At 42.1% G+C, this 57,671-nt stretch carries 58 protein-coding genes (2 of these 58 cut by a window edge); 3 read left to right on the top strand and 55 right to left on the bottom strand.

Annotated features, from left to right (window positions below; genetic code table 11):
- From trmFO to J2S07_RS11255, 29 genes are all read right to left on the bottom strand, one after another.
- Positions 1-457, bottom strand: partial view of an FADH(2)-oxidizing methylenetetrahydrofolate--tRNA-(uracil(54)-C(5))-methyltransferase TrmFO gene (trmFO, locus tag J2S07_RS11395; RefSeq protein WP_307150522.1) — the beginning only. The gene continues 851 nt to the left of window position 1, outside the view; the window shows 457 of its 1,308 coding nt (coding positions 1-457); it begins with the start codon at positions 455-457; its stop codon lies off the left edge, out of view.
- A 156-nt stretch (positions 458-613) separates the two neighbouring features.
- Positions 614-2,692: a type I DNA topoisomerase gene (gene topA, locus J2S07_RS11390; protein ID WP_307150520.1), complete on the bottom strand. Its 2,079-nt coding sequence runs from the start codon at positions 2,690-2,692 to the stop codon at positions 614-616.
- A 274-nt stretch (positions 2,693-2,966) separates the two neighbouring features.
- A complete protein-coding gene (dprA, locus tag J2S07_RS11385; protein ID WP_307150519.1) occupies positions 2,967-3,830 on the bottom strand; it encodes a DNA-processing protein DprA in 864 nt (287 codons plus the stop codon).
- Between the two features lie 163 nt (positions 3,831-3,993).
- A complete protein-coding gene (gene sucD / locus J2S07_RS11380) occupies positions 3,994-4,896 on the bottom strand; it encodes a succinate--CoA ligase subunit alpha (protein ID WP_307150518.1) in 903 nt (300 codons plus the stop codon).
- Between the two features lie 27 nt (positions 4,897-4,923).
- Positions 4,924-6,084 (bottom strand): ADP-forming succinate--CoA ligase subunit beta, encoded by a 1,161-nt coding sequence (gene sucC, locus J2S07_RS11375; protein ID WP_307150517.1) that lies wholly within the window; start codon positions 6,082-6,084, stop codon positions 4,924-4,926.
- A 243-nt stretch (positions 6,085-6,327) separates the two neighbouring features.
- On the bottom strand, positions 6,328-6,612 hold the full coding sequence (locus J2S07_RS11370; protein WP_307150516.1) for an EscU/YscU/HrcU family type III secretion system export apparatus switch protein: 285 nt from the start codon (positions 6,610-6,612) through the stop codon (positions 6,328-6,330).
- Complete coding sequence (locus J2S07_RS11365) at positions 6,609-7,919, bottom strand: TP0910 N-terminal domain-containing protein (protein ID WP_307150515.1); 1,311 nt, start codon at positions 7,917-7,919, stop codon at positions 6,609-6,611. The genes J2S07_RS11370 and J2S07_RS11365 overlap by 4 nt, the downstream gene beginning before the upstream one ends.
- A 10-nt stretch (positions 7,920-7,929) precedes the next feature.
- Positions 7,930-8,712, bottom strand: a complete 783-nt coding sequence (rnhB, locus tag J2S07_RS11360) for a ribonuclease HII (RefSeq protein ID WP_307150514.1) — start codon at positions 8,710-8,712, stop codon at positions 7,930-7,932.
- A 94-nt stretch (positions 8,713-8,806) separates the two neighbouring features.
- Positions 8,807-9,661, bottom strand: a complete 855-nt coding sequence (ylqF, locus tag J2S07_RS11355) for a ribosome biogenesis GTPase YlqF (protein WP_307150513.1) — start codon at positions 9,659-9,661, stop codon at positions 8,807-8,809.
- A 36-nt stretch (positions 9,662-9,697) separates the two neighbouring features.
- A complete protein-coding gene (lepB, locus tag J2S07_RS11350) occupies positions 9,698-10,249 on the bottom strand; it encodes a signal peptidase I (RefSeq protein WP_307150512.1) in 552 nt (183 codons plus the stop codon).
- Positions 10,250-10,480: 231 nt separating this feature from the next.
- Positions 10,481-10,825 carry a 50S ribosomal protein L19 gene (rplS, locus tag J2S07_RS11345; RefSeq protein ID WP_307150511.1) on the bottom strand — a complete coding sequence of 115 codons (345 nt, stop codon included), beginning with the start codon at positions 10,823-10,825 and terminating at the stop codon, positions 10,481-10,483.
- Between the two features lie 142 nt (positions 10,826-10,967).
- Positions 10,968-11,708, bottom strand: a complete 741-nt coding sequence (gene trmD / locus J2S07_RS11340) for a tRNA (guanosine(37)-N1)-methyltransferase TrmD (RefSeq protein ID WP_307150530.1) — start codon at positions 11,706-11,708, stop codon at positions 10,968-10,970.
- On the bottom strand, positions 11,708-12,226 hold the full coding sequence (gene rimM, locus J2S07_RS11335; RefSeq protein ID WP_307150510.1) for a ribosome maturation factor RimM: 519 nt from the start codon (positions 12,224-12,226) through the stop codon (positions 11,708-11,710). Before rimM ends, trmD begins: the two co-directional genes overlap by 1 nt.
- An 11-nt stretch (positions 12,227-12,237) precedes the next feature.
- Positions 12,238-12,624 carry a YlqD family protein gene (locus J2S07_RS11330; RefSeq protein ID WP_307150509.1) on the bottom strand — a complete coding sequence of 129 codons (387 nt, stop codon included), beginning with the start codon at positions 12,622-12,624 and terminating at the stop codon, positions 12,238-12,240.
- 90 nt (positions 12,625-12,714) lie between these two features.
- Positions 12,715-12,945 carry a KH domain-containing protein gene (locus tag J2S07_RS11325; RefSeq protein WP_307150508.1) on the bottom strand — a complete coding sequence of 77 codons (231 nt, stop codon included), beginning with the start codon at positions 12,943-12,945 and terminating at the stop codon, positions 12,715-12,717.
- 8 nt (positions 12,946-12,953) lie between these two features.
- Positions 12,954-13,226, bottom strand: coding sequence for a 30S ribosomal protein S16 (gene rpsP, locus J2S07_RS11320; protein ID WP_307150507.1), 273 nt, complete (start codon positions 13,224-13,226; stop codon positions 12,954-12,956).
- Between the two features lie 210 nt (positions 13,227-13,436).
- A complete protein-coding gene (ffh, locus tag J2S07_RS11315; RefSeq protein WP_307150506.1) occupies positions 13,437-14,804 on the bottom strand; it encodes a signal recognition particle protein in 1,368 nt (455 codons plus the stop codon).
- 12 nt (positions 14,805-14,816) lie between these two features.
- Entirely contained in the window at positions 14,817-15,149 is a 333-nt protein-coding gene (locus J2S07_RS11310; RefSeq protein WP_307150505.1) for a putative DNA-binding protein, read from the bottom strand.
- A 190-nt stretch (positions 15,150-15,339) separates the two neighbouring features.
- Positions 15,340-16,344 carry a signal recognition particle-docking protein FtsY gene (ftsY, locus tag J2S07_RS11305; RefSeq protein WP_307150504.1) on the bottom strand — a complete coding sequence of 335 codons (1,005 nt, stop codon included), beginning with the start codon at positions 16,342-16,344 and terminating at the stop codon, positions 15,340-15,342.
- A 12-nt stretch (positions 16,345-16,356) separates the two neighbouring features.
- Positions 16,357-19,923 carry a chromosome segregation protein SMC gene (gene smc, locus J2S07_RS11300; protein WP_307150503.1) on the bottom strand — a complete coding sequence of 1,189 codons (3,567 nt, stop codon included), beginning with the start codon at positions 19,921-19,923 and terminating at the stop codon, positions 16,357-16,359.
- Positions 19,924-19,946: 23 nt separating this feature from the next.
- Positions 19,947-20,684 (bottom strand): ribonuclease III, encoded by a 738-nt coding sequence (rnc, locus tag J2S07_RS11295; RefSeq protein WP_307150502.1) that lies wholly within the window; start codon positions 20,682-20,684, stop codon positions 19,947-19,949.
- Positions 20,685-20,973: 289 nt separating this feature from the next.
- Positions 20,974-21,207: an acyl carrier protein gene (gene acpP, locus J2S07_RS11290; RefSeq protein WP_307150501.1), complete on the bottom strand. Its 234-nt coding sequence runs from the start codon at positions 21,205-21,207 to the stop codon at positions 20,974-20,976.
- 92 nt (positions 21,208-21,299) lie between these two features.
- A complete protein-coding gene (gene fabG, locus J2S07_RS11285) occupies positions 21,300-22,043 on the bottom strand; it encodes a 3-oxoacyl-[acyl-carrier-protein] reductase (protein WP_307150500.1) in 744 nt (247 codons plus the stop codon).
- Complete coding sequence (gene fabD, locus J2S07_RS11280) at positions 22,040-22,987, bottom strand: ACP S-malonyltransferase (protein WP_307150499.1); 948 nt, start codon at positions 22,985-22,987, stop codon at positions 22,040-22,042. The genes fabG and fabD overlap by 4 nt, the downstream gene beginning before the upstream one ends.
- Before the next feature lie 16 nt (positions 22,988-23,003).
- Entirely contained in the window at positions 23,004-23,990 is a 987-nt protein-coding gene (gene plsX, locus J2S07_RS11275; protein ID WP_307150498.1) for a phosphate acyltransferase PlsX, read from the bottom strand.
- Between the two features lie 101 nt (positions 23,991-24,091).
- Positions 24,092-24,655: a transcription factor FapR gene (gene fapR / locus J2S07_RS11270; RefSeq protein ID WP_307150497.1), complete on the bottom strand. Its 564-nt coding sequence runs from the start codon at positions 24,653-24,655 to the stop codon at positions 24,092-24,094.
- Between the two features lie 255 nt (positions 24,656-24,910).
- The gene (recG, locus tag J2S07_RS11265) at positions 24,911-26,962 is read right to left on the bottom strand and encodes an ATP-dependent DNA helicase RecG (protein ID WP_307150496.1); all 2,052 of its coding nucleotides are present in this window, start codon (positions 26,960-26,962) and stop codon (positions 24,911-24,913) included.
- A 71-nt stretch (positions 26,963-27,033) separates the two neighbouring features.
- Positions 27,034-28,707, bottom strand: a complete 1,674-nt coding sequence (gene fakA, locus J2S07_RS11260) for a fatty acid kinase ATP-binding subunit FakA (protein ID WP_307150495.1) — start codon at positions 28,705-28,707, stop codon at positions 27,034-27,036.
- A 19-nt stretch (positions 28,708-28,726) separates the two neighbouring features.
- A complete protein-coding gene (locus tag J2S07_RS11255; protein ID WP_307150494.1) occupies positions 28,727-29,089 on the bottom strand; it encodes an Asp23/Gls24 family envelope stress response protein in 363 nt (120 codons plus the stop codon).
- A 329-nt stretch (positions 29,090-29,418) separates the two neighbouring features.
- Here J2S07_RS11255 and rpmB point away from each other — a divergent pair, with 329 nt between their 5' ends.
- Complete coding sequence (gene rpmB / locus J2S07_RS11250) at positions 29,419-29,607, top strand: 50S ribosomal protein L28 (RefSeq protein ID WP_307150493.1); 189 nt, start codon at positions 29,419-29,421, stop codon at positions 29,605-29,607.
- Between the two features lie 126 nt (positions 29,608-29,733).
- Here the strand turns inward: rpmB and spoVM are convergent, their stop codons facing one another.
- From spoVM to J2S07_RS11165, 17 genes are all read right to left on the bottom strand, one after another.
- Complete coding sequence (gene spoVM / locus J2S07_RS11245) at positions 29,734-29,814, bottom strand: stage V sporulation protein SpoVM (protein WP_017551496.1); 81 nt, start codon at positions 29,812-29,814, stop codon at positions 29,734-29,736.
- 97 nt (positions 29,815-29,911) lie between these two features.
- The gene (locus J2S07_RS11240; RefSeq protein ID WP_307150492.1) at positions 29,912-30,553 is read right to left on the bottom strand and encodes a thiamine diphosphokinase; all 642 of its coding nucleotides are present in this window, start codon (positions 30,551-30,553) and stop codon (positions 29,912-29,914) included.
- Positions 30,554-30,598: 45 nt separating this feature from the next.
- Complete coding sequence (rpe, locus tag J2S07_RS11235) at positions 30,599-31,243, bottom strand: ribulose-phosphate 3-epimerase (RefSeq protein ID WP_307150491.1); 645 nt, start codon at positions 31,241-31,243, stop codon at positions 30,599-30,601.
- A 1-nt stretch (position 31,244) separates the two neighbouring features.
- Entirely contained in the window at positions 31,245-32,129 is an 885-nt protein-coding gene (rsgA, locus tag J2S07_RS11230; RefSeq protein ID WP_307150490.1) for a ribosome small subunit-dependent GTPase A, read from the bottom strand.
- A 129-nt stretch (positions 32,130-32,258) separates the two neighbouring features.
- Entirely contained in the window at positions 32,259-34,226 is a 1,968-nt protein-coding gene (gene pknB, locus J2S07_RS11225; RefSeq protein ID WP_307150489.1) for a Stk1 family PASTA domain-containing Ser/Thr kinase, read from the bottom strand.
- A 7-nt stretch (positions 34,227-34,233) separates the two neighbouring features.
- Positions 34,234-34,983 carry a Stp1/IreP family PP2C-type Ser/Thr phosphatase gene (locus J2S07_RS11220; RefSeq protein WP_307150488.1) on the bottom strand — a complete coding sequence of 250 codons (750 nt, stop codon included), beginning with the start codon at positions 34,981-34,983 and terminating at the stop codon, positions 34,234-34,236.
- Positions 34,984-34,991: 8 nt separating this feature from the next.
- On the bottom strand, positions 34,992-36,077 hold the full coding sequence (gene rlmN, locus J2S07_RS11215; RefSeq protein WP_307150487.1) for a dual-specificity RNA methyltransferase RlmN: 1,086 nt from the start codon (positions 36,075-36,077) through the stop codon (positions 34,992-34,994).
- Between the two features lie 3 nt (positions 36,078-36,080).
- A complete protein-coding gene (gene rsmB / locus J2S07_RS11210) occupies positions 36,081-37,421 on the bottom strand; it encodes a 16S rRNA (cytosine(967)-C(5))-methyltransferase RsmB (protein ID WP_307150486.1) in 1,341 nt (446 codons plus the stop codon).
- Positions 37,411-38,358, bottom strand: coding sequence for a methionyl-tRNA formyltransferase (fmt, locus tag J2S07_RS11205; protein WP_307150485.1), 948 nt, complete (start codon positions 38,356-38,358; stop codon positions 37,411-37,413). The genes rsmB and fmt overlap by 11 nt, the downstream gene beginning before the upstream one ends.
- Positions 38,351-38,839 (bottom strand): peptide deformylase, encoded by a 489-nt coding sequence (gene def / locus J2S07_RS11200; protein WP_307150484.1) that lies wholly within the window; start codon positions 38,837-38,839, stop codon positions 38,351-38,353. Before def ends, fmt begins: the two co-directional genes overlap by 8 nt.
- 18 nt (positions 38,840-38,857) lie before the next feature.
- Positions 38,858-41,260 carry a primosomal protein N' gene (gene priA, locus J2S07_RS11195; RefSeq protein ID WP_307150529.1) on the bottom strand — a complete coding sequence of 801 codons (2,403 nt, stop codon included), beginning with the start codon at positions 41,258-41,260 and terminating at the stop codon, positions 38,858-38,860.
- The gene (coaBC, locus tag J2S07_RS11190; protein WP_307150483.1) at positions 41,254-42,459 is read right to left on the bottom strand and encodes a bifunctional phosphopantothenoylcysteine decarboxylase/phosphopantothenate--cysteine ligase CoaBC; all 1,206 of its coding nucleotides are present in this window, start codon (positions 42,457-42,459) and stop codon (positions 41,254-41,256) included. The genes priA and coaBC overlap by 7 nt, the downstream gene beginning before the upstream one ends.
- 354 nt (positions 42,460-42,813) lie before the next feature.
- A complete protein-coding gene (gene rpoZ / locus J2S07_RS11185) occupies positions 42,814-43,029 on the bottom strand; it encodes a DNA-directed RNA polymerase subunit omega (RefSeq protein WP_307150482.1) in 216 nt (71 codons plus the stop codon).
- A gap of 4 nt (positions 43,030-43,033) precedes the next feature.
- On the bottom strand, positions 43,034-43,645 hold the full coding sequence (gmk, locus tag J2S07_RS11180) for a guanylate kinase (RefSeq protein ID WP_307150481.1): 612 nt from the start codon (positions 43,643-43,645) through the stop codon (positions 43,034-43,036).
- A 9-nt stretch (positions 43,646-43,654) separates the two neighbouring features.
- A complete protein-coding gene (gene remA, locus J2S07_RS11175) occupies positions 43,655-43,918 on the bottom strand; it encodes an extracellular matrix/biofilm regulator RemA (protein ID WP_307150480.1) in 264 nt (87 codons plus the stop codon).
- Positions 43,919-43,972: 54 nt separating this feature from the next.
- On the bottom strand, positions 43,973-44,848 hold the full coding sequence (locus tag J2S07_RS11170; RefSeq protein ID WP_307150479.1) for a YicC/YloC family endoribonuclease: 876 nt from the start codon (positions 44,846-44,848) through the stop codon (positions 43,973-43,975).
- A 69-nt stretch (positions 44,849-44,917) separates the two neighbouring features.
- Positions 44,918-47,605: a calcium-translocating P-type ATPase, SERCA-type gene (locus J2S07_RS11165; RefSeq protein WP_307150478.1), complete on the bottom strand. Its 2,688-nt coding sequence runs from the start codon at positions 47,603-47,605 to the stop codon at positions 44,918-44,920.
- A gap of 195 nt (positions 47,606-47,800) precedes the next feature.
- On the opposite strand from J2S07_RS11165, the gene J2S07_RS11160 reads away from it, so the two are divergent.
- The gene (locus J2S07_RS11160) at positions 47,801-49,510 is read left to right on the top strand and encodes an Rqc2 family fibronectin-binding protein (protein ID WP_307150477.1); all 1,710 of its coding nucleotides are present in this window, start codon (positions 47,801-47,803) and stop codon (positions 49,508-49,510) included.
- Positions 49,511-49,623: 113 nt separating this feature from the next.
- Here J2S07_RS11160 and J2S07_RS11155 read toward each other — a convergent pair whose 3' ends face one another.
- Positions 49,624-50,847, bottom strand: a complete 1,224-nt coding sequence (locus tag J2S07_RS11155) for an MFS transporter (RefSeq protein WP_307150476.1) — start codon at positions 50,845-50,847, stop codon at positions 49,624-49,626.
- A 127-nt stretch (positions 50,848-50,974) separates the two neighbouring features.
- On the opposite strand from J2S07_RS11155, the gene J2S07_RS11150 reads away from it, so the two are divergent.
- Complete coding sequence (locus tag J2S07_RS11150; RefSeq protein WP_307150475.1) at positions 50,975-51,196, top strand: PDDEXK family nuclease; 222 nt, start codon at positions 50,975-50,977, stop codon at positions 51,194-51,196.
- 55 nt (positions 51,197-51,251) lie between these two features.
- Here the strand turns inward: J2S07_RS11150 and J2S07_RS11145 are convergent, their stop codons facing one another.
- The 8 genes from J2S07_RS11145 to carB all read right to left on the bottom strand — a co-directional run.
- On the bottom strand, positions 51,252-52,037 hold the full coding sequence (locus tag J2S07_RS11145; protein ID WP_307150474.1) for a nucleotidyltransferase domain-containing protein: 786 nt from the start codon (positions 52,035-52,037) through the stop codon (positions 51,252-51,254).
- Entirely contained in the window at positions 52,038-52,628 is a 591-nt protein-coding gene (locus J2S07_RS11140; RefSeq protein ID WP_307150473.1) for a hypothetical protein, read from the bottom strand.
- Positions 52,625-52,996: a hypothetical protein gene (locus J2S07_RS11135; RefSeq protein ID WP_307150472.1), complete on the bottom strand. Its 372-nt coding sequence runs from the start codon at positions 52,994-52,996 to the stop codon at positions 52,625-52,627. The genes J2S07_RS11140 and J2S07_RS11135 overlap by 4 nt, the downstream gene beginning before the upstream one ends.
- A 324-nt stretch (positions 52,997-53,320) precedes the next feature.
- Positions 53,321-53,956, bottom strand: a complete 636-nt coding sequence (gene pyrE / locus J2S07_RS11130) for an orotate phosphoribosyltransferase (RefSeq protein ID WP_307150471.1) — start codon at positions 53,954-53,956, stop codon at positions 53,321-53,323.
- Positions 53,953-54,669: an orotidine-5'-phosphate decarboxylase gene (pyrF, locus tag J2S07_RS11125; protein ID WP_307150470.1), complete on the bottom strand. Its 717-nt coding sequence runs from the start codon at positions 54,667-54,669 to the stop codon at positions 53,953-53,955. The genes pyrE and pyrF overlap by 4 nt, the downstream gene beginning before the upstream one ends.
- 1 nt (position 54,670) lies before the next feature.
- Positions 54,671-55,582: a dihydroorotate dehydrogenase gene (locus J2S07_RS11120; protein WP_307150469.1), complete on the bottom strand. Its 912-nt coding sequence runs from the start codon at positions 55,580-55,582 to the stop codon at positions 54,671-54,673.
- Positions 55,579-56,361 (bottom strand): dihydroorotate dehydrogenase electron transfer subunit, encoded by a 783-nt coding sequence (locus J2S07_RS11115; protein ID WP_307150468.1) that lies wholly within the window; start codon positions 56,359-56,361, stop codon positions 55,579-55,581. The genes J2S07_RS11120 and J2S07_RS11115 overlap by 4 nt, the downstream gene beginning before the upstream one ends.
- Positions 56,358-57,671 carry the 3' end of a carbamoyl-phosphate synthase large subunit gene (carB, locus tag J2S07_RS11110; RefSeq protein ID WP_307150467.1) on the bottom strand. It continues 1,899 nt past the right edge of the window, so 1,314 of the gene's 3,213 nt are visible here — the last part of the coding sequence; its start codon lies off the right edge, out of view; it ends in the stop codon at positions 56,358-56,360. Before carB ends, J2S07_RS11115 begins: the two co-directional genes overlap by 4 nt.

Raw genomic sequence — 57,671 nt, 5'->3', positions numbered from 1 at the left:
CACCTGTCAATTCCTTAAGGCTTGATGCAAGCGCCTGACTTGTAAGCGGACCTGTCGCAATAATCGTCGTACCTTCAGGAATCTCGGTTACTTCCTCATTAATGACAGTAACATTTGGGTGATTCTTCACTTGATCTGTTACCTTGTCTGCAAATTCATGACGATCGACCGCTAATGCCCCACCAGCAGGAACGGCACACTCATCAGCAGATCGGATAATGACAGAATCCAGTCTCCTCATTTCTTCCTTTAATACTCCTACAGCATTCGTTAATGCATTTGCTCTTAACGAATTACTGCAAACGAGCTCAGCAAATTTATCTGTATGATGAGCGGGTGTTTGTTTGACAGGTCGCATTTCATAGAGGCGCACCTTAATTCCACGCTTTGCCACCTGCCAAGCTGCTTCACTTCCAGCTAGCCCCGCACCTATAACGTTCACAACTTGATCTGTCATTTCAGTAAACCTCCAGTTGTCATATGTAGCTCTAGTCTCCATATGCATTTTACATTACGTTAGCCGAATAAAAAAGTTTCAAGCATTAGGTCATCCGTAGGATCTTCTTATTATTCCCTTCGAAAGCATTAAAAAGAGTGAGCTGGTTGCTCACCCTTAAGACTGTGGTTCCTCTTTGTAGTCGCATTGAACGCATTGGACCTGGACGCCTTTTTTAAGTTTTTTCTCCACAAGTAGTCCTTCACATTTCGGACAACTTCTTGGTAAAGGCTTATCCCAAGAAATAAAATCACATTCAGGGAAACGATCGCAGCCATAGAATATACGGCGTTTCTTACTTTTTCTTTCAATAATACTTCCTTTTTCACATTTAGGACATTTGACACCGATTTCTTTCACAATTGGTTTTGTATTGCGACAATCTGGAAAATTACTGCAGGCTAAGAATTTCCCATATCTACCCATCTTATAAACCATTGGGTTTCCACAATTCTCACAATCTTCTCCAGCAGGTTCATCCTTAATCTCAACCTCGGCCATTTCCTTCTCGGCTTTTTTCAGGTCCTTTTCAAAATCCTTATAAAACTCATCGATAACTTCTACCCATTTTGTTTTCCCTTCCTCTACAAAGTCGAGATCCTGCTCCATCTTAGCTGTAAACTCAACATCAAGGATATCAGGGAAAAACTCTATCATCAGTTCATGAACGATTTCTCCCAGCTCAGTTGGAACAAATCGCTTGTTATCTAAGGAAACATATCCACGCTTTTGAATGGTGTCCAAGGTTGGTGCGAAAGTAGAAGGTCTACCAATTCCTAACTCCTCTAATGTTCTTACAAGCCTTGCCTCTGTGTAGCGCGGAGGAGGCTGGGTGAAGTGCTGTTTTGGCTCAATATCTTTTTTTAGCACCTCGTCCCCTTCCTTTAGGTCAGGGAGCATATTATTCTTGGTCTCATCCGTTTGATCGTCTGTACCCTCTACATAAACCTTCATAAACCCAGGAAATTTGATTTTGGAGCCGGTTGCTCGGAACCCCACATCGCCATTTTTCAAATCAACACTCATCGTATCCATAACGGCAGGGGCCATTTGACTGGCAACAAAACGTTCCCATATTAAACGGTACAATCGTAATTGGTCGCGAGATAGGAACTCCTTCAATGTGCTAGGCTCGCGAAGAGTACTCGTCGGGCGAATGGCCTCGTGCGCATCCTGAGCATTTGAATTTTTTCTTTCTTTTCTTTTCTCTGATGGTAAGAAATCCTTCCCATACGAAGATTCAATATACTCTGCAGCTTCAGTTTGAGCCACTTCAGAGATTCTTGTTGAATCTGTTCTCATATAAGTGATTAATCCAACGGTCCCCTCTTTACCTAAATCAATTCCCTCATACAATTGCTGGGCAAGCATCATCGTCTTCTTTGCCCGGAAGTTGAGCTTTCTTGCTGCCTCCTGCTGAAGTGAAGAAGTGGTGAAGGGGGCAGCTGGATTACGCTTACGTTCCTTTTTCGTTACCGCAGTGACCGTAAATGAATTCCCTTTGAGCTGTTTCAATATATTTTGAACTTCTTCCTCAGAGTGGAGTTCCATTTTTTCATTATTGACACCATAAAACAGAGCATCAAAGCTATCTTTACCTTTTAGGAACTGTCCTTCAATGGACCAATACTCCTCAGGGATAAAGCTTTTAATTTCTTTTTCTCGATCAATGATTAATCTTACTGCTACTGATTGCACACGACCAGCGCTCAAGCCTTTTTTAACCTTCTTCCAAAGAAGAGGGCTAATGTTATAACCAACAAGTCGATCGAGAATTCTTCGTGCCTGCTGGGCATCCACCAAATCCATATTAATCGGTCTTGGGTACTTGAAGGACTCTTTGATGGCATCCTTTGTAATCTCGTTAAAAACAACCCTGCAGTCAGAGTTGATATCGATGTCAAGACTATGGGCCAGATGCCATGCAATTGCCTCACCTTCACGATCGGGGTCAGCTGCGAGATAAATTTTCTTAGCCTTTTTGGCAGCTGTTTTTAAATCCTTTAAAATCGGACCCTTTCCACGAATGGTTATATACTTCGGTTCGTAGTTATGCTCGACATCAATTCCCGTTTGACTCTTCGGTAAATCACGAATATGTCCCATCGATGCTTTTACTTTATATTTTTTTCCTAAATACTTCTCTATCGTTTTAGCCTTGGCAGGCGATTCGACGATCACTAGAAAATCTGACATTCATTGTCCTCCTTAAGAGGGATTCTATTTTCAATTCGATGTTAATCAAGCCCCTGTAAAAATATACGTATTCATCGCATGAATTAATTGTTCAAATATTCATTATTATTAAACAGAGCAATATCAATTGTCAAGGATGACCATTTTTTTATCAAGGTCCTTTTACGATCATATGGTTCATACGAATGAAACATCTGTTGCAAAATGTATACTAGATTTCATATATTTTCAACCTTTTTGATAAAAATATCTCATTTTTGTAGAAAATCATGTCTTAATAACTAAAAAGTTCCTCCAAAATATCCTCTGCGGATTGTACAAGCTTTGCACCTTGCTGGATGAGTTCATTTGAACCAGATGAGTTGGCGCTGAAAATATTTCCTGGTAAGGCAAAGACCTCACGCCCCTCTTGCACCGCACAGTTTGCAGTAATAAGAGAACCGCTCTTTTGCCTCGCTTCAACGATAAAGGTTCCTTTGCTCATCCCACTTATAATACGATTTCTCATTGGAAAATGCCATCTTGAGGGGGTTGTGTGAGGGGGATATTCCGAAAGTACAAGGTTTTCTTTCATCATCATTAATGCCAAATCCTTATTTTCCTTCGGATAAATATGGAATAATCCCCCGGCTATAACCCCAATCGTGGTTCCCTTATTCTTTATCGCTGTTCGATGGGCGATGGCATCGATACCAGCTGCTAGCCCGCTTACGATTAAGACGTCCCTTTCAATAAGCTTCGGAAAAATGGCTTCAATCGCATTTTTCCCGTAATCTGAGGGCTGTCTAGAGCCGACCACAGCGAGCTTTACCTCTCTCCTTAATAGGCTGATATCCCCCTTCGCATAAAGAACCCAAGGAGGCTCATAGGACTCTTTCAGAAGCTCTGGGTATTGCTCGTCAAGAATCGTAATCGTGTGAATATGATTGTTGGAATATTGTCGAATTTGTTCCGGGATGACACTTGAATGAAGGTCTTGAAGGAGAAGTTCTTGGCTAGGGATTGGTAAAAAGGGGTAAGGCTTTCCTTTGTACAAAGAAGTTAATTGAGGATCATTTCTTAAGATTTGAAAAATCGTTTTCCAGCCAACACCACGACAATGGTGTAAATGAATAAGCCGCTTCTTAAATTCATCCATGTATTTTCCTCCTTCTTAATATACGTAAAATTTCGCCTTATCCATACATGTTCACTACGTTACTCGTACCGAGTAAAACCCGTTCACATGTATGGATAGGCTTATTTAGCTCAAACCAAGAATATATAAGCGGAGTCCCCTTAAATAAGGGGACCCACTCAAATTAATGTGTTCTACATTTATCATAAAGTCCTTTTTCTTTAAGAACCTGGATCAATGTTTCACCCATCACAGATGGAGTATCTGCTACGGCAATGCCACATTCGTTCATCACACGAATTTTTTCGTCAGCAGTCCCTTTTCCACCAGAAATGATCGCACCAGCATGTCCCATCCGTTTTCCTGGAGGTGCAGTACGGCCACCAATGAAGCCCACGACCGGCTTCGTCATATTTGCTTTGATCCATTCAGCCGCTTCTTCCTCTGCGGTTCCGCCAATTTCCCCGATCATGATAACTGCATAGGTTTCTGGATCTTCATTGAATGCTTTTAGAACATCAATGAAATTCGTTCCGTTAACTGGGTCCCCACCGATTCCGACCGCAGTAGACTGGCCAATTCCTGCCTCTGTAAGCTGATGCACCGCTTCATAGGTTAAAGTACCAGAGCGGGAAACAACGCCAACATGACCTTTCTTGTGGATATATCCAGGCATGATGCCAATTTTACATTCGTCAGGAGTGATCACACCAGGACAGTTTGGTCCAACAAGACGGGTCTTCTTCCCTTCCATATAGCGCTTCACCTTGACCATATCTAATACTGGGATATGCTCCGTAATACAAATCGCAAGCTCTAGCTCAGCATCGACAGCCTCGATAATGGCATCGGCTGCAAATGGAGCTGGCACATAAATAACAGAAGCTGTCGCACCAGTAGCTTCAACCGCATCCTTCACTGTATTAAAAACCGGTACACCTTCTACCTCCATGCCGCCTTTACCAGGTGAAGTACCTCCAACAATTTTTGTTCCGTACTCTAGCATTTGCTTCGTATGAAAAAGAGCTGTTGAACCAGTTATACCTTGAACAATCACTTTCGTATCTTTATTAATAAATACACTCATCTAGTCTCTCTCCTTTCTGATTTATAACTACCCTACTAAACTAACAATTTTCTGTGCACCGTCTGCCATAGAGTCAGCTGCAATAATATCAATATCAGATTCAGCAAGTATTTTCTTCCCAATCTCAACATTTGTTCCTTCAAGTCGAACGACAAGAGGTACGTTAAGGCCTACCTGCTTTGCAGCTTCCACAACTCCTGTGGCGATGACGTCACACTTCATAATTCCGCCAAAGATATTAACAAAAATACCCTTAACATTCGGATCAGAAAGGATGATTTTGAATGCTTCTGTTACCTTTTCAGCAGTTGCACCGCCCCCAACATCTAGGAAGTTTGCGGGCTCTCCCCCATAATGCTTAACGATGTCCATCGTTGCCATCGCAAGTCCGGCCCCATTAACCATACAGCCGATGTTTCCATCTAGGGAAATATAGCTTAAATCATATTTAGATGCCTCGATTTCCTTTGGATCCTCTTCTTCCAAATCACGGTAAGCAAGAACATCCTTTTGACGATAAAGTGCATTCGAGTCGAAATTCAATTTTGCATCAAGCGCCATGACATCTCCGTCACCTGTGACAACAAGTGGGTTGATCTCAGCAATAGAGCAATCCTTTTCAATGTATGCTTGATAAAGACCCATCATAAATTTGACGGCCTTATTTACTAATTCTTTCGGAATATTAATATTAAAAGCGATCCGTCTCGCTTGGAATGGCTGTAAGCCAATGACTGGATCGATCTCTTCTTTAAAGATTTTCTCAGGAGTATTTGCTGCTACCTCCTCAATTTCTGTTCCGCCTTCCTCAGAAGCCATTAGAACAACACGAGAAGTGGCACGGTCAAGGACAAGACCGACATAGTACTCCTTCTTAATATCGCAGCCCTCTTCAATTAATAAGCGTTTTACTTCTTTCCCCTCTGGACCAGTTTGGTGTGTAACAAGAGTCTTCCCTAGAATCTCACTTGCATATGTACGAACCTCATCAAGATTCTTAGCTACCTTTACACCACCAGCTTTACCACGTCCCCCTGCATGGATCTGCGCCTTAACTACACAAACCTCCGTGCCTAATTCCTTCGCTGCCTCAACAGCCTCTTCAACGGTGAAAGCCACTTTTCCGTTCGGAACGGTAACCCCAAAGGACTTCAGGATTTCCTTGCCCTGGTACTCGTGAATATTCATTACCCATCCTCCTTATTTTTGTAAAAGGATATAAAAATGCTTCGATGCGCATATCAATTTCTCACCTTTTACATGATCTTTGCAACGATAAAATATAGACTGCGCTTTCATTTTATAAGACTAAAAATAAGTTGTCTACCATTATGCCAAAAATAATAATTTTCTTTCCATTACTCTAGCAAAAAAATAAAAGCTCTCTCATCATGAATAGGTAGGTTTACACAATATTCATGAGAGCAAGCTTTAATTCCTCTTGCCAGCCCTTTGATTTGTTTTATAAACAAACGCAAAGACCTCTGCCACAGCTTGATATAATTCTTCTGGAATAGTTTCATTGATATTCAATTGTCCAAGTAATTCTACTAAGGAAGCGTCCTGCTGGACGGGGATTTGGTGTTCGGCTGCTCTTGCTAAAATATTCTCCGCTACCATCCCTTTCCCCTTTGCGACAACTTTTGGAGCATCATAGCTACCCGCATCATAGCTTAACGCTACAGCTTCCTTTCTAATATCCTTCCTTTCCTTCATATGCGAATATCAACTCCTGTGTAATGTGTAGGATGATAGCTTGGTTTCGGCCCACTCTGCTGCTTTCTCTCTGGCATACTTGGTTTTTGAAAAGCAATATTGCTCAGTTTAAAGCCGAGCTCATCAAGATTGTTCCGTAAGCCCTCCGTAAAAGGAGCAGCAAAGCCTTGTATCTCAGTTACATCTGAAATGATCCGTATACTCATCACCCGATTTTGAATTTGCATATCCACAATGATTTCATTTAGATACTCTAACTCCAGATAAAAAAGAATACGACAGTAATCAGGATCAATCTGCCCATTTTCTTTTTTCCGGCCGTTCCATTGGATCGTTAAATCCGTCGTTTTGTTCCAAAGCGAGAGCGGAACTTGAACTACATATTGCTGAATAGGCCCAGCATCATTCGACAGCAGCTGTATCCCCGTTATTTTATGAAGAAGCCTTTCTGAGCTCTCCTTAAGTTGAGCTGGCGGTTCCTCACTAAGAAATCGCAATAGGCCTGCCTTGAGTGATTCAAGCTTTTGTACATTGAGCTGTGGTGCTTCTTTTAGGCTTGAAAGGACTTGGTTTTCATATTGGAAGCCCAACTTCCCGATTAGACTTTTCAAGTGGTCTGCCACTTGTTTCCCATTCTCCCACCTTATGTCCTGCCCCGTCGCTTTCTCGCCCTTCTCTTGACCTGTTAATAAAAGAGCATCGATTAGTTGGAGCAACGGTTCACTTGTCTTTGTGATCGGTCCTTCCGTGAGCTGAGTTCGCAGATTTTGGATCACATTTTGAAAGGGTTCATTTTTGATAGATGAAAGGACGCTTAAAAAGGTTTCCTTCGTAACAGGGAGATTCCTCATGAAAACTTCTTTAAGAGCTGCAAAGGATTCCTTACTAAAGTCATTTGTTTTTAAGAGATGGTGGGCATTCAGTAATTTTTCCTTTGAAACGGGTAATTGTTCTTTGATAAAAAAGTTGATCAGCTCTACATTTTCCTTTGTCGCCGGTATTTGCATTTGCTTCAAAAGGCCAGTCAAGGAAGAATTGTCATCACCATACTGAGCACCCATGGGTAAAACCTTTAGATGAATTTTCCCCTCCCCAGATTCCACTTGAAACCAGTACTTGGCATCTGCCGATAAGGGAACTTCAAGGTTAGCAACAAGTCTTTGATTACCTACCTGGACCACCGCAACTTGGTTTGGATAGAGCTTCAAGACCTTCCCATAAAAGATTTGGCCAGGTTGAAACTGCCTTTTTAGCATTTCGGGGGATATTTCTTGATGCTGTAGGGACTGAATGAAGTTTGTTATCATTGAAATCCTCTCACTTTATATTTGGTTTCGCGACCATACTTTTAACAGGCTCGAAGCTTCGTCGATGATAGGGGGATACACCATACCGTTCCAGTGCTAATAAATGCTCCTTCGTTCCATACCCCATATTCTTTAAGAAATGATAAGCAGGAAATTCCTCATGGATTTTCTTCATCATCCGATCCCTCGTTACCTTTGCAACAATTGAAGCAGCAGCAATTGACACACTGCATGCATCCCCTTTTATAATCGATTCTGATGGATAGGGTGTTTCTAATGGCATGGCATCGATTAATAGATAATCCGGGGAAACCGATAACCCTTGAATAGCAGCAAGCATGGCCTTCTTTGTTGCTTCATATATATTCAATTGATCTATTTCCTCGGCATCGATCATGCCAATGCCAATGGCAATCGCATGAGCCTGAATCTCATTAAAAAATCTCTCTCTTTTTTCCTCCGTAAGCTTCTTGGAATCGTCCAAGCCTAATAATTTAAAATCCTCTGGCAAAATGACGCTGGCAGCTACTACGGGCCCCGCAAGAGGTCCCCTTCCGACTTCGTCAATACCTGCAATATGTCTGTAGCCTCTTTGACGAGCCTTTTGTTCATAGATGCTCATTTGCTGGAATTTCTCTTCCGCTTGTCTTTTTTCAAGGATTCTTTTATCCCACTTAATTAAGAGCTGCTGTACTCCTTTACGGTTATCACGCTTTATTTCCTCTATTAAGGAGTCATTTTCCTCTGTTGTATGTAATAATTGTTCTATTTCTTTTATCGTCCATTTATTCACGGTGTTGCCTCACTTCTCCCTTTACTTTGTTTATCGACAAGACAGAAAAAAAATAAAGACCTTCGAAAAAAGCATGAAGGTCCATTTCGTATCCTTATATGGTTAACTCAGGTTTTTCAAATGACAATGGCCCTAGCTGTTCTGTCCGTATATCGCGAATGACGAGTTCGGCTACCTTATCATAATCGACCTCTCCGCCACTCATCAGGGCACCCCGGCGTTTGCCAATTTCGTTAAACAGCTCTACAATCTCCTCTGGAATCCTTTCGATGCCATACCTTTCCTTGAGCCTGTCAGGGTACTCTTGCTCAAGGAAATGCAGTCCGTAGATGCTGATATCCTGAAGGTTCAAAATCGTATCCTTAATGGCACCAGTTAAAGCAAGCTTCAAACCGACCTCTTGATCTTCGAATTTCGGCCATAAAATACCTGGAGTATCTAGCAGCTCTAGCTCTTTTCCGACCTTAATCCACTGCTGGGCCTTTGTCACCCCTGGCGTATTGCCTGTTTTTGCAATGTTCTTTTTGGCTAAGCGATTGATTAGGGTTGATTTCCCTGCATTAGGAATCCCTACAATCATCGCTCGAATCGCTCTCGGCTTGACCCCTTTAGCTTTCATACGATCAAATTTTTCCTTCAGGATGGCTTTTGATGCCGAGACAATCTCTTTCATCCCAACCCCAGCCTGAGAATTGATCGCCAGTGCGCTAATCCCCTTATCCTCAAAATAGCGGATCCATTCCTTCGTTACCTCTTTGTCAGCCATGTCTGCCTTATTAAGGAGCACCAATCTCGGTTTATGCTGAATAATTTCATCAATCATCGGGTTTCGAGAAGAGGATGGAATTCGCGCATCCACAAGCTCAAAAATGATATCCACGAGCTTAAGCTTCTCTGTGACCTCCCTGCGTGCTTTTGCCATATGGCCTGGAAACCATTGTATTGTCATCATAGCACCTCCCTTGTACTCTCTCCGATGTCTTCACTACTTAACAATTTTGATGTCATCTAAAGGCCAATAAATCATGCTTGTACTACCAAGAACCTTTTCCATTGGAATCGTACCAATATGGCGACTATCCTTGCTGTAGCGTCGATTATCTCCCATGACAAATAGATGCCCCTCAGGAACAGTTTCATAGCCCGTTACCTCTTCTAATGTAAATGGCTCAGTTAACGGCCCATCGATGACCTTGCTTTTAAATTCATCTAAATATGGCTCCTTGTATGCTTTTCCATTAACATAGAGCGTGTCATTTCGATATTCAATCTTATCACCTGGCAAGCCAATTACTCTCTTTATGTAATCCTTGTTCTCAGGAGCATGAAATACGATAATATCAAATCGCTTTGGTTCCCCAATTTTATAGCTGAATTTATTCACGATCATTCGATCCTGATCATGTAAGGTTGGCATCATCGATAAGCCATCTACCACGATCGGTGCGAATAGAAAATAACGGATAAAAGCTGCTAGTACAACTGCAATTATTAATGCCTTTGTCCATTCCCATAGCTCATTTTTCTTTTTTGTCACCATCATCCCACCAATTCTAAAATTACCGTTTAGATTATTATTGCAATTTCAAAGAAAAAAGTAAATATTGCAGTCTTCTAAGGTAAACACAAGCAGCTTGAACAGCCTTAAGCAAACAAAACAGGCTAACATGGAGGTTGTCCTTACCTTTTTATCTGATAAAAAAGGAGCTTGTATGTAAAAATCTTTGCAGGATTTTTACGATCACAAGCTCCCTTCTTCCTTAAACTCTTATCGAATTTCTTTAATACGAGCTTTCTTACCACGTAGGCTACGTAGGTAATAAAGTTTCGCACGGCGAACTTTACCGCGACGGATTACTTCAAGCTTCGCAATTTTTGGTGTGTGTACTGGGAATGTACGTTCAACGCCTACACCGTAAGAAATTTTGCGAACTGTAAAGGTTTCGCTAATTCCACCACCACGACGCTTAATCACAACACCTTCAAAAATCTGAATACGTTCACGAGTACCCTCGACAACCTTAACGTGTACACGTACAGTGTCACCAGGACGGAACGCAGGAAGATCAGTACGAAGTTGTTCTTTAGTGATTTCTTCGATTAATTTTTGCATCGTATTCAACTCCTTCCAACAGATGCTCTTGCACAACTCTACTTCTTCAAAAAAATGCAGCGGAACATCGTTATAAGACAAAAACTATTATCAGTCTAAGTCACAAAAAGAATCATACCATAATTCAAGTACTACTTCAACCTTATTTTTGCTCGTTTTCAAATTCTAGCAGCCATTTTTTTTGTGTATCCGTCAACTCAATTTTTTGAAGTAAATCAGGTCTTCGCCCGTACGTCCTTTTTAACGATTCCTTTGCTCGCCATTCGTCAATCAAACGATGATTACCGGAGATTAGAACGTCCGGAACCTTCATGCCACGAAAATCAGCTGGTCTTGTATAATGTGGATGCTCAAGGAAACCTGTACTAAACGAATCCTGTCGATGGGATTCTTCATTTCCGAGAACTTCTGGCAGGAGTCTCACGACGCTATCAATAATCACCATCGCCCCAAGCTCACCGCCTGTCAGCACATAATCACCAATGGAGATTTCATCTGTAATAAGGTTCTGCCGAATCCTTTCGTCATAGCCCTCATAATGACCACAAATGAAAATTAGATGCTGCTCCCCTGCGAGCTCTTCCGCGAGCTTTTGATGATGAGGCTTTCCTTGTGGACAAAGAAGGATGACTCGTGGCTTCTTACTATTAGCCTGCTCCTTCAAATGATCGACAGCGTCAAAAATAGGCTGTGGCTTTAATACCATTCCTGCCCCGCCACCGTATGGGTAATCGTCAACGGTCTTATGCTTGTTGTCCGCAAACTCACGAAAATTAACGATATTGTAGTGTACAGCTTTCTGCTCCGCTGCTTTTTTTAAGATGGAGCTTCCTAAAACCCCTTCGAACATCTCAGGAAAAAGTGTTAAAACGTCGATGTTCATCATGGCAAAAGCCCTTCCATTGGTTCGATGAGAATGACTTTTTCTTTTACATCAACTTTTTTAACAACTTGTTCAATATATGGGATGAGGATTTCTTTTCCACCCTTACCTTTTATAACCCAAACATCATTGGCTCCCGGGGTTAAAATTTCGCTTACCTTGCCGACTTCCTCCCCCTTTGTCGTAAATACAAGACAGCCGATAATCTCATGAAAATAAAATTCATCGTCCTCAAGCTCCGTTAACTGACCTTCATGGATCTTCAAGATACCGCCCTTCATCTTTTCGACCTCGTTCATATTTTCATAGCCTTTAAAGGTTAGCAGGTCAAAATTCTTATGAACGCGATGAGTTTCAATGGTTAATGGGGTAGGTTCAGTTTCACCAGGCATGAATAAATAAATTTCATTTCCCGGAGCATAGCGTTCTTCGGGAAAATCTGTTTTTGATATTACTCGTACTTCGCCTTTAATCCCATGTGTATTCACTATTTTTCCAACGTTAAACCATTTATGCAACTGTCTCACCTCTATCGAATTTCAGCTACGATGCCATCCTTAATAATAATGGTTTTATTCGTAACCGTATCCTCCCAAGTGTCGCCAACTTTAACTTCAACAATTCCTTGTATTTCTCTCTCCTTTAGTTCACTTCCTAAAGGTAGCATATGTAATTGTTCGATTTGAAACTCAAGCAGCTTGATCTTTTCCTCACGCATATGTATCTCTTTTTCAAAATGCTTTTTTACGTTAGCTGTTTGAAACTTTTTTGTTTTTTCTAGCTTTTTCAACTCAAAGCGTAGCTGTTCGCACTCTTTTTTTAACTGAAGCAGATTTCCTTCGTACTTGCTAAGCAATTGTTCTTTACTCTTTTTCGTAAGCACCTGTTTCACGACTATATTTTGAAGGACAAGCAAAGCTAGCGCCCCCTTAGCGAATGGTTAGAATGCTTTAATAGTGAAAAGAAGGAGGGTTTCCCCTCCTTCCTGCTGTAATTCATCTTAAACTTATTCAACAATTTCTAAAAAGATCTTCTTCTGTCCAGATGATCCCGCTGCATAGACAACAGTCCGAATGGCTTTAGCGACACGCCCTTGTTTTCCGATTACCTTGCCCATGTCATTCTTATTCACATTAAGCTTGTACGTAACTCGGTCCGACTCTTCTAAGGCGTTCACCTGAACATCCTCAGGAAAGTCAACAAGCGGCTTGACAATTGTTTCAATAAGCTCTTTCATGTCTATCCTTACTTGCTGTACTTAGCGTTATGGAATTTCTCCATAATGCCTTGTTTTGAGAATAGGTTGCGAACTGTGTCAGATGGCTTTGCTCCATCCTTCAACCATTTAAGAGCTAATTCTTCATTGATGTCCACGATAGCTGGATCAGCTACTGGGTTGTAAGTTCCTACTGTTTCAATGAAACGTCCATCACGAGGAGAACGAGAATCAGCTACTACGATACGATAAAAAGGAGATTTTTTTGCTCCCATACGCTTTAAACGAATTTTTACTGCCATGTTTTATAGCACCTCCGAATAGTTTCACACAAGATAGAATAATAACAGATTGTTAATTAGTTTGTAAAGTGTTTTTTCTTGTCAGTACAGATTTTTTATTTGATTCCCTACTATTGCGCTCCTCGGTAGCACCCTTCCACGTGCTGCTGTTTTTAACAAAACAAAGGCACGCTACAGGGGCTACCGTTCCGCTAACTAAGCATAACTAACCTATTGAAAAGGGTTAAAAGGAAGGTTAAAGCCGCCTCGTTTCTTGCCCTTTTTCTTTGCCTTTTGCTGCATTCCTGTCATTTGCTTCATCATTTTCTTCATATCCTCAAATTGCTTTAAAAGACGATTCACCTCAGGTACAGAGGTACCGCTTCCCTTCGCAATCCGCTTGCGTCGACCAGCTGTGATGATTTCAGGGTTTGTCTTTTCCTCCTTGGTCATGGACTGGATGATGGCCTCAACATGGGAAATCTGCTTCTCATCTATTTGCAAATTGTTAAGCCCTTTGATCTTATTGGCACCTGGCATCATCTTCAAGAGATCCTCCAGTGGTCCCATATTACGAACCTGTCCAAGCTGTTCGAGGAAATCATCAAGGGTAAAGGAAGCTGTTCGCATTTTCTGCTCAAGTTCCTTCGCTTTTTCCTCATCAACGTTGGCCTGTGCCTTTTCAATTAATGTGAGGACGTCGCCCATTCCAAGAATACGGGAAGCCATTCGTTCTGGGTGGAACGCTTCTAAAGCATCGAGCTTCTCCCCGAGACCAACAAATTTAATCGGTGTGTTCGTGACGGAACGAATGGAAAGGGCAGCACCACCGCGAGTATCACCATCAAGCTTTGTCAAAACAACTCCCGTTAGACCAAGCTGTTCATTAAAGCTTTGGGCCACATTGACAGCATCCTGACCTGTCATCGCATCAACGACAAGGAAGATTTCATTTGGATTTGTTAACTCTTTAATATCCTTTAATTCACCCATCAATTCCTCGTCGACATGCAATCGACCTGCCGTATCAATGAGAACATAATCATGATGGTCCTCTTTTGCCTTCTCAATCGCTTGCTTGGCGATTTCCACTGGACTTACCTGGTCTCCAAGGGAGAACACCGGCATATTCAGCTGCTTGCCTAGTGTTTCGAGCTGCTTAATTGCCGCAGGACGGTAAATATCCCCAGCCACAAGCAATGGATTACGGTTGTATTTCTTTCGAAGTAGGTTTGCAAGCTTTCCTGTCGTTGTTGTTTTACCAGCACCCTGCAGGCCGACCATCATAATGACAGTAGGTGGACGATTAGCGACGGCAATTTTGCTTTCCTCGCCACCCATCAGATTTGTGAGCTCTTCTTTCACAACTTTGATAACCTGCTGACCTGGTGTTAAGCTCTTTAGCACTTCTTGCCCAACAGCCCGCTCACTCACCTTTTTTACGAATTCTTTGACAACTTTGAAGTTAACGTCCGCTTCAAGTAAGGCAAGACGAACCTCGCGCATCATTTCTTTTACATCCGCTTCATTCACTTTCCCTTTTCCGCGGATCTTTTGCATCGTGCTTTGCAGTCGGTCGGCTAATCCTTCAAACGCCATACTTGCCGCCTCCTAATCCAATTTCTCGAGCTCTGCTAGCGCCTCAATTAACGCCTCTTTAGATGAAGAGTCTTCCTCCAAGGCCTGCCTCATCTTCTGAAGGAGCTTGCTTCGATGTTGAAATTTATTAAATAAATGTAGCTTTTCCTCGTATTCCTCGAGCATTGCTTCCGTACGCTTAATGTTATCGTACACAGCCTGCCGACTAACACCATATTCATCGGCAATTTCTCCTAATGAAAAATCATCCAGATAATAGAGAGACATATAGCTTTGTTGTTTTGGTGTTAACAAGGATTGGTAGAAATCATATAAGTAATTGATTCGAGTTGTCTTTTCTAGCACAGCTCATCCCTCCTTGTTAAGTGAAAAGCCTTTACATTGACAGTGTACACACATTCCAAAAAGATGTCAAGGTATTATCTTTACACATAGAAAAGCAGAGACGACTTGTTAAGCCCCGACAAGCGCTGGAAGTCCAGAAGGAGAAGTCTGCTCTATGACTGCACCATCAGGACTTAAGCGACTCAAGGAGCTAGTCGCCAGAGCCAGACAGCTCTTCCTTCTCCACCAAATCCGCGAATAGTCCATACACATATTGCTCAGCATTAAATTCCTGCAGATCATCCATTTTCTCGCCAAGTCCGACAAATTTCACCGGAATGCCTAGCTCATTGCGAATCGCAAGAACAATTCCACCCTTTGCCGTTCCATCGAGCTTCGTAAGCACGATTCCACTCACATTCGTCGCTTCTTTAAAGGTTTTTGCTTGAATTAAGGCATTTTGTCCTGTCGTTGCATCCAGGACAAGTAGAACCTCGTGAGGAGCACCTGGGACCTCCCTTTCAATCACGCGTTTGACTTTTTCAAGCTCCTTCATTAAATTCACTTTATTTTGTAGGCGTCCAGCCGTATCACAAATTAAAATATCGGCATTTCTCGATTTTGCAGCCTGGATTGCATCAAACATGACTGCTGCAGGGTCGGAACCAGCACCTTGCTTGATCACCTCGACACCGACTCTTTCTCCCCAAACCTCTAGCTGCTCAATCGCTCCTGCACGGAACGTATCCCCCGCAGCAAGGACGACATTTTTTCCTTCTGACTTAAACTTATGAGCAAGCTTCCCGATGGTCGTCGTCTTGCCCACACCATTGACACCAACAAACAACAGGACGGTCAAGCCTTCCTCCTGAATGTTTAATTCTGAAGATGCTTCATCCCCACCCTCATAGATTTCGACAAGCTTTTCGGAAATGACGCCTTGGACCTCCTGTGGATCCTGAATATTTCTTCTTTTAACCTCCATTTTCAGCTCATCAATTAGTTCCATGACCGTTTCAAATCCAACATCGGCTGAAATTAAGATTTCCTCAAGCTCCTCGAAAAAGTCCTCATCGACCTTACGATAGCGTGCAACCAATTCATTGACTCGTCCAGAAAAATTATCTCTTGTCTTCGTTAGGCCTTCTTTAAATTTCTCGGTAACAGCATCCGTTTGTTTCGTAATCTTTTCCTTCAGCTTCTTAAAAAAACTCATTCCATTCACATCCTACAATTCTACTAATTCTTTCGTTTCCTCAAGTCGAACGGAGACCAATTTCGAAACCCCTGATTCCTGCATCGTCACTCCATACAGAACATCTGCCCCCTCCATCGTACCCTTGCGATGAGTGATGACGATAAACTGAGTTTCATGGCTGTAGCGTTTCAAATATTGACTAAATCGATGGACATTCGCTTCATCTAATGCAGCTTCCACCTCATCAAGTATGCAAAATGGAACCGGACGAACCTTTAAGATTGAAAATAACAAGGCAATCGCAGTTAGCGCTCTTTCTCCCCCTGACAACAATCCAAGGTTCTGTAATTTCTTCCCTGGTGGCTGTGCAACAATTTCAACACCTGTATTCAATAGATCCGTTGGGTCTGTCAAATACAGATCCGCTCGTCCACCACCAAAGAGGGATTGGAAAACCGATTCAAAATGAGAACGAATCCCTGTAAAGGTTTCCTCAAACCGTTTTTTCATTTCTACGTCCATTTCATCGATAACCTGGAAGAGTGTTTCCTTTGCTTCCTGGAGATCATTCTTTTGTTCCAGCAAAAATTCATAGCGCTCTGATACACGATCATACTCTTCGATTGCTCCGAGGTTAACGGTTCCAAGCTCTTCAATCGATAGCTTAATTAACTTGACCTTTTTTCTAGCCTCTTCTACTGGGATCGTTAATGGGAAATCCTCTTTTGCTGCCTCAAAAGAAAGCAAATATTCTTCCCGTAGTTGATTTAAACGATTCTCAAGCTCCACATCAATCCGATTAAGCTTGATCTCTTCATCCTTAAGAACACCAATGAGGCCACGCTGCTGTCTTTTCAGCTCTTTGACTTCAAGCTCAAGATCCTCAACCTGATTATGCAATCCGAGACGTTCCTCACGGCGAGAGGAAATAAGCTTAATCGTTGCATTTTTATCCTCTAGCTTTCTTGCGGCCGCTTCCTCTATTGATTCCTCACCAGATGTACTGTCAGACATCTCAGAGGTGAGCAGTGCAAGGTCCTCCGTTAATAATGCATGGCTAGCCTCATTCTCTGCTAGCTCCTCCACTGTTCGTGAGAGGTTTTTCTTGGCATGAAGTGCCTGCTCATTGATTGCAGCTAGTTTAATTTTCAGCTTATTTATTTCCTCCGTTACCGATTCCTTCGAGGAGGCTTGTGTATTTTTCTGCTCTGTTAATTGTTGAATTTGTAACTCCAAATTGGAGATTTCCATTTCTGCCTTTTGTAATGAAGCGGACAATTCATCTTTTCGGGCATTCAATTTCTTTTGTTCTTCTCCATATTGAGAAATATTGAGATCGTATAGAGCCAGCTTTTCATTGATACTCTTTTCCTCTATTTCAACCTCACGTAAATCTCCTTTAATGGCTTGCTCCTTAATACGGAGATCCTCTCCGTTTTTTCGCAAAGAGTCAATATGAGCAACTTGTGCTTGGATACTCGCTTTCAGCTGCTTGACGTGGTCCTCCTTTGCGGTTGTTTGTCGTTCCATCTCTAAGAGCTTTGCCTGCAGATCCTCAAGCTCACTTTTTCTACTAAGAAGAGAGGATTGCTTTTGCTTTAGAGCACCACCTGTCATCGACCCGCCTGTGTTCACCACATCTCCATCCACTGTTACAAACCTGCAGCGGTATTGAAGAATCCTTGCCATTTCATTAGCACCTTTTAAATCCTTCGTGACAACAACCGTTCCAAGTAGGCTTGTGATACAATCAACATATTTTTTATCAAAGCCAATCAAATCTGATGCAACACCAATGAATGATGGGTGGCTTTGAATACTTTGAAGCTGCTGAAATGAAAGAGATTTTCCCTTTATGACACTTAAGGGTAAAAAGGTTGCCCTTCCAAATGCGTGCTGCTTTAAATATTGAATGGCTTGTCTAGCACTTTCCTCTGTAGATACAACAACATGCTGCATGGCAGCACCTAAGGCGGTTTCTACCGCCACTTCATATTCCTTAGGAACGGAAATGAGCTCAGCAACTGCCCCTTCAATCCCCGAAAGCTTGCTATTTCTAGCCTTTAGAATCTCCTTGACCCCTTGGAAAAAGCCGGAATAGTCCTCCTCCATTTCCTCAAGCATATCGATTCTTGATTTCGCTTTTTGTAAATATTGATAAGCTTGGTAAAGGGTCGACTCCTGTTTATCATACTCTGCACGCAGACTTTCAAGCTTTTTTTGTTCATTTCGATAAATATGAACCTGTTCTTCCAGTTCGTTTTGTACTTCCTTTAAGAGTGCAAGAATTCCTTTTCGTTTATCACTTATTTGACGACGATCCTCAATAAACTTTTTGTTATCATCTTTCAGTTTTTCGCTGCGAAGAGACTGCTGTCCCAATTGGTTATCAATATTTTGCAGTTCATTTTTGTAGGAGGCTGTCCGATTTAAGATTTCAATATAATCACTCTTCAGCGACTCTATTTTTTCTTCAATATTTTCGCTAAAAAGCTTAAGCATATGCTGTTTTTCATTAAGCGCACGCTGTAGCTCTTTCACTTCATTTTCTACGAGAAGCAAGGCCTCTTCCTGCTCTTTTTTCTGGTTCGTAAGGGTCTCGATTTTCGTATTTAATGAAAGGATTGATTTCTCCAGCTGCTCTTTGTTTTGCTTCGCATTCTTTTTTCGTTCTTTGAGGACCTCTTTCCTCCCCTCAAGCTTCTCAAGCTCCTCACTTGCTTGAAGTAGCACTGCTTGAAGGTCGTCAATTGATTCGTCTAATGCAGCAATTTCCTCCCGCATCCCAACCATGTTGGCTTCTTTCGCCTGTAAGGTCGTGGAAAGCTGGATTTCGGCTTGCTTATTCCGTTCAAGCTCTACCGACAACTGTTCCCATTTTTTATGCAAGTCCTCGATTTCATAGACAGTAAGGGCCACTTCGATTTTCTCAAGCTCTTCCTTCTGTTGTAAATAATCCCGGGCAATGGATGCTTGAATTTTTAACGGCTCAACCTGCCCCTCGAGTTCATGGATAATATCGTTGACCCGATTCAGGTTCTCCTCCGTCTCCGTTAGCTTTCCTTCTGCTTTTTTCTTTCTTGTCTTGTATTTTAAGACTCCGGCCGCCTCTTCAAAAATCGTTCTTCGTTCCTCAGCCTTACTGTTGAGAATTTCTTCGACTCTTCCCTGACTAATAATCGAAAACGCCTCACGGCCAAGACCGGAGTCCATAAATAGATCAATAATGTCCTTCAAGCGACAGCCTTGCTTATTAATAAAAAACTCACTATCTCCCGACCGATACACTCTTCTTGTCACACTTACCTCTTGATAATCGATCGGCAGGAATTGGTCTTCATTTTCAAGAGTGAGAGTTACCTCGGCAAAATTGAGGGGTTTTCTCGAATCACTGCCTGCAAAAATGATATCCTCCATTTTTGCTCCTCGGAGGGATTTTGCTGATTGTTCACCCAGCACCCAACGGATTGCATCCGTGATGTTGCTTTTACCACTACCATTTGGGCCAACAACCGCCGTAACACCAGGAACGAAATCAACTCCTATCCGTTCAGCGAATGATTTGAACCCAATGACATCCAAACGTTTCAGATGCACATTTGTATCCTCCTTCGTTCCTCTTATTCATGTCTCAGCTTCTCTAGAGCCATATGAGCAGCATGCTGCTCCGCTTCTTTTTTTGATTTTCCAGTACCTACTCCAATTTCTTCACCGTTCAAAAGAACTTGAGAGACAAATTCTCGGCTATGGGCCGGGCCTTTTTCCTCGAGTATCTTGTATTTAATCATCCCTGTTCCATCTCTTTGAATAAATTCCTGGAGTTGACTTTTGAAATCCATCACATGAGAAAAAGCACCTGCATCAATTTTAGGGAAAACTACTTTTTCAAGAAATTGAACAACTGGCTCAATCCCCTGATCCAGAAAGAGCGCACCAACAAACGCCTCGAACACATCCGCTAAGAGGGCTGGTCTCGTCCTTCCACCTGTCATTTCTTCACCTTTGCCAAGGAGAACGAATTCTCCAAAACCAAGCTCATTGGCAAAGGCAACCAAGGAAGGCTCACAAACAACCGCAGCCCGTAGCTTTGTCAACTCTCCTTCGCTCATCGTTGCATATTTATTATAAAGAAATTGCGATACAGTTAATTCTAGTACAGCATCCCCTAAAAATTCTAACCTTTCATTATCATCAAATGGCTTTTTGCGATGCTCATTCACATATGATGAATGAGTAAATGCTTGAATGAGTAATTTCTCATTTAAAAAATGCACACCTAATTTATCCTGTAGGTCTTTAAAATGTCTATCTCTACTTCGAAAATTGCGTTTATCTTTATCAATCCCGCTCTTACGCATATTGCCTCCACCTTGCTAGTTTTTCATAGGCTCTATTTTGTTGATCTCTATACCGCCTTATACGTGTACGTTCACTTACGTTATTCGTACTGAATAAAACCCGTTCAAGTACACGTATAAGGCTAAATCTACACTGTACAGTAGCACAGCGTCAAAAAAAGAGTCACTATATCCATGTTCAAGTTTACTTTTCTTTATCAGAAAACGCAAAGATCATTTTATTAGAAAAATTCTCATTCTGATAGAAGAAAGCCCCGTTACAAAAACGGAGCTTTTTAATCATTCGCTGTTATGACTTGGCTTTTATGTAGTTAACTGCGTCACCAACTGTTGCAATTTTCTCTGCATCATCATCAGAAATTTCCATATCGAATTCGTCTTCTAATTCCATAACGAGTTCAACTACGTCAAGTGAATCTGCACCTAGGTCCTCTTTGAAGGTAGCCTCCATAGTAACTTGGGACTCTTCAACACCAAGGCGGTCAACGATAATCTTCGTTACACGTTCTAAAACATCTGCCATGCTTGTCACCTCCCCTCAGGTATTATAGTGGATTCTTGTAAAATAATAAACCACAGAGTAGCCATAATTGAATGTACCCCGAGATTTTCTACCTACATGACCATTCCGCCATCCACATGCAAGGTCTGTCCGGTCATGTAACGGCTATCTTCAGAGGCAAGGAAGACAACGACCTTAGCGATATCTCCAGGGTCACCTAGACGGGCCAATGGAATCTGTTTGAGCATCTCTGCTTTCAAATCCTCATTCAGCTTATCGGTCATATCTGTTGTAATAAAACCAGGTGCTATTGCATTAACTGTGATACCTCTAGATGCCAGCTCCTTCGCAGTTGTTTTTGTAAGTCCGATTACACCCGCTTTGGCTGCCACGTAATTCGCTTGACCCGGGTTTCCACTTACTCCAACAATGGAAGCGATGTTAATAATTCTACCGCTTCTTTGCTTCATCATTTGCCGGGTGACCGCTTTTGTACAAAGGAAGACTCCCTTGAGATTCGTATTGATGACTGTATCCCAATCCTCTTCCTTCATCCTCATGATCAGATTATCACGTGTAATGCCAGCATTATTTACGAGAATATCTAGGCTCCCAAACTCTTCAATTACTTTACTTGTCATTCCAGCTACAGCCTCTGTATCCGCTACATTCGCTTGAATGGCAAATGCTTTGCGCCCCATTGCTTCAATTTCTGCTACAACATCATTGGCACTTTTTTCACTGCCTGCATAGTTAACGGCTACATTGGCACCTTGTCTAGCGAGTTCAAGGGCAATTTCTCTGCCAATCCCTCGAGACGCACCCGTTACTAAAGCATTCTTTCCTGCAAGCTTCATTTCTCATCCTCCTTCAAGGCATCAACAACGGACTTGAAAGTTTCCTCATCAGAAACGGAATAGATTTTGACCGAACGATCGATTTTTTTGATGAGGCCCGATAAAACCTTGCCTGGACCTATTTCAATAAAGGTGTCAACTCCTAAATCGATCATTTTCTTGATAGAATCTTCCCATTGAACGGGGGAATATAACTGTTCAATTAGTTTTTCCTTTATTTCATCAGGCTCGCTCATTTCAGCTGCAGAAACATTCGAAATCACAGGTATCTTCGCCTTCTCAATAGGCAAATGATCAAGAACCTCACGAAACTTGTCTGCTGCGGGTTTCATTAGGCTCGAATGGAACGGTCCGCTGACCTCTAGTGGCAGGGCCCTTTTGGCGCCTGCCTCCTTCGCCTTTTGTGAGGCTTTTTCCACCCCAAGGCGTGAACCAGAAATGACGATTTGACCGGGACAATTAATATTGGCTAACTGAACCGGGTTCCCTTCAAGGGTAACAGCATCCGTCACTTGTTTCAGCGCATCTCGGTCTAATCCAAGAACAGCGGCCATTGTTCCTTCACCATTTGGAACAGCCTCTTCCATAAATTCTCCTCTTTTTCGAACAGCATATACTCCGTCCTCAAAGGTGAGAGCTTTTGCAGCAACTAAAGCAGTATATTCACCAAGGCTATGCCCTGCGACAAAATCAGGCTCAATCCCGGTTTGTTTGAAATACTCAAGAATTGCAATGCTCGTCGTGAGCAATGCAGGTTGTGCGTTTGTCGTAAGCGTAAGTTCCTCTTTAGGGCCTTCAAAAATAATGCTTGAAAGAGAATATCCTAGTCTGTCATCAGCTTTTTGAAAAAAAGAACGCACAGACTCATATTTCGAAGCTAACTCATTACCCATTCCTACTGTTTGTGAGCCCTGACCTGGAAAAACAAAAGCAATTTTCCCCATTCAATGTCCCCTTTTCTTAACTTTTTTTCTCAACCACCTGACGAATCGTTGTGGTCACTTCCTTTTGAACCATGTCCCGAGTTTGGCGGATAGCATTATACAATGAATTGGCGTCAGAAGAACCGTGCGCCTTAATCACGGGAGCTTTCAGACCAAACAAACCAGCACCGCCATATTCTGAGTAGTCCATTTGGGATTTCAACTCTCTTAGTTGCGGCATCAAAACGGCTGCTGCTAGCTTTGATTTAAAGCTGCTGCTCAAAGCGGTCTTCAGCATACTGAATACGGACAACGCAGTCCCCTCAATCGTCTTTAACACCATGTTTCCAGTAAAACCATCGGTCACCACTACATCAGCGACACCTTCTAAAAGGTCTCTTGCTTCCACATTTCCAACGAAATTCAAATCAGTTTGCTGAAGTAATTCGAAGGATTTCTTAGCAAGCTCATTCCCTTTTTTCTCTTCGGTTCCTATATTCAATAATCCCACACGTGGATTTGCTACACCTCTAACTTTTTCACAGTAAATCGAGCCCATTAATGCGTTTTGCAGAAGATGCTCTGGTCTTGCGTCAACATTTGCCCCAACATCAAGAAGAAGAAATCCCTCTCCACCTATCGTCGGAAGAGTCGGAGCAAGGGCAGGTCGATCGATCCCTTCAATTCTCCCAACCACAAATAATCCTGCAGCCATTAATGCCCCCGTATTTCCTGCCGAAATACAGCCATCTGCTTCACCATCTGCAACAAGCTTTGCAGCTAAGACCATGGAAGCATTCTTTTTTCTTCGAACGGCTCGGACTGGTTCATCCGTTCCAAGGATCACCTCATCCGTATGAACAATTGTGATTCTTTCATCATTTGTCAGATGTTCCTTGATTTTGCCTTCATCACCAACAAGAATGATATGTATATCCGGAAAGGCTTGGATCGCCTTGATCGCACCAAGTACGATTTCCTTAGGCGCATGATCCCCACCCATCGCATCTATCGCTAGTTTCATATATGTCACAATCCTTAGTATTTAATTGTTTTCTGATAAATCATTCATTATCAGGATGGGATACCTAAACAAGCATTTCTCCTAAACAGGAGGGCATTACTTTATCCCTTGGAACGATACATCTCAAAGTCTCCTTTAAAGACTATCTCATTATTAACAAAACTACTTACCTCTACAAGGGTACGGCCCTTCCCTTCGTCGATGCTCAGCACCTTCGCTTTGGCAACAACCCTTTCTCCTTTCTTGACGGATCGGGTAAAGCGAATATTTGCTTTTGCGGTTAAGGCGAGCTCATCATTAATGACAGCTACAGCTAATGAATTAGCCTGTGCAAAAAGGTGATGTCCCCTTGCAATTTGATTTCGTTTAAAAACATGTTCCCTTTTTATATCTAGTATTGATATAGCGGAATTATCTAATTCCATATCGATAATTTCCCCAATAACCTCTTCGATTGGAAGGGAGCGAACCTCATCCTCAAAGGTTCTTTCCGCAACATTTTTTATCCTCTCTCTTAATTCAGGGATAGAAAGCTCTAGTCTATCCAGCCGAATCGTTTGGACACTAACCGAAAATTTTTCAGCAAGCTCTTCGTCAGTGATAAAAGGATTTTCCTTGATCGTTTCGGTTAATAACGCTTGCCGTTCTCTCTTATTTCTACGCATTTGCTGACACCGTCCAAGTAAATCAAATACGCCTTGGCGTATTTGCGCCCAGATTTTTATCGAGCTAGCTCGATAAATTTCCACTAAAAAATCTGAGGCATCCGCCGGAGGCTATACTTCATTCAGCTTTTATTTAACGCTTTAGAAGTGGGATACTTCTGCTGAATGAAGTTAAGACTAGGTACTAATAGTAGTATATGATTACAACCTGAAGAATGCAAGAAGAAATCTTCGATACACTCTATTCTCAACAGCCTAATCTAATTTCTCTCCCTGTAATACATCTGACTTCCTAAGGCTCTCTCTTAACGAGGAATATTCCGCAGATTCCCAAAAGGCTGATGACTGAATCATGATCACCGCATCATTTCGTGCCGTTTCTAAGGCACGATAGTCATGAACCATGTCGGCAAGCTTAAATTCAGGAACACCACTTTGTTTTCTTCCGAAGAAATCCCCTGGCCCCCTAAGCTCAAGATCCCTTTCACTAAGAACAAAGCCATCATTCGTTTCAGTCATAATTTGCATCCGTTCTTTTCCAATCTCTGATTTTGGATCCGCAAGCAAAATACAGTACGATTGCTCGTTGCCCCGACCAACACGCCCTCTAAGCTGGTGTAGCTGTGCAAGACCAAAACGTTCGGCATCATAAATCACCATCATTGTCGCATTCGGAACGTTGACCCCTACCTCGACAACAGTTGTGGAGACAAGTACTTGAATTTCATTGCTGCTAAAAGCCTTCATGACAGCTTCCTTTTCATCAGCAGAGAGTCTGCCATGCATTAATCCGATTTGATAACGGTCAAGAAAATAAGTCGCTAACGCTGCGTGGACATCGATCGCATTTTGCACATCGAGCTTTTCGGATTCTTCAATTAATGGACAGATAACATAGGCTTGTCTCCCTTTAGCCAATTCCTTTTCCATAAAGGCAAGTATTCGCTCAAGCATCTCATGCTTTGCCCAATAGGTTTCAATTCTTTTTCTTCCAGCAGGCATCTCATCAATAACAGAGACATCCATTTCACCAAAAACCGTAATGGCTAGAGTTCTTGGAATAGGAGTGGCTGTCATAAAAAGGACATCTGGATTTTCTCCCTTTTCACGAAGAACCTTCCTTTGCTCTACACCAAAGCGATGCTGCTCATCTGTGATCACAAGTCCCAATCGTTTAAAATGGACCTCTTCCTGGATTAAAGCATGGGTTCCAATCAGAACATGTATATCTCCATTTTGTAAGCTTTCAAGAACTTCCTTCCTACGCTTCCCTTTAACTGAGCTCGTTAATAATTCACACCTAACTCCAAACGGCTCAAGCAGGGATTTTAATGATTCCGCATGCTGTTCCGCTAATATTTCTGTCGGCACCATCAGTGCTCCTTGAAAACCAGCCATATGGCTCGCAAATAAAGCAATTGCGGCAACTACCGTTTTTCCTGAACCAACATCCCCTTGAAGGAGCCTGCTCATGCGATAGGGGGACTTCATATCGGTAAGAATCTCGTTTACAACCCTTTTTTGAGCATTTGTCAATGGAAAAGGAAGCCCCTCTATGAACTCCTTCAGTTTCATAGAATCGTAGCTATGTGTGACCCCATGTGATTGTTCCCTTTCAAATTTTCTTAAGGCTTGCATTTTTAACTGAAAAAGTAAAAATTCCTCATAGACAAATCTTCTTCTCGCCTGCTTAATATCTTGTTCATCTTGAGGAAAATGAATCATTCTTATCGCATCTCGTCTGTTTGGCAATCGATATTTTCTTAAAAGTGCCTGAGGAAGTGTCTCTTCTACCTTGTCACCAAATTGATGGAAAGCGAGCTGAATGAATCTGCGAATCCCCTTGACCGTGACTGATCCTTTTACATGATAAATGGGCGATAAGGTTTCCTTTTTGTTTGATGGTCCTACCTGCATTTCTGAAGCCGTGATCGTTCGTCGATGCATATCCCATTTTCCAGTAACCTGGATGTACTCATTGATGGCAAGCTTATTTTTCAAGTAAGGCTGGTTAAAGAAAATAACTTGTATCAAAAAATTCCCCACTAATAGCTTCACATTAAGACGGGATTTTTTTCTCCCGTAATACATCAGTGAAGGCTCACTTTGAACAATTCCTTCAACCGTTAGCCTTTCCTCATGGGCCACCTCTGTTAAATCCCGTAAGCGATAATCCTCATATCGAAAAGGATAATGTTCTAAAAGATCCTCCACGGTGAAAATATTCAATTCTCCCAGCGCTTCAGCGGTTTCAGGACCAATTCCTTTTATTACTGTCAATGGACCCTTTAAATCTTTGTTACTCACGGCAAGTTTAAGCTCCTTTTAACTTACAAAAGCATGACTAAGTTAGCCATGCTTTGCAAGTAAAATTTGATTTATTCTATTGAAAAAATAAAAGCGTATAGAGGCTGCTTTCCATCATGCACTTCTATTTCAACATCAGCAAATTCCTGCTCTACAAAGGATGCTAGCTCACTCGCTTCTTCATCTGTCGCATCCTCACCTTTAAGAATCGTAAGGATTTCAGAATCTTCATCTAGCATCGTTTTTAGAAGCTCTTTTGCAGCATTCACTTTGTTTGGATCCTTTAAGACGATTTTTCCATCGGCAATCCCCATAAAATCGTCCTTTTCGATCGTTAAACCATCAATATTGGTATCACGAACAGCATATGTAATTTGACCCGTTTTGACGTGCTGCAGGGCTTCAGTCATACCTTCTTTATTTGCTTGAAGAGAGGCTGTTGGATTAAAGGCAAGCAGAGCTGTTAATCCTTGAGGTACCGTCTTGGTTGGCACCACTACCACATGTTCACCCGAAACCTCTGCCGCTTGCTCAGCAGCCATGATAATATTCTTATTATTAGGCAGGATTAAAACTTTATCAGCATTTAGTTCTTGGATGGCTTTCACAATATCCTCTGTGCTTGGATTCATCGTTTGGCCGCCTTCAATAACCGCATGGGCACCGATGCTACGGAAAAGCTCTGCAATTCCGCTTCCCATAGAAACTGTAACAATTCCATACTCCAACTTTTCTTTTTTCACAGCAGGTGCCTCGGCACGATGATCTGACCCGACAATATTCGTATGCTGTTCACGCATATTTTCGATTTTCATATTGATCAAGCTGCCGTACCTTTGACCATAGGACAAGCATGTTCCCGGCTCTTCTGAATGTATATGTACTTTAACGACATTTTCATCCGCAATCACAAGAAGAGAATCCCCATAATTGCTTAAGTCTAAGCGAAATTGTTCTTCAGAAAATGGATTCTTTCTAAGCTTGTCTGCCTCAAACTTAACCATGAACTCTGTACAATATCCATATACGATATCCTCTGTGTTAATATGGCCTTGAACGCTCATGTGATGCTCTGCACTAATAAGCTCATCCATATTCGGCAGGTCAGTTGGAGATTCTGGAAGCTTCTCGCCTTTTAATTCAGCAAGAAAGCCTTCATAAACAAAGACAAGTCCTTGTCCACCGCTGTCGACTACTCCCACTTCTTTTAAGACAGGAAGTAAATCAGGCGTTCTTTTCAACGATGCTTTTGCCTCTTTAACAATTTCCTCCATGACCTTAACAAGATCATCTGTTCCTTTGGATATTTCAACAGCCTTTTTGGCTGCATCTTTTGCCACTGTTAGAATCGTTCCTTCTACTGGCTTCATCACCGCTTTATAGGCTGTCTGAACACCCGCATCAAAGGCTTGGGCAAATTCCACAGCATTAATCGCGCTTTTTTGCTCAATTGATTTCGCGAAGCCACGGAATAATTGGGATAGAATTACTCCAGAGTTTCCTCGAGCCCCCATCAAAAGCCCTTTCGATAAAGCCATTCCGACTTTTCCAATATGATCCTGGATGTTATTTTTAACTTCCTTTGCACCAGAAGTCATCGACAAATTCATGTTAGTTCCAGTATCACCATCTGGAACTGGAAAGACGTTCAGTGCATCCACATATTTCGCATTCGTCGATAAATGATGAGCACCTTGTGCAACCAAACTTGCAAAACGCTTTCCGTCTAATGTTTTAATAGACACTAACCTTCCTCCTCACTACTTACAGGTTCGTAACACGAACGCCTTGAACAAAGATATTCACCGAGTCAACACTAAGACCCACAGTTTTATCCAAAGTGTATTTTACCTTAGATTGGACATTGTGGGCTACCTCGGAAATTTTCGTTCCATAGCTGACAATAATGTACATGTCAATATGAACCTCATCATTCTCTTGGCGAACGATGACACCACGAGTGAAATTTTCCCTACGCAGTATTTCAGTCAAACCGTCTTTTATTTGCTGCTTTGACGCCATTCCTACTATACCATAGCAATCAACGGCTGCTCCACCTGCGATTGTAGCAATTACATCATTTGAGATATCAATTTGTCCGTAGTTCGTTTTTAATTCAATGGACACAGGTATTCCCCCTTCGGAAATTAATCCTTTGCTAAAGACATTTTACTATAACCATTGCAAATTTAAAAGCTATACTCTTCTGAACTATGATAGACGATCCCCTTTACAATGAAAAGCACTTTATGTTTCCGTATGGTAACACTATTTGATTTGATGTCAAGGTAAAAAACTTGAAATACAGCTCTTGCATTCCCCTAGGTTGTATGATAAATTATTAAAGTATCTTTTAATGACGAAAAGTGTTTCGCATTAAGTTTGGAATGGCAATTTTAATTGCACTAACAATATGAAATGTAATGCTTCACACTCATAGCAAGGAGGGAATTAATATGCCACGTAAATGTGTTGTCACTGGAAAAGGAACATCCACAGGTAATGCACGCTCCCACGCGATGAACGCAAATAAGCGTAAGTGGGGTGCAAATCTTCAAAAAGTACGCATCCTTGTAGACGGAAAGCCTAAGCGTGTTTGGGTTTCTGCAAGAGCGTTAAAATCAGGTAAAGTGGAACGAGTATAATAAAAAATAAAAAGAGCATCCAATCGGATACTCTTTTTATTTTGTCCACGTTTCACTTATAAAAAACACCCCAATGGAATATGAGGTGCGAACAAAGGTCTTGCCATAAGAAAAGAATTGGACTGATTACCCCTTTTTAAAGGTTCCTAACATGGCACGGACAATGCCACCTAAGAATTTCGGAAGTTTAATTGTATAGAATTTCATCATGTCCCTCCTCACCATCTCACAAATACTGCGTCTTTCCAAGCATTTTCCTTATCATCATATTCCAGAATTTGATTTTCGTACTAAAACCGATTTTTTAATCACTGCTTCTTATCACCATTAATATGCCTTTTGTAAAAGAAAAAGTACCATTATCGTCAATTAGTTCATTACTTACACATAAGGTGGAATACTCAGGAATATGACGGTTTTTTAGCGGATACTTAAAGCCCTGAAGGGTAAGATTCTCTACGGAACCGGAGACTGGAAAAAATGAAATATATTTTTTCGTATGATCTCTTTCGATTTTGTATGAACCGGGATGCTGCACATACATAAGATTTTGCTTATTTATCAGCTCTATGTGAATTCCTTCTGCTTTCGATTTCAACAATAAATGAACATTTGCGAAAAAGTGATCCAAGCGGCCACCTGTTCCGCCAAAGAGACGAATCTTTTCCGGCTTTTGCTCGATAGCCCAGTTCAATGCGAGCTCCATATCTGGCTCGTCCTTTTCAGGATGATAGATGTTGATCTTCTGGATTCGCTCTTTTACATATGTTAGTTCTTGGTCTGTTATTGAATCAAAGTCCCCAAATGCCATTACAGGCTCAATATCTTTAGAAAGAAGAGTAAGAACTCCTCGATCCACCCCCACCCAACAAGCATCCTTAATGTCAAAATCACTTAAATTCGGTAGCTCACTCGTGGGACCACCTGCGACAATATGAATAATCAAATACAATCACTCCTTGAAAAAAGTCAGCTGTGATGCACAGCTGACCTACCCTCTTAATGCTTCAATTGCCTTTTTGCGATCTGGTTGGTTATACACAGCAGACCCTGCCACAAGTACATTTGCACCTGCTTCGATACAGAGCTTCGCTGTTTCTTCATTTACTCCTCCATCGATTTCGATCTCGATGTCTAGCCCCTTCTCATCTGCCATTTCTCTGACCTGCTTAATTTTTGGAAAGACGGATGGAATAAATTTTTGTCCACCGAAGCCTGGATTAACCGACATTAACAATACCATGTCCACATCCTCAATCACATGCTGGATGGATTCAACCGGAGTAGCTGGGTTTAATACCACCCCTGCCTTCACTCCGTAGCTCTTAATATTCTGGATCGTCCGATGCAGATGGCGACATGCTTCCACATGAACGGTAATATAATCAGCCCCTGCCTTTGCAAATGCCTCCACATATTGATCCGGGTTTTCAATCATAAGATGAACATCCAATGGCAGCTTCGTCACTGGACGGATAGCTTCCACGATCAGTGGCCCAATTGTGATATTTGGAACAAAATGTCCATCCATCACATCGACATGGATGTAATCCGCTCCACCAAGCTCCACATCTTTTATTTCCTCTCCCAATTTGGAAAAATCAGCTGATAAAATGGATGGTGCAATCTTAACCATTTTAATACCTCGGCTTTCTGTCTTTTATTTCTTGTAGAAAAAGCTTGTAATGCTCATAACGGTAATCGGGAATTTCTCCATTATCCACCGCTTGTTTGACCGCACATTTCGGCTCTTGTACATGAAGGCAGCCCCGAAACTTACAGCGATGGCTTGCCTCTTCAATTTCCGGGAAGCAGTAGTTTAAATCCTCGACTTCAATTTCTGTGAACTCCAAAGAACTAAACCCTGGGGTATCAGCAACTAGTCCATCACCGATCTCAATTAATTCCACATGCCTCGTTGTATGCCTTCCCCGGCCTAAATGGGTCGAGATATCATTCGTTTCAAGTTCTAGATCCGGCTTTAGTACGTTCAAGAGCGAAGATTTCCCAACACCTGATTGACCGGCAAATACGGAGATTTCCCCTTCAAGCAGTGGGAGCAATTGCTGGATCCCATCCTCTGTGACTGAGGAGGTTAGTAGTACCTGGTAACCAGCTTTCTCATACTGTGCGGCATAGGCTTCAATCGCTTTTCGTTGATCCTCACTCGTTAGGTCCATCTTTGAAATACAAATAATTGGACGAATTCGGTTGAACTCAATCAAAACAAGAAAACGGTCTAATAAGCCGGTGCTGAAGTCAGGCTCAACGCTTGAAAAAATCAGAATTGCCTGATCCACATTCGCAATCGGGGGCCTTACTAATTCATTTTTTCGCTCTCGAATTTCAAGTATATACCCTTCCTGATCGTTATCCGCTTGAAAAACGACCTCATCACCGACTAAAGGACTGATCTTGTTTTTTCGAAAAACACCACGGCCCCTGCATTGAATCACTTTCTTTTCATCTGTCAGTACATAATAGAACCCTGCTAATGCCTTAATGATTTTGCCCTCAGGCATATATTCACTCCTTTAATTTTTAGGATGTTTCATACGGTAGTGGTTTGTGCAATGATCTTAATGCCGACCATTGCGTTTTGTATTAGATGAATGCTACGCACAATGCACCTAGCACTTTAAAAAGTGCCATTAATCTGCTGGGTACGGAACGGTTTTGTCAATAATGACGTGGTTATCCACCATTACTTTGTAGCCCGCCTTCCGATCCGGAGCAACCTTTAATGTTATTCTTCTCGTTGTCGGTGCTGTAATGTCAAAGGTTTGATACGGATCCGTACTGCTATGGATCATATCCTCGATAAAAATTTGCACGGTTAGCGGTTGGCCTTCCTCGGCAGGTTCATATGGAATCGAAATTTCTTCTACGACATCCTTAGGAGGAATCACCTTTTTCCCTTTAGAAATAACAACGGAGACCCTATCCCCTTTTTTCAGATCTGTGCCTGCTTTCGGGTCCTGTGAAATGACAAGCCCTTCGGCAATCGTATCATGGTATTCTTCCTTCGTACTATCGATCACGAGGCCGACTGATGAAGCATATTCCTGTAAGCCCTTCTCATTATAGCCTGTTAAATCCTTTAAATTCACAATGACTGGTCCCAAGCTAACAGTGAACTCCAGCTCTGTTTTCTCAGGGTCAACCATTTCACCCGGCTTAAAGGACTGCTCGATAATCTCACCAGCTGGAGCATCTTCATCATTCACTTCATTCTTGATAATATCCTTGAATTCATCCTTTAATAGTTCATACACATCTTCATAATTGCGTCCTACATAATCCCCAATTTCAAATTTCTCTTTGCCTGTGCTCTGGAATAAATCAACCTTTGCCCCTTCCTTCACAAGCTTACCTGCTTTGGGATTCGTTCTAACAATTAGACCTTCTTCTATTTCATCATCTGGAACCTCAGTCGTTTCACCAATTACTAGTCCCATGCCCTCAAGCTCTTTCACGGCATCCTCTAACTCCATGCCTGCAACATCAGGAATTCTCACTTCCTTCGGCGATAATAGATCTGGAAGAATCATTACTGCCGAAATGAGAATAATAAGAACAACAAAGATGGAAGCTAAGATTACTGGCCATTTCTTTCGTTTCTTTTTTTTCTTTTTCTCAGTTTTTCCTTCCGTATTGTTCGGTTGGCTGTTATATGGTTCTTTTCCATGAACAATGGTTTCGTCCAAATTTACATAGGGTCGATCATTGGTGATAATCGGGATCGCTTTTGTTGCATCATTATCCTCTGGAATTTCAAATTTCTTTTCATCCATTCTCGACGGATCAAGAGCTGTTCTTAAATCCTCTTCCATTTCCTCAGCATTATTATAGCGGTGAAACGGATCCTTTGCTGTTGCCTTCAGCACGATATTCTCTACACTTTGCGGGATCAAAGGGTTCCAGCGTCTAATGGAAGGAGTTTCAGATTGAAGATGCTTCAAAGCTATTGACACAGCCGATTCTCCAGAAAACGGCAACCTTCCCGTTAACAGCTCAAACATGACAATACCTAACGAATAGATATCAGACTTCTTATTCGCCATTCCTCCTCGTGCTTGCTCAGGTGACAAATAGTGAACAGACCCTAGAACGGAATTGGTTTGAGTAATACTTGTTGCACTTAGCGCCATCGCGATGCCAAAATCCGTGATCTTCACATTCCCATGCGCATCAATCAAAATATTATGAGGTTTAATATCACGATGAATAATATGGTTTTGATGCGCATGTGAAATAGCAGATGTAAGCTGCTGAAGAATGTCGAGTGCCTTATCCACAGGTACGGGGGAATTTTGCTGTATGTACTGCTTGAGCGTCTGCCCATCCACATATTCCATGACGATATAATAGATCGAATCCTCCTCGCCAACATCATAAATATTGACGATATTCGGATGTGCAAGGCTTGTAGCCGACTGTGCTTCTCGGCGAAAACGACGAATGAATTCCTCATCATTGGAAAAATCAAGCCGAAGTATTTTGACAGCAACATCCCGATCGAGAATCATGTCATGTGCTAGATAGACATTGGCCATCCCACCTCCGCCGATCATTTCAAGAATTTTGTATCGACCACTTATTCTTTTTCCAATTAGCATATATCCATCACCCTCTTTCACTACCATCTTCAAATTCTAAAAGACAAAGGGTGATGTTATCTTCTCCACCATTTTCATTCGCTATTTGTATGAGTGTGGCAGCCTTTTCCTCCAAGGTACTTCCATCTTGAAGGACCCGGATCATTTCTTCTTTGTTTACTTTATTTGACAATCCATCAGAACAGAGCAAGAGAAAATCTTCCTCTTCAAACATGATTGTTTTGACGTCAATTTTCACATCTTGTTCGGTTCCTAACGCTCGTAAAATCACATTTTTTCTTGGGTGATGCTCAGCATCCTCCTCCGATATTTGCCCCGTCCTGACAAGCTCATTTACAAGTGTGTGATCCTCTGTCAGCTGTTTGAAGCCGCTCGTATTCAAAATATAACTGCGACTATCCCCAACATGGGCAACGGTTGTAAAATGATTCGTCACAATCACTGCTTCAACCGTTGTCCCCATCCCATCACATTCTGTATTGGTTCTTGCATGTTCAAAAAGCATGGCATTCACCTTAACAATATTGGTTCGCAGCCACTCCTCCGCCTCATCGGCTGTTTGAATTTCTTCCGTGTTCTCCCACATTTCCTGCAGGGCACTTACCGTCATTGCACTAGCCACATCACCAGCCCGATGGCCCCCCATTCCGTCGGCTACAATCGCTAATCTTTGTCCACTCCTGTTAACAAACACTCCGCCACTATCTTCGTTATTTGGACGGACTCTCCCTTTGTCAGTCATAAAAATGGCCTTCATTTAATCAGTCACCTCGTCTCCTCTTTTCGCTCCTTTGCACGAAGCTGTCCACAAGCAGCATCAATATCATGTCCTTGCTCTCTTCTAATGGTTACATTTACTCCACGGTCCTTGAGCGTTTTTTCAAATAAAAATATTTGCTCCCTTGGGGTTCTAACATAGTCCCTTTCAGGAACATAGTTGACAGGAATTAAATTCACATGGCATTTCAATCCTTTTATCAGCTTTGCAAGCTCTTCCGCATGCTCAACCTGGTCATTAACCCCACCAAAAAGACCATATTCAAAGCTCACCCTGCGACCAGTCTTTTCTATATAATACTTCACAGCTTCAATTAAATCTGGAAGTTTATAAGCACGGTTGATCGGCATGAGGCGGCTCCTCAATTCTGTATTTGGGGCATGGAGAGAGATGGCAAAATTAATCTGTAAATTCTCATCAGCAAATTGATAAATTTTTGGAATGATGCCACTTGTTGATACGGTAATATGCCGAGCGCCAATATTTAAGCCCTTATCATGGTTAATAATCTTTAAGAAAGACAGCATCGCATCAAAATTATCAAACGGCTCTCCTATTCCCATAATCACGACAGAACTAACTCGCTCACCTGTTTCATCAAGTGCCTGTTGTACTTTTACGACTTGAGAGACAATTTCTCCTGCTTCCAGATTTCTTTTTAATCCTCCAAGTGTCGAAGCACAGAAGGTACAGCCAATTCGGCAGCCAACCTGAGTCGTTACACAGACAGAATTCCCGTATTCATGTCTCATTAACACCGTTTCAATGGAAAAGCCATCATGAAGCTCGAATAAAAATTTAATTGTCCCATCGGAGGAGGTTTGCTGAATCAGTGTTTTGAGTGACGTAATCGTAAAATGGTTTGCGAGCTTTTCACGGAGTCCCTTTGAAAGATTTGTCATATCCTCAAAATCTGTTACCCTTTTTCCATAAAGCCAATCAAAAATTTGCTCCGCCCGAAATGCCTTTTCATTCTCCGCCACTAACCAGTCCTTTAACTCTTGTAATTGTAAGGAATAAATGGATGGTTTCTGTGCAATGGTCGTTGTTTTTTCTCTCGTTGTCTGTTCCATTTCTTACACCTTCTTTCTTAATACGGCAATATAGAATCCATCTGAACCGAAGTCTTGCGGGAATATTTGCAGTGAGTATGGATCGCAAAGGGGCTGTATCGGCTCTGGGAGTCTTTCCACAAAATCTTGATCTCCTTCAAATTCGCGATGCTCGTCTAAAAATCTCTTGACAACATGAGCATTTTCTTCCACATCGATCGTACATGTACTATAAACAAGAATACCACCTTTTTTCAATAAAGGTGTCACCGCTTCTAGCAGTTCAAACTGAATTTGATGGAGCCTATGAACATCGTCTTCCCTTTTCGTATACTTCATGTCTGGCTTCCTTCTCATGACCCCAAGGCCCGAGCAAGGGGCATCTAGAAGAATACGATCAAAGCTTTCCTTTTCAAAATGTTCCTGTACTTTTCTGCTGTCCATTGCCTTTGCATCGATATTACTTAAGCCTAATCGTTTGGCGTTGCTCGAAATTAATTTCACCTTATGCTCATGAAGATCTAGAGAGATAATCTTGCCGCTATTTTGTAGTTTCTCAGCAATATGAGTTGATTTTCCACCAGGTGCTGCACATGCATCTAGGATCTGTTCATCCTTTTTCACATCAAGAGCATAAGCAACAATCATTGAGCTTTCATCCTGTATGGTGATCAACCCTTCTTTGAAAGCTTTTGAATGGGCGAGATTTCCCTTTAAGCATTTAATCGCTTCTGGAATGACTGAACTTCTTTCAACCTGGTAGCCTTCATCCCGAAGCAATTGTAAGCAATTTTCAGCTGTAATCTTGGCTGTATTTACACGTGCTGTTTGAAGGGGTGCGGTTAAGTTCACTTCACACATAGCCTTTGTCTTCTCAAAGCCAAGCTGTTCGACCCACCTTTTCACAAGCCAAAGAGGATGGCTTGTTTCAATCGATAGGCGCTCGATTGGATCCTGAATTTCCTCTAAACTTGGCTGTCCTTCTCTCTGAATGCTTCTTAACACTCCGTTGACCATACTCGCTATCCCTTTATGCCCTCTTTTCTTGGCAATCTCCACCGCTTCAAAAATGGCGGCACGATCGGGGATTTTATCTAAGTAAACCATTTGATACAAGGTGATTCGTAATAATTGCTGAACCCAAGGCTCGATTTTTCGTTTCAAAAAGGGCTGCAAATAATAGTCTAAGGTCATCTTTCTTTGCAGAGTTCCATAAGTTAATTCTGTCAGCAACCCGATATCCTTATCGGAGATCTGATTTTTTTTAATCACATTATTTAATAAAAGATTGCTATAAGATTGATTTTTTTCGATGGTTTGTAAAAGCTCTAACGCATTTTCTCTTACATTTCCTTTATGACTCATGATGTTCTCCTAGTTGGTCTCCAACGGCAATTTTTGCCCCTCTTAAAAAATCACTCGCCTTCATTCGTTTTTTCCCGGAAGGCTGTAATTCAAGAATCTTAACGGCTGTATCATTCCCTGTCCCTACAACAAAGCCGTCCTCGTCGATCGCAAGGATCTTGCCTTTAGAAGCGCTTTTTCCTTTTATTTTTTCCACCCACCAGATTTTCATAACAGCGTCCTGGAAGGTTGTATAAGCAACGGGCCATGGATTAAGGCCTCGAACATGATTATAGATTTCCTCTCCCGATTTTCCCCAATCGATTTTCTCTTGCTCCCGCTTAATGGTATAAGCGAAAGTGGCCTCTTCCTCCCGTTGAGGTGTAGCCGTCAAATCCCCCTTTAATAATTTCGGAAGGGTTTCAGCTAATAACTCGGCACCAGCCTCGCTCAGCTTGTCATGGAGGGTACCAACCGTATCCGTTTCGGTGATCGGAACCTCCACCTGGGTGAGCATATCTCCAGCATCCAGTTTCTCTACCATATACATAATCGTGATCCCTGTTTTCTTTTTTCCTTGAATAATGGCGTAATGCATGGGGGCTCCTCCCCGCAATTCAGGTAAAAGAGAGGCATGGACATTAATACAGCCATACCTTGGGGCATCTAATAACTCCTTCGGTAGAATTTGTCCAAAGGCAGCCGTCACAATCAAATCTGGTTGGAGGGCAAGAATTTCATTCAATGCCTCTTTTTCACGAATTTTTTCGGGTTGATAGACCGGAATTCCATGCTTTTCCGCCTCAACCTTGACAGGAGGAGGGGTAAGTACCCGTTTTCTCCCTACAGGACGGTCTGGTTGAGTGACCACCCCAATTACTTCGTACCCGTCTTTTATAATCCTTTGCAGAACAGGTACGGAGAAATCAGGTGTTCCCATAAAAACAATTTTAGTCATTTTCTTCCACTTCCTCTAACTCATCTTCTTCCAAATATCTGCTTACCTTTGATGTGAATAAAATCCCGTGTAAATGATCTATTTCATGCTGAATCGCTCGGGCTAAATAATCCTCCGCTTCTAGGGTATAGGTTCTGCCTTTCCGATCCTGAGCTTTGATTTTGACAAAGTAGGGCCTTGAAACTTCCCCGTAAAGTCCGGGAAAGCTCAGACAGCCTTCCACTCCATTTTGCTCACCCTTTGTTTCAAGAATCTCTGGATTTATCATTTCAATGGTTCCCGATTCATCATCGATATCTACAACAGCAATTTGTTTATTGATGCCTATTTGGGGAGCGGCAAGTCCGACTCCATCAAACTCGATCATCGTATCATACATATCATTTAATAGCTTCGCTAATTTTTTATCGAATACAGTCACTAACTCGCATTCCTGCTCTAAGATTTCAGCGGGATAGGTGACAATCGCTTTTACGGTCAAGTTGGTTCCTCCAATGGTTTACATTAATATATAAGGATTAACATCAATGGAAATTTGTAATCCTTTCGAGACCATTTCTTGCTGATAGTGCTCGAGAATGGTCTTTAACGTCTTATTCAATTCTGGTTCACGTTTGTATTTTATCAAACATTGGTAACGATATCTATTTTTCATCCGAGAGATCGGTGAAGCAACAGGTCCAAGTACATGTGCTTCCTTTGATAGCTTGGATTGAACGAATTTTGTGATGTTGCCTGTAACCGAGGCAACCATGGCAACATTTTCATGACTCACTGTAATAAGCGCAATATAATAGTATGGCGGGTATTGATGCATCTTGCGTAGAAGCATCTCCCGTTCAAAAAAACGGTCAAAGTTCTGCTCAGCTGCAAGCTCAACACTGTAGTGCTCTGGGGTGTACGTTTGAATGATGACCTCACCCGGGAGCTCATGTCTCCCTGCTCGTCCGCTCACCTGTGTCAAAAGCTGAAAGGTTTTTTCCGAGGAACGAAAATCAGGCAAGTGAAGCATCGTATCAGCAGAAAGTACACCAACGAGGGTAATATTCGGAAAATCAAGACCCTTCGCAATCATTTGTGTACCTAATAAGATATCTGCCTTCCCCTCTTGAAAGTCGGTTAATAATCGTTCATGTGCTCCCTTGCGACTCGTCGTATCCACGTCCATTCTAATGACACGAGCTTCAGGGATAATTTTGCCAAGCTCTTCCTCTACCTTTTGCGTGCCCGTCCCAAAATATCGAATATGCTCACTATTACACTCAGGACAACGGAGGGGAACATTTGATTCATAGCCACAGTAATGACACTTCATCTGCTGATTGAACCGATGGTAGGTTAAAGAAATGTCACAGTAAGGACAATTGACGACATATCCGCAATCGCGACACATGACAAAGGAAGAATGACCACGCTTATTTAAGAACAGGACAATTTGCTCTTTTTTCTGAAGTCGGTCTTTCAGACTTTCAACTAAGACACGCGAGAACATGGAACGATTTCCCTCACGGAGTTCTTCCCTCATATCGACGATTTCGACCGATGGCAGGGCTTGATTATTCATCCTTTTCGGCAGGGAAAGGAGCTGATAGACACCCTTTGAGGCCCGGGCAAAGCTCTCAAGTGAAGGTGTTGCACTACCTAATACAACTGGGCACTGGTGATACTTAGAGCGCTCGATGGCGACATCTCTGGCATGATATCTCGGATTATCCTCCTGTTTATAACTCGTTTCATGCTCCTCATCAATTATGATAATCCCAATATTTTCGAAGGGAGCAAAAATAGCAGAGCGGGCGCCAACGACAACTTTCACTTCTTTTCTTTGAATTTTTCGCCATTCATCATATTTCTCTCCAACAGACAATCCGCTGTGAAGAACCGCAACCTCGTCTCCAAATCGTCCCTTAAATCGCTTGACCATTTGCGGTGTCAGCGATATCTCTGGAACGAGAACGATCGCTTCCTTCCCCTTCTTTATCACTTGCTCGATAGATTGCAGGTACACCTCTGTTTTTCCACTGCCGGTCACTCCATAAAGCAAGAACACATTCTGCCTGTTTTCTTCAATAGATGCCAATATTGGGCCAATCGCTTTTTCCTGCTCTTGAGTTAAAGGCAGCCTCTCTGTTTTTTCAAAAGTTCTGTTTTCATACGGGTCTCGATAGACCTCAATGACCTCTTCCTTTAAAACACCCTTTTTGACCAAACTAGTTATCGTCGAAGAGGTCACTCCCAAATACGCAACAAGCTCCCTTAACTCCACGGACTTTTGATTGTCGATAAAATATTCAACCACGAGTTTTTGCTTTTCAGCATTTGCCGCAAGTGAATCCAGTATTCCTTGCAGCTCTTTAGGATTCATGCATGGCGAAATAGCTTTCAGCTTTTTCTTCTTCACTCTTTCCTTCACTTCATAAACAACCTCAAGAGTGCCATTTAGGACCTCTTTATGCAGAAGGTTTAGATAATCGGTGACAGCTTCCCAAGGAACTTCAGTTTTTTGTTGAAATAATGGCCTAATCTCCTCTGGCAGATCATCAACTGGAGATATAAGCTTAATTTTTTTTTCATACTTTGCTTTTAAAGCAGGTGGCAGCATCACTTGATATGCGGAGATCTTATAGGAAAGTGTGTGCTCCGTTAACCAATCACCAAGCTTAAGAAGCTCGTCATTTAAGACAGGTGCGATGTCCATCGGTTCGACAATTTCCTTTAGTTCATCGAAATCGGATTTCTCATGAATCCCAACCACAAATCCTTGAATCTTGCGCGGACCAAAAGGCACCACTACTCTTATGCCTGGTTGAATGACAGTGGCTAGATGATCAGGGATATGATAATCAAAAGCCCGGTCCGTTTGCTTTGCGGGAACATCCACAATCACCTTCGCAATCATGATTGTTCCTCTAACATTTTATTTGCTTCTTGCAGCAACCTGTTTGCCACCTCATGCTTCGTCATAATCGGTAGGGGGATGATTGTCCCATCCTTCTTGAAGATCGTGACAATATTTGTATCCGTGCCGAAGCCAGCCCCATCTGCTTTAACATTATTGGCGACAATCATATCGGCATTCTTTTTCATGAGCTTGTCCTTAGCATACTTCTCGACAAGACTTGTTTCCGCAGCAAATCCTACGAGAATCTGTGTTGACTTTCTTTTTCCCAATTCCAATAAAATATCCTTCGTTCTTTCCAGCTCGAGAACCTCTTCTCCAGGCTTCTTCTTTATTTTTTCATCGTAGGACATTTTTGGTCGATAATCGGCCACAGCCGCAGTTTTGACAATAATATCAGCCGTTTCATAATGATTCATTACGGCGTTGAACATGTCCTCCGCACTCTCAACATGAATGACTTGTGCTCCCTTTGGCGCCTCAAGTGAGACAGGTCCTGAAATTAGCGTGACATCGGCACCTAATTCCATGGCTTGCTCAGCAATGCTAAAGCCCATTTTACCTGTCGAATGGTTGGTGATATAGCGAACAGGATCAATCTTCTCCCGTGTTGGACCGGCGGTAATCAGCACCTTTTTCCCTGACAGAATGGAAGGCTTGGGCTTGAAAAAATCCTCCATTATCGCCACGATTTTCTCCGGCTCCTCAAGTCTTCCTTTTCCAACATACCCACAGGCAAGATACCCTTCGCTTGGTTCAATAAATTGATAGCCAAAATGGGCAAGGGTTTCGATATTTTTCCTAACCGCAGGATTCTCATACATATGGACATTCATCGCCGGCGCAATCCAGACTGGTGAAGTTGCAGCCAATAGAGTAGTCGAAATCATATCATCTGCAATACCATTGGCTAATTTTCCAATGATATTCGCTGTCGCTGGTGCGATCAAAATCAAATCCGCCCAATCAGCTAAGTCAATATGGGCGATGACCTTTGGGTCTTTCTCATCAAATGTATCCGTATAAACGGCATTTCTCGATAAAGCCTGGAAGGTCAACGGTGTGACAAATTTAGCAGCAGCTTCACTTAGAATAACTTTCACATCAACACCGGCTTGCGTAAGCTTGCTTGTTAAAGCGGCTGCCTTATATACAGCAATTCCTCCGGTTACACATAGCAAAACCTTTTTTCCATGTAACATGCCATAGCCTCCGTTCGTAAGAAAACAACTTTCCTTTATTATGCTAGAATTGTCGGATCAATGCACCTGTTTTATATTCGAATCTTTATAACAACATTAATGCATAATCAGAGTCCAAACAAAAAAGAAGGCTCTTTTCTCAAACATTGTTGCATTTGAACAAAAAATAATTAGACAAAACTCTTGTTTATACAGACTATCTCGAGAAACAACGGAGAAAAGTGCTACTCAATCTATGCGTATCGCACGCCTAGTATGAAACGGAATGGCCGGTATTAAGGACATTCCAGAACCACAATCCGTGCGAAAACAGCCAAAAAGAAAAACAACCTATCGCTAGGTTGCTTCCATGTCCTATTCAGCCGCTTCCTCTTGATTAACAATCTTAAAGGTTAGTTTATCAGCATGAATTTCTTCTAGGGCCTTACCAACCTGCTTGTGTGACACATACTTTGTGAGGTAAGGCTTTTCATCCTGTTGGAGTCTGCGAGCTCGTTTGGCTGCTACAGATACCAATGAATATTTAGAATCAATTTTCGTTAAAAGTGAATCGATTGATGGATATAACATAAACTTAAACCTCCAGCATTTTCTTATATTTTGGCTCTACGCGTTCTCTACGTAGATGCTCAGCAATGACAATGGCATTGATGCGTTCTACAGCTAACTCAACCTTATCATTTTCCACAACATAATCATATAAATGCATCATTTCAATTTCTTCCTTGGCAGCATTCATCCGATTTCTTATGACGTCCTCTGACTCGGTTCCTCTTGTCACAATCCTTTGTTTTAGCTCAGACAGACTAGGTGGAACAAGGAAGATAAACAATCCATCTGGAAATTTCTCTCGAACCTGTCTTGCCCCTTGTACTTCAATTTCGAGAAACACATCTTTTCCTCTATTTAAGGTTTCTTGAACATAGTCAACTGGAGTACCATAATAATTCCCAACGAATTCCGCATATTCAAGCAGTTTTCCTTGCTTGATCAGTTCTTCAAACTCTTCTCTTGTCTTGAAAAAATAATCTACACCATTAACTTCCCCTTGTCTCGGTGCTCTCGTTGTCATGGAGATGGAGTATTCAAAAGCCGTATTTTCTTGCTCAAAGATGGCTTTTCGAACGGTCCCTTTTCCAACTCCAGAGGGCCCAGATAAAACAATTAATAACCCTTTCTCTTGCATAGTAAGTGCCTACCCTTCATCGATTGTATCATCTCGATCATTTAGTCGTGCTGCCACGGTTTCAGGCTGTACTGCGCAAAGGATAACATGGTCGCTATCCATGACGATCACAGCCCGGGTCCTTCGACCATATGTGGCGTCTATCAATACCCCACGATCTCTTGCATCCTGGATAATTCTCTTAATCGGGGCAGATTCAGGGCTCACAATCGAGATGATTCGGTTTGCAGAAACAATATTCCCAAACCCAATATTGATTAATTTGATGGACATGCTTCTCCTCCCATGGTCAATTATTTATTTTTACCATATCACGCTATTTCTAACCTACTCTATATTTTGCACTTGTTCCTTCATTTTTTCGAGATAGCTCTTCATCTCTACCACTTCTTTGGCTATACCCGAATCATTCGCCTTTGAACCAATTGTATTAACCTCACGATTCATTTCCTGGAGAAGAAAATCCAACTTTCTGCCAATGGATTCATTCAGCTGCATAATTTTATAAAATTGGTCAATATGACTCTGCAATCTTGTTAATTCTTCATTGATGTCCGCTTTCTCGGCAAATATCGCAATTTCACTAATGAGACGCGCTTCATCAATCAGGCCATTAGCAAAATCCTCCATCCTTTTCTGTAATCTTTGAGAATATTGCTGAACGACCCTTGGAGCATATTCTCTAAGGATCGGAAGCTTTTTTTCAAGCCCATCTAGCTGATTATGTATGTCTTCCTCAAGAATCTTGCCTTCCATTTCTCTCATTATTCTTAACTGCTTGGAGGCTTCCCCCACTGCAGCTAGAACAATGGCCTCTAATTCTTCATTCCCTGAATGATTTTCATCCACGGAAATGAGCTCCTCACGAGCAAGCAAGTCCTGAAGTGTAATTTTGCCATCTATATGATATTTTTCCTGGATTGTCTTTATGGATTTAACATACTCATCCAGTAGATGCCAATCTACGTTCACCATCGAGGTCAAACCGCCGGATCCAGTAACCGTCACATATACCTCCAAGCGTCCTCTGGCTACATACTCATTGATAATCTTCTTAATTTTATCCTCTATTTTGAGAAGCTGTCTTGGCATCCTCATCTGGTATTCTAAGAATCGATGATTGACAGATTTGACTTCAACAGTAATGGAGAAGTCTCCTGTTTCAATATTACTACGTCCAAACCCAGTCATGCTAACAATCATAGCAACACACCCAATTTAAAGATAAAAGGTAATAGAGCGGCTCTATTACCTTTTGCATTATAACATAGTTTACTTTCTTTTTCTTGCCAAAAATGAACCCGCCAGTAAAAAAGTTGGTGTAGCTGCTAATGCGAATATCATGATCCAATCCTTTGCGATGATTGGAACCGTGTGGAATATTGGTTGCAGCGGTGGATAGTAAATGACAATAAACATGAGTAAAACGGATGATATAACCGCCCAAACTAAATACATATTCTCAAATGGATTGCGGGCGAAGATGGATCTTTCACTCCGACAATCAAAGACATGAATAAGCTGTGCTAATACGAGCGTTGAAAATGCAACAGTCTGAGCGTACTCTAGATGCTCAGGGTTGGAGTTGTGTGCGATTACAAATGCAATGAGTGTGACAAGACCTATAAGAAAGCCACGTGAAACCACCTTCCACCCAAGTCCTCTAGCAAAAATCCCTTCCTTTGGACTTCTTGGGTTTCTCCTCATAACATCCCCTTCAGGTTGATCTAAGCCAAGGGCCATGGCAGGTAGCCCGTCCGTAACAAGATTGACCCATAGAATTTGAATCGGTACGAGCGGGAGTGGCAAGGCTAGTAGCATTGCAAAAAGCATGACGAGAATTTCCCCAACATTCGATGCCAACAAATAACGAATGAACTTACGTATATTCTCATAAATATTTCTTCCTTCTTTAATCGCATCCTTAATCGTGGCAAAATTATCATCTACAAGTACGAGTGCTGAGGCTTCCTTCGCCACATCCGTCCCCGTTATCCCCATTGCAACTCCAATATCAGCCGTTTTGATCGCGGGTGCATCGTTTACCCCATCGCCTGTCATCGCAACAACATGTCCGTTATTTTGGAAAGCCTTCACAATTTTTAGTTTATGTTCTGGTGACACGCGCGCGAAAACCGTCACATCCTCAACCACATCTTCTAATTCCTCAACTGACATATTTGACAATGCATTCCCATCAAGAACCTTATTGTTTTTCGACAAGATTCCAAGCTGTTTTGCAATCGCTTTTGCCGTAATCACATGGTCACCTGTGATCATGACTGTCTTGATGCCTGCTTCCTTACACTCCTTCACGGCTTGCCTAACCTCTGGTCGCGGCGGATCGATCATTCCCTGCAAACCGATTAACGTTAATCCCTTCTCCGCTTCCTTCTCATCTAAAATGATGGTTGTGGCTGAAATCTCTTTAAAGCCAATCGCAATCGTTCTTAAGGCTTGAGAGGCAAGCTCGTCAATTGCTGAATGAACTTCCTTTTTCAAGTTATTTGAAAGCAGCTGACGCTTGCCATCCCAAAGAATGGATTCACTTCTTCCTACTAGGACATCCGGTGCACCCTTTGTCACAACAAATTGTCTGCCATTTGAATCCTTCATTACTATGGACATCATTTTTCGGGCAGAATCAAACGGAAATTCTTGAACAATTTCAAATTGTTTTGCTAAGGAAGCTTGATTGTATCCAGCTTTCATGGCTGCAACGAGCAATGCTCCTTCTGTTGGGTCCCCATCCACCACAAATTCACTTTCTTCGATTTCCTTAATGCTTGCATGGTTACAAATCATCCCGAACATCAGCATTTGCTGAAGAGCCTTTTCCTTTTTTATATCGATCGGATTGTCTGTATCTCCTCGGTAGAAACGCCCCTTTGGCTGATAGCCTACTCCATCTACCTTCCAGGTGGAGCCACCACTCCATAGATTGGTGACCGTCATTTTGTTTTGCGTCATTGTCCCTGTTTTATCAGAACAAATAACGGACGCACATCCGAGAGTTTCTACTGCTGGAAGCTTTCTTACTATTGCATTCTTTTTAATCATGCGTTGAACACCAAGAGATAGGGCAACTGTCACAATTGCTGGAAGGCCCTCCGGAATAGCTGCAACAGCGAGAGAAACTCCTGCTAGGAACATCGTATATACGTCATGCCCTTGAATAACACCAACTACCACGACTAAAACTGTCAGCAATAAGGCAACCGTAATTAATATTTTCCCAAGCTGCTGTAGCTTTCTTTGTAAAGGAGTGATCATCGATTGGGCGTTTTGCAGCAGATCCGCAATCTGCCCCATCGCCGTCTTCATTCCTGTTGCGACAACGACGCCAATCCCGCTTCCTCGCGTCACCATCGTACCCATGAAGGCCATGTTTTCAAGATCACCTATTCCGAGTTCCTTCTCCTCTAGCGACTCAGTTGTTTTCGCAACTGGCAAGGATTCACCAGTCAAAGCAGATTCCTCAATCTCTAAACTATTTGAATGGATTAATCTAACATCGGCCCCAATTCGATCCCCTGAGGAAAATTTTATGACATCGCCCGCTACGAGCTCCTTTGAAGGTATTTTTATCCACTCCCCACTTCTAAGAACGGTGACCTGTGGGGCAGAGAGCTCTTGCAGTGCTTGAAGAGATTTTTCTGCTCTCCTCTCTTGATAGAATCCAAGTAAACCATTGATGATGACAATTGCAATAATGGCAACAGCATCAATGTATTCTCCTAAAATACCGGATATTAAGACGGCACCTAGCAAGACAAGAACCATAAAATCCTTAAATTGGCTAAAAAATAGGAGTAAAGCGGATTGCTTCTCCCCTTCTTCTAACTCATTAAAGCCATGCTGCTTGATGCGGGCTTTTGCATCCTTTTCTGTTAGTCCTTTAGAAAAGTCGGTATTCAGTACTTTTTCAATATCTTTTTCCTTCATCTCATGGAACTTCATCCGACCATCTCACTCCTCCTCATAAATTCCGACTGCATATTGCGCTAGCTTAGAAACCTATCATACTCTAAGGAAAGCTTATTCAGACTCGTCCAAAAAAATGCTACAATCAAAGAGAAGTATTTTTTTGTTTGGATGCTGTATGATGAAAGAATCAAACCGAATAACTATACCAGATAGAATAGGATGTTTCATATGTCATTTGACGGTTTATTTACAAGAGCGATTACACAGGAATTTTCCTCCCTTTTAAGAGGGGGAAGAATCAATAAAATACATCAGCCCTACAAGAATGAAATTGTACTTGTCATACGTGCCAATGGAAAAAATCATAAGCTGCTGTTGTCGGTGCATCCGAGCTATGCAAGAGCCCAGCTGACGAACGAAGCGTATGAGAACCCGAGTGAGCCGCCGATGTTCTGCATGCTTTTAAGAAAGCATTTAGAAGGACATATCATCGAAGATATTTACCAGGTTGGGTTAGATCGAATCCTTGTGTTCGAGGTGAAAGGTCGGAATGAAATTGGTGATATTTCCTCTAAGCAATTGATCGTGGAGATCATGGGTCGTCACAGCAATATCATCTTAGTAGATAAAATAAAGAACACGATCCTCGATAGCATTAAGCATATCTCTTTTGCCGTGAATACACATCGAGCAATCATGCCCGGGCAGGAGTACATCGCCCCACCAGAACAGAATAAGCATAATCCCCTCGAAGTAACGGAGGAGGATGTGTTAAGAAGCCTTGACTTTAATGCTGGAAAAATCGACAAACAGCTTGTTCAGCAATTTGCTGGTCTTTCTCCCCTATTCGCTGGAGAAATTGTGTTTCAAGCGGGATTAGCTAATCGTGTAACTGTTCCAAAAACATTTGTATCGATGATGGACAAAGTAAGAAATCATGAATACATCCCAGCGATCACCGTTAAGGAAAATAAGGAAGTCTTTTACCTGTTTCCGATGGAGCATCTAAAAGGAAAAAGTAGGGTGTTTTCTTCCAGTAGTGAGCTGCTTGAACGCTATTATTTCGGGAAGGCCGATCGTGATCGGGTTAAGCAGCAGGCAAATGATCTAGAAAGATTCATTTTGAATGAGAAAGAAAAAAACATAAAAAAAATTAAAAAGCTTGAGGCAACGATGAAGGAAGCGGAGAAGGCCGAGCGTTACCAGCTCTTTGGTGAACTGTTGACTGCCAATATATATGCCGTTAAAAAAGGAATGAAAGAAATTGAGGTAGTCAATTACTACGACGAGGATGGCGGTACGGTTGTGATTCCGCTTAATCCACAAAAATCTCCTTCCGAAAATGCCCAGAAATATTTCACTAGGTATCAAAAGGCGAAAACTGCTCTAATTATGGCAGGTGAACAATTAGAAAAGGCCAAAGAGGAGGTTGCTTATTTTGAGGGCCTGATCCAGCAGGTGGAAACAGCGTCTACGAAGGATATTGCGGAGATTCGCGAAGAGTTAATTGAAGGGGGTTATCTCCGTGACCGCCAAATACGGAGCGGGAAGAAGGTCAAAAATGATAAGCCTTCACTTGATAAGTACACCGCTTCCGACGGTACGGAAATTCTCGTCGGCAAAAACAACAAGCAGAATGATTATTTAACCAATAAGCTTGCTGCTAAAGATGAGATTTGGCTGCATACGAAGGATATTCCCGGCTCCCATGTAGTGATTCGTCATTCAAATCCGTCAGATGAGACACTGCTTGAAGCAGCAAAGCTTGCTGCATACTTCAGTAAAGCACGCCATTCAAGCTCAGTACCTGTAGATTATACACAAATCCGCCATGTGAAAAAGCCAAGCGGAGCAAAGCCAGGCTATGTTATCTATGAAAATCAGCAAACTTTGTACGTCACTCCGGATGAGGATACAGTGTTGAGGTTAGGAAGCTAGGGGTTTCGGGCCCTTAGCTTCTTTTTTGATTGTTCGGTGGGATATCGGTCATTCCTGCGGATTTATCGGTCGTCGTTTTAATATATCGGTCAAAAAATTGATATATCGGTCAATCAGCTGCTAATAGCCTTTTTATCCTCCACAAAATAACCTGCCTTAGATGGAATCATAACGGTAACAAACAAAACTAACGCAACAATAGCTCCAATTACCGAAAGTACAAGACAAACAAATTGCAGTGAAAACCACTCTGCAAAAAATCCTAAAATAAGCGTAAACCCTATTTGGATGAACCCTTGAAACATATCCGCTATACTACCAAATCTCCCCATAATCTCAACTGGAACACTGTTCTGGAAAAATGTCGCATAACCGGAATTTGCAAAGGCCATAAAGAATCCTAAAAAGACGAATGCTAGAGTCGCTGTTAAAAAATTGTAGGACGAATAAAAGAAAACATAACCGATGGATGTCAGGAGCATCCCCGCTCCTAAGTATAGTTTTAAAGATACTTTCTTTGCTACCATCGCCGAAATTAAGGAACCGATGATAGACCCAACTCCAGTAATACTAACGATTAGTCCATAATCCTGATCAGATAATTCAAGATGCCGTTTAATAAATGTCACCTCTTGTGAATCTAAGGCAAATCCAATTAACATGGCAGTTTGAAACAATAAGTAAACTAGGATGAAAAATTTCGCTTTCATCGCAAACTCCTTAACAGATTTCCAATCCTTCACAAGTATGGCCAAGCGAATTGGATCTCGAATGCTCTTTTTATCCTCATCCACATTTGGAAGGAGAAAAATAAAGAAAGCGCAAATAAAGAATGTCACGCCATTTATTAGAATACATAACTCAGTACTGAAATACATGATCAAGACGCCTGCAATGGCTGGACCAACCAGAAATGCTCCTGAGCTAGTCATTGCCATGATCGAATTAAATCTTCTTCTATTTTCAGCTGGAACTAATTTTGTGATATAGACAGAGGAGCTTGGCCCAAAGAACGCTCCAACCATATTAATAAGGAGAAGAACGGAGTAGATCAGCCATAAATTCCCGATCAATGGAATGAGACAAACTAATATTCCTCTTGCTATATCAATTCCGATCATCAGTTTTCTCTTGTTCACTCTGTCGATGACACTTCCAGACCAAGTATTCGTAATCAAAACAGCAATCGGACGTATGATAAAAAGTCCTGCAACTGCCGCTGCCGATCCCGTAAGTTGCAGAATGGAAAGATTTAGCGCAATTAAATAAATCCAATTTCCTAAATAAGAGATGCCTATTCCTGAAACCAAAAGAATAGGGTTCTTCCAAGGCTTCATCTGCTCACCCTTTCATAGCCATGTCATAATATAACGGCCACTGATCTTCTACATAGAATTGTAGCAATGTAAGGAAGGAAAGGAAATATGCTATACTGAAGGAAAATGGGAAAGTGAGGGATTGTAAGTGAGCGAGGAAAGCAAACAAAGGAATAATTTTTATGGCATACCTGAATTCTTGATTGTTGAGCCAGAGCTAGGTACTCTAGAACAATATATACTCCATGATAAACGTTACGAACTCACTAATCTTTTTCAAGATGATGAGATCGTTACTTCGTCAAACATCCCTTGCATCTCCTTCACGATGGCAGAAATTATGAAAAAGGTCCCGGAATTACCCAAATAACCCCCTTATAAAAAAACATGAGCTTGTCATGCAAAAATGGACAAGCTCATGTTTTTTATATCCATACCTCTTCAAGAGTATCCCGAAAAAGCTTATCAAGCTTCATTGTCATGTCTCCATAGGAATTACACAGGTCCTTGGTAACCTCGCGAAGGCGCCCGATTTCTTCCTGCAAAAATTGGTTTAACACTTCAATCCGTGGCTCTAAATCGAACTCTTCTCCAGCCAATTTCCTCGTTAATAGTGTTTGAATTTCTTCCTTCATCCGACCTACCGGGACCATTTTCTCCAATAACACAGGGAATTCCAATGGAGGAAACTCATTATATTGTTCAATCCATCTTGCAGCCAGCACTGGTCTTAAAACATAAAAATACTTCTTAATTTTCACCTGATCCCCTTGTAGAAATTCACGAAAATTATTGCTAGCCATGTTTAAATAATGATGGATGCATGAATGTGGAGCAAATACCTCCTCACTTAGCTTCTTCATTTTCCCGATCGTCGTAAAGGCCTCATAATAGACGATCCCTGAACGAAGCCATTCCATTAGTGGAGGATTAGACTTGCGAAATAACTTCAATGCCTTCGTCAACTCCCAGCCACTTACATCAAGCAAATCGTTAATAGGGAGCTCAATGACATCTCTTTTTTTCCCGATTCCAATCGGATCGATCGTTAAATAATCAATTTTCTGATGCACATAAATAAAGCGGACGTCGTAATCGCTGTCCTTTGATGGAAACCCCCAGGCTCTGCTCCCTGATTCACAGGCATATAGAATTTTTACTTGATAGTCCTCTTCAATGGTGTTCAACGTTTTAAGAATAGTATCTTTCATTTATACTCCTTTCTCCTGCGCTTGACAAAGGAATGCCCCCCGATATTTTCTAAATAGCAAAAGAATCATCATTTCCATTATTATTCCGATCATTACACTTATTAACAATAGATAGATCGTGTTAGTTTCACCGATTGTCAGAATAAATGGAATGGCAGCTAAAGCTAAAAAACTAAAAACGAGGTATATAGCTAAGCGGTTATAACTGATAGCCGAAAGTTCCAATAAATTATGATGAACAGCCAATTCCATTAATCCATGAACAGCGAAGAATATGAGCGCAATATGAAGCAATCCACTCGCTGTTGAAAATAGTAAAACAAACAATGAATAGTTAGATGGGACAAACTCACTAATAGGGATATCAGGCGCTTGGAAAATAGCCGCAATCGAAACGAATACCAATATATTCGCGAGAATCTTTGCTTTCAGGAAATATTTCGAATGAGGCTGTAATTGATTGAGTCCAGAAACGACGATCAAATATCCAATGATATCAGGAAGAATGTCCAACTGGTTGATTTTCACATCGAGTAAAACGAGCAGTAATCCCCAGAAGAGCTTATTAATGGAGGATGCAATTGTGGTCATTGTCCTGCCTCCTTGATGATTTCTTTTAGGTCCTTATTAGACAAATAAGGTCTATAAGATAAATACATTCTGTCTGTAAAGTCCTGACCGTCTGCTGTTTTCCCGTATAGTGTTCCTGTTAGATCATAAAAATGATAGCGATTTGGATCGTTTTCTTTAAATAAGAACTGATATTGAATAGATAGCAGATCAGCTTTTTTCAAGGTAAATGGGAATAGCGTAGATGCTAATGTTTCACCATCTGGAACATCTGTTGCATGACCGTGATTCGTAAATTGCATCAAACTGGCTTGGTCGGAGTTGAACTTTATTGATAGAGCGGATTGCAGCACATCCATGTACGGAACATCAAAGCCTGTTATTTGCAAGTCTTCCTTTCCGAGCAATTCAAACTTAATATTTAATTCTATCTTATAGTTTAATAGCCCCTAATACTAGCCTTATATGGAAAAAAATCCCCCGCAGGATTAAATCTAGATTGGTAACAAAAAATAACAGCTTTTTCTCTCCACAAAATAGCCCGCTTTAAAAGATCTATGTAGTGAGCACTGTCCTATATGACAATGCAAGAGGAATTCTTTACTTTCCTTGAATAGTCGAGTTTACTGATTAGATCAAAAGAGGAAAGCCATGGAGATTGAAGTCTCTACGGCTTTCCTCTTTTCTGATCTGTTCTAATATCGATTTTCAGCTTAATTTAGAAAAAGCTTCCCCCACTCAGCCGGGTCCTTCTTCCATTCATTCAAACTAGCCATATCATCTTCCGTGATGTAGCCTTTTGCTTCCGCAACTTCGACTAATGCTGAAAAGTCCGTTAATGAGTAGGCGGGTATGTTCGCATCTGCCAATCGCTCTTTTCCCTTTTCCAGCTCATAGGTGAAGATGGACACAACTCCTAGCACCTCACAGCCTGCCTCTCGTAGCGCTTCAACTGCAGTAATGACGCTACCACCAGTGGAGATTAAGTCCTCAATGACGACGACCTTTTGTCCAGCGCCTGCTTTTCCTTCGATTTGATTTTCTTTGCCATGTCCCTTTGCTTTTGAGCGGACATAGCACATCGGCAAATCTAGGAGCTCACTCACCCATGCGGCATGCGGAATTCCTGCCGTTGCTGTGCCGGCGATGATTTCAACGTTCGGAAACTTAGCAACGATCAATTCCTTCAGCCCGTTGGCGATTTCTCTACGTACCTCGGGAAAGGATAAGGTTAAGCGGTTGTCACAATAAATCGGTGATTTAAGACCTGATGCCCATGTAAAAGGCTTACTTGGCTTTAATGAAACTGCTTCGATTTCTAGCAATCTTTCTGCGATTAATTTCTTCATGAACGAACACCTTCCCATGCTTGTTTATAAGCTTGATAGCTTTCAAACGGATTTGCTGCTCTTGTGATACCACGGCCAACAACGATCGCAGCGGCACCGAATTCTCTTGCTAGCTCTGGTGTTGCCACTCTCTTCTGATCGCCCACACTGTCAGAGCTTAACCGAATCCCAGGGGTAACTGTGAGAAACTCGTGACCTATTCTTTCACGGATTGGCACAACCTCTTGAGAGGAGCATACAACCCCATCGAGCCCTGCTTCCTTCGCCACGCTAGCATAGTGGAGGACAGATTCCTGCAGGCTTACACCAATAAGCTGCTCTTCCTGCATTTGCATTTCAGATGTACTCGTTAATTGGGTGACGGCAATGCAGGCAGATCGCCTGCGACCTGATAGAGTTCCTGCCTCAAGTCCCTCAAGAGCAGCCGTCATCATCTGCTTCCCACCAGCAGCATGGACATTGACAAGGTCACATCCTAGTCGTGCTAATCCTTTCATTGCACCATAGACGGTGTTAGGGATATCATGAAGCTTTAAGTCTAAGAAAATCTGATGCTCTCTTTCTTTTAACTCATGAATAATCTGTGGCCCCTCTTGATAGAAAAGCTCCATTCCTACTTTAAGAAAGAGCTTCTCGTCGGCAAACGGCTCAAGGAACTGAAAAACCTCTTGTTTGTTTGGAAAATCGAGTGCAATGATGAGTGAGTTTTTCATTCTATTTCCAGCTCCTTCCTATACACTCAGAAATATGTTCGAACCCATATTTATCTAGTAGCTCTGTCAAATCCTTGATGATTTTTGGACATACAAATGGGTCAACAAAATTCGCTGTGCCTACTGCCACCGCACTTGCACCCGCAAAGAAATATTCGAGTACATCCTCGGCAGATTCGATGCCTCCCATCCCGATGATCGGAAGGGAAACGGCTTGACTCACCTCATAAATCATACGAATGGCCACTGGTTTAATAGCAGGACCGGATAAACCACCTGTACGATTGGCTAAAATCGGCTTACCAGTTTTCAAGTCAAGTCTCATCCCAAGAAGCGTATTAATCATCGTCAGCCCATCTGCTCCACCCGCTTCAACCTCCTTTGCCATTTCAACGATATTGGTGACATTCGGGGACAGCTTCACATAGACAGGTACACTTGAAGCTTCCTTCACCTTCGCCGTTAAGCTCTTCGCCACTTCAGGTATTGTTCCGAAGGCAATTCCTCCTGTTTTGACATTCGGGCAGGAAATATTTAATTCAAGCGCGTGGACATTCGGAGCCTTGGAGATTCTTCTTGCCACCTCAACGTAATCCTCTTCCGTAGAACCAGCCACATTCGCAATAATTGGCACATCGAACTGCTCTAGCCATGGCAGCTCCTCGCTTAATACTTTGTCAAGACCAGGATTTTGCAAACCAATGGCGTTGAGCATTCCAGCTGACGTTTCAGCGACTCTTGGAGTTGGATTTCCGAAGCGTGGCTCCACTGTCGTCGCCTTAATCATGATCGCCCCTAATTCACTTAAATCATAGAGCTGTCCAAATTCTTTGCCGAAGCCGAAGCAGCCTGAGGCTGGCATGATGGGATTTTTCAGCTTTAAACCTGGAAGATTCACTGCTAAACGATTCATAGGACGACCTCCCCAGCACGAAATACCGGTCCGTCCGTGCATACTTTTTTATAGGTAAAGCCATTTGGATTTTCTGCAGTATGGCATACACAAGCAAAGCAGGCGCCAATGCCGCAGCCCATTCTTTCTTCTAACGATAAAAATACTTTTTTGTCGGCAGCGTATTTCTCCTCGATCGCTCTCAGCATCGGTGTTGGGCCACAGGAATAGATGGTATCAAAGCTGAGCACCTCGGAATCAAGAACATCTGTCACAAGACCGCATGTTCCATAGGACCCATCAACAGTGGCAATAAATGTAGGACCAAGCTGTTTGAATGCTTCCTCATAGAACGTGGCTGATTTTGTCTGAAAACCAAACACATGAAACACTCTTACCCCTCGAGCAACAAGTTGCTTTGACAATTCATAAAGGGGTGGAACCCCGATACCGCCACCAACGAGGAGAGCTGTCTCCCCTGCTTCTGTTTCTTCAAGTGGAAATCCATGCCCTAATGGACCGAGTATATCTACCTCATCACCAGGCATTTTTTTCGATAATATCGTTGTTCCTCGCCCTTCCGCCCGATAAATGAGCGTGAACTCTTTTTTTTCATGATCAATGTTTGCAATACTAATCGGGCGTCTAAGCAGTGGATCCAGTCCACTTGAAACCTTCACGTGAACAAACTGACCTGGCTCCGTCATTTCAGAAGCAAGCTCACCACAAAGGATGAGCTCGTAAATATTTTCAGCAATTTCATGATGGGAAATAACTGTGCATAATTCATTTCGAATCATTGCAAAACCGCCTCTCGTTTTGTCTCGACTTCACCCATCGGCTCTGCGGAGAACATCATCGATTCGATCACTCGGAGCATTGCTTCTGCTGTATCTAATGAGGTTAAGCATGGCACGCCATTTTCGACGGATTCACGACGAATTCGGAAGCCATCTCGTTCTGGCTGCTTGCCTTTCGTTAAGGTATTAATGACGAACTGCGCTTCTCCATCGCGAATCACATCAAGCAGGTTGTGACCGTCTGTATCGATTTTGTCGACCACCTGTACTGGAATGCCAGCGGCTTGCAAAAAGCTTGCTGTTCCACTTGTGGCCATTAATTGATAGCCTATCGCTGCAAAGCGTTTTGCCAGCTCTAGTGCCTCTTCTTTGTCCTTGTCAGCAACCGTCATCAACACCGTTCCATACGGTTGAATTTTCATGCCAGAGGCTACAAGACCTTTGTAAAGTGCTTTCTCAAGGGTCAAATCCTTGCCCATGACCTCGCCCGTTGATTTCATTTCTGGTCCTAACGTTATATCCACCCGTCTAAGCTTTGCAAAGGAGAATACTGGAACCTTGACATATACGCCTGCTTTTTCAGGAACTAGCCCTGACTCATAGCCCTGCTGTTCAAGAGATTGGCCCAAAATGACCTTCGTCGCAATCTTTGCCATTGGGATATTCGTAATTTTACTCAAGAAAGGCACCGTTCTGCTTGAGCGTGGGTTGACTTCAATGACGAATACTTCACCATCAGACACGACATATTGGATATTCAATAATCCAATGATGCCAAGACCCTTTGCAAGTCTTTCTGTATAATCGACTAGCTTTGCCTTCACATCCGCTGTTAAACTCTGTGGAGGGTAGACGGCTATGGAATCACCAGAGTGAACACCTGCTCGCTCGATATGCTCCATGATACCTGGGATTAGCACCGACTCCCCATCACAAATCGCATCAATTTCAATTTCTTTCCCTGTTAGATAGCGGTCAATCAAGACTGGATGCTCTGGATTGATTTTCACGGCATTTTCCATATAATGAAGGAGCTCTTCCTCATGGTAAACAATTTCCATCGCTCTGCCACCAAGTACATATGAAGGGCGTACAAGGACAGGATAGCCGATATCTGAGGCGATTTTGACAGCCTCCACGACTGACATCGCTGTTTTTCCCTTTGGCTGTGGAATGTTTAATTTTGTTAGAGCATGTTCAAACTTGTCGCGATCCTCCGCACCATCAATGTTTTCCAAAGATGTTCCAAGAATGTTCACTCCTCTTTCCACTAGCTCTGAAGCAAGATTTATCGCCGTTTGACCTCCAAA

Origin of the sequence: Anoxybacillus andreesenii (genome assembly GCF_030813005.1) — a bacterium.
Classification (GTDB): domain Bacteria; phylum Bacillota; class Bacilli; order Bacillales; family Cytobacillaceae; genus Robertmurraya; species Robertmurraya andreesenii.
Note: the sequence above shows the minus strand (reverse complement) of the source record. Positions and strands in the feature narration are given on the sequence as shown.

Excerpts from the sequence above, each read along its gene's own strand:
- acpP (WP_307150501.1), bottom strand. The coding sequence starts at position 21,207 with ATGGCAGATGTTTTAGAACGTGTAACGAAGATTATCGTTGACCGCCTT.
- sucD (WP_307150518.1), bottom strand. The coding sequence starts at position 4,896 with ATGAGTGTATTTATTAATAAAGATACGAAAGTGATTGTTCAAGGTATA.
- ffh (WP_307150506.1), bottom strand. The coding sequence starts at position 14,804 with ATGGCGTTTGAAGGATTAGCCGACCGACTGCAAAGCACGATGCAAAAG.
- fabD (WP_307150499.1), bottom strand. The coding sequence starts at position 22,987 with ATGGGGAAAATTGCTTTTGTTTTTCCAGGTCAGGGCTCACAAACAGTA.
- J2S07_RS11370 (WP_307150516.1), bottom strand. The coding sequence starts at position 6,612 with ATGAAGGAAAGGAAGGATATTAGAAAGGAAGCTGTAGCGTTAAGCTAT.
- J2S07_RS11155 (WP_307150476.1), bottom strand. The coding sequence starts at position 50,847 with ATGAAGCCTTGGAAGAACCCTATTCTTTTGGTTTCAGGAATAGGCATC.
- J2S07_RS11140 (WP_307150473.1), bottom strand. The coding sequence starts at position 52,628 with ATGACCACAATTGCATCCTCCATTAATAAGCTCTTCTGGGGATTACTG.
- rlmN (WP_307150487.1), bottom strand. The coding sequence starts at position 36,077 with ATGGAACAGACAACGAGAGAAAAAACAACGACCATTGCACAGAAACCA.
- rsgA (WP_307150490.1), bottom strand. The coding sequence starts at position 32,129 with ATGCCTGAGGGCAAAATCATTAAGGCATTAGCAGGGTTCTATTATGTA.
- pknB (WP_307150489.1), bottom strand. The coding sequence starts at position 34,226 with ATGCTAATTGGAAAAAGAATAAGTGGTCGATACAAAATTCTTGAAATG.
- J2S07_RS11220 (WP_307150488.1), bottom strand. The coding sequence starts at position 34,983 with ATGAAGGCCATTTTTATGACTGACAAAGGGAGAGTCCGTCCAAATAAC.
- fapR (WP_307150497.1), bottom strand. The coding sequence starts at position 24,655 with ATGCGTAGAAATAAGAGAGAACGGCAAGCGTTATTAACCGAAACGATC.
- J2S07_RS11170 (WP_307150479.1), bottom strand. The coding sequence starts at position 44,848 with ATGATTGTTAGCATGACTGGGTTTGGACGTAGTAATATTGAAACAGGA.
- J2S07_RS11145 (WP_307150474.1), bottom strand. The coding sequence starts at position 52,037 with ATGAAAGATACTATTCTTAAAACGTTGAACACCATTGAAGAGGACTAT.
- gmk (WP_307150481.1), bottom strand. The coding sequence starts at position 43,645 with ATGCAAGAGAAAGGGTTATTAATTGTTTTATCTGGGCCCTCTGGAGTT.
- fmt (WP_307150485.1), bottom strand. The coding sequence starts at position 38,358 with ATGACTAAAATTGTTTTTATGGGAACACCTGATTTCTCCGTACCTGTT.
- rsmB (WP_307150486.1), bottom strand. The coding sequence starts at position 37,421 with ATGAGTCATAAAGGAAATGTAAGAGAAAATGCGTTAGAGCTTTTACAA.
- rpoZ (WP_307150482.1), bottom strand. The coding sequence starts at position 43,029 with ATGTTATATCCATCAATCGATTCACTTTTAACGAAAATTGATTCTAAA.
- rpmB (WP_307150493.1), top strand. The coding sequence starts at position 29,419 with ATGCCACGTAAATGTGTTGTCACTGGAAAAGGAACATCCACAGGTAAT.
- rpsP (WP_307150507.1), bottom strand. The coding sequence starts at position 13,226 with ATGGCAGTAAAAATTCGTTTAAAGCGTATGGGAGCAAAAAAATCTCCT.
- J2S07_RS11365 (WP_307150515.1), bottom strand. The coding sequence starts at position 7,919 with ATGATAACAAACTTCATTCAGTCCCTACAGCATCAAGAAATATCCCCC.
- dprA (WP_307150519.1), bottom strand. The coding sequence starts at position 3,830 with ATGGATGAATTTAAGAAGCGGCTTATTCATTTACACCATTGTCGTGGT.
- rnc (WP_307150502.1), bottom strand. The coding sequence starts at position 20,684 with ATGCGTAAGAGCGGGATTGATAAAGATAAACGCAATTTTCGAAGTAGA.
- sucC (WP_307150517.1), bottom strand. The coding sequence starts at position 6,084 with ATGAATATTCACGAGTACCAGGGCAAGGAAATCCTGAAGTCCTTTGGG.
- remA (WP_307150480.1), bottom strand. The coding sequence starts at position 43,918 with ATGTCCATCAAATTAATCAATATTGGGTTTGGGAATATTGTTTCTGCA.
- J2S07_RS11160 (WP_307150477.1), top strand. The coding sequence starts at position 47,801 with ATGTCATTTGACGGTTTATTTACAAGAGCGATTACACAGGAATTTTCC.
- ylqF (WP_307150513.1), bottom strand. The coding sequence starts at position 9,661 with ATGACAATACAATGGTTTCCAGGCCATATGGCAAAAGCACGCAGGGAG.
- J2S07_RS11120 (WP_307150469.1), bottom strand. The coding sequence starts at position 55,582 with ATGAATCGTTTAGCAGTGAATCTTCCAGGTTTAAAGCTGAAAAATCCC.
- plsX (WP_307150498.1), bottom strand. The coding sequence starts at position 23,990 with ATGAAACTAGCGATAGATGCGATGGGTGGGGATCATGCGCCTAAGGAA.
- J2S07_RS11115 (WP_307150468.1), bottom strand. The coding sequence starts at position 56,361 with ATGATTCGAAATGAATTATGCACAGTTATTTCCCATCATGAAATTGCT.
- spoVM (WP_017551496.1), bottom strand. The coding sequence starts at position 29,814 with ATGAAATTCTATACAATTAAACTTCCGAAATTCTTAGGTGGCATTGTC.
- pyrE (WP_307150471.1), bottom strand. The coding sequence starts at position 53,956 with ATGAAGAAATTAATCGCAGAAAGATTGCTAGAAATCGAAGCAGTTTCA.
- topA (WP_307150520.1), bottom strand. The coding sequence starts at position 2,692 with ATGTCAGATTTTCTAGTGATCGTCGAATCGCCTGCCAAGGCTAAAACG.
- J2S07_RS11325 (WP_307150508.1), bottom strand. The coding sequence starts at position 12,945 with ATGAAAGAGCTTATTGAAACAATTGTCAAGCCGCTTGTTGACTTTCCT.
- pyrF (WP_307150470.1), bottom strand. The coding sequence starts at position 54,669 with ATGAAAAACTCACTCATCATTGCACTCGATTTTCCAAACAAACAAGAG.
- trmD (WP_307150530.1), bottom strand. The coding sequence starts at position 11,708 with ATGAACATCGACGTTTTAACACTTTTTCCTGAGATGTTCGAAGGGGTT.
- coaBC (WP_307150483.1), bottom strand. The coding sequence starts at position 42,459 with ATGTTACATGGAAAAAAGGTTTTGCTATGTGTAACCGGAGGAATTGCT.
- J2S07_RS11165 (WP_307150478.1), bottom strand. The coding sequence starts at position 47,605 with ATGAAGTTCCATGAGATGAAGGAAAAAGATATTGAAAAAGTACTGAAT.
- rpe (WP_307150491.1), bottom strand. The coding sequence starts at position 31,243 with ATGGTTAAGATTGCACCATCCATTTTATCAGCTGATTTTTCCAAATTG.
- ftsY (WP_307150504.1), bottom strand. The coding sequence starts at position 16,344 with ATGAGTTTTTTTAAGAAGCTGAAGGAAAAGATTACGAAACAAACGGAT.
- rplS (WP_307150511.1), bottom strand. The coding sequence starts at position 10,825 with ATGCAAAAATTAATCGAAGAAATCACTAAAGAACAACTTCGTACTGAT.
- fabG (WP_307150500.1), bottom strand. The coding sequence starts at position 22,043 with ATGAAGCTTGCAGGAAAGAATGCTTTAGTAACGGGTGCGTCTCGAGGG.